Origin of the sequence: Gordonia sp. CPCC 205515, from assembly GCF_048537925.1 — a bacterium.
Classification (GTDB): domain Bacteria; phylum Actinomycetota; class Actinomycetes; order Mycobacteriales; family Mycobacteriaceae; genus Gordonia.
This window is the reverse complement of the sequence record NZ_JBCLVJ010000011.1, coordinates 228,020-284,974: the sequence shown is the minus strand read 5'-3', so window position 1 is coordinate 284,974 and position 56,955 is coordinate 228,020. Positions and strand designations below refer to the sequence as shown.

Sequence of the window (56,955 nt, the reverse complement as noted above, 5' to 3'; positions counted from 1 at the left end):
TAATAGTTATTACTAGTTGGACGTCAAGTGTCGGATCTCCGCCGAGCTCGGCACGCGCGGTCCGACACCTGCTGAGGGCTCACAAAGGAAGGTTTCGAAGATGAGGATTCAAGCAGATCAGTCGAAGTGCCAGGGCCACGGACTGTGCCGGATGTCGGCGTCGGATGTCTACGACACCGACGACGAGGGACAGGTCGTCGTGCGGTTCGAGGGCGACATTCCCGAAGCGCTCGAGGATGACGCCGTGCTCGGTGTCGAGTCGTGCCCCGAGGTTGCGCTCACCGCCATCGACTGAGCAGATCAGCCCGTCTGATCACATCGCAGACGCGGCCGGGACGAACGCCACGAACAGTCCAGTGGCGTTCGTGTCGGCCGCGTCGTGCATTTCCCGGATGTCCATCGGCGCAGCATAATTCGGCGCCGGGGTCCGCCGAACAGCGGGGCCCCGCCGGACGACGACGTCCGACGGGGCCCGCATGCGTGTGCGCGGCCTCCAGCGGGAGGCCGCGGGCGCAGATCAGTACATGATCAGTTTGGTCTCCAGGAACGCGCTGAGACCCTCCACGTTGCCCTCGCGGCCGAGGCCCGACTGCTTGTAGCCGCCGAAGGGTTGGGTGACGCACATGTCCCAGGTGTTGACGCCGATCTGGCCGGTGCGGATGCGCCGCGCGATCGACTCGGCGGTCGCGTCGTCCTTCGCGTACACGGCGCCGGACAGGCCGTACTCGGTGGAGTTGGCGATGTCCACGGCCTCGTCGACGGTGTCATACGGCATCACGCAGACCACCGGCCCGAAGATCTCCTCGTTCGCGATGCGCATGTCGCGAGTGACATCGGCGAAGATCGTCGGCTCGACGTAGTAGCCGTCGGCCAGTCCCTCGGGGACGCCGCCGCCGGTCGCGACGCGCGCACCCTCCTTCTTGCCGAGCTCGATGTAGTCGAGGACCCGCTGCTGCTGGCGTTCGGCGGCCAACGGGCCGAGTGCGACGCCCTCCTCCCGCGGGTCGCCGACCGTGAGGCCCGCATACGCGTCGACCATCGCGGAGACGACCTCCTCCTGCCGCTCGCGCGGCACCAGGATGCGGGTGAGCGCGGCGCACACCTGCCCGGAGTTCGCCACGCCGCCGAAGATCAGCGTCGGCAGCACATTCTCGAGGGGAACGTCGTCGGTGATGATGGCCGCCGACTTGCCGCCCAACTCCAGGCTGACGCGACCGATGCGGTCGGCGACCGACGCCATGATCTTGCGGCCGGCCGCGGTGCTGCCGGTGAACGAGACCTTGTCGACGCCGGGGTGCTCCACCAGATACTGGCCGGCTTCGCGACCGGCCGGCACGACGTTGACCACACCTGCAGGCAGACCGGCGGCCTCGAACGCCTCGGCGAGCATCATCACGCTCACCGGCCCCTCGGGGGCGGGCTTGAACACGACCGTGCAGCCGGCGGCGAGCGCGGGACCGATCTTGAGCGACGCCGTCGCGACCGGACCATTCCACGGGATGATCGTCGCGGTAACCCCGACCGGCTCGCGGACGAGCTTGCCCTTGCCGCCATCGGGCCACGTGCGCTCCTCCTCGAACTCGAAGCGTTCGTGCAATGTCGAGGAGTCCCCCCACATCTTGCGGGCGTTGTCGTGGAAGGCATTCGACACCGCTGCCGGTGCGCCGATCTCGTTCGTGAACGCCTCGGCCATGGCCGGAATGCGCTTGATGACCTCGTCGCCGATCCGCTTCAGATAGCCGGCACGCTCGGCCGGTGTCATCCGCGGCCACGGGCCCTCGTCGAACGCCTTGCGGGCCGCTGCGACCGCGCGGTCCATGTCTGCTTCGGTCGCCTCGGGGACCGTCGCGATGACTTGACCGTTGATGGGGGAGACGACCTCGATGGTGCGGTCGGTCGCGGGCTCGACCCACTCGCCGCCGATGAACAGCTTGTCGTAACTGGGGATTGTCATGCTGGTCCTATCTCTTTCCTGTGCGGTGTCGGATTCGGGTCTGATCAGGAGAGTACGAAGCCCTCGTAGTTGTTCGCTGTGGATTTCTCAAGCGCGGCACCATATTCGACGATGCCGGCGGCATAGGGCATGAAGATCTGCACCTTGCCGTCGATGTTGGCGCCGCGATACCACGATCCCGAATCACCGTTGGGCCACAGTGTCATTCCGGCGACTTCCTCGACGGTCTGCACCCAGGCTTCCTGGGCGGGTTGCTGGGCTTCGATGGTCGTGTAGCCCTCCGTGCGCATCATGTCGAGCAGACCGGAGATCCATTCGACGTGTTGTTCGATGGCGGTGACCATGTTGGCGAGCACCGACGGACTGCCGACGCTCGCGACGATCACCATGTTCGGGAAGCCGGCGGCGCCGAGTCCGAGATGTGTCTTGGCGCCCTCGTGGTTCCAGGTGTCGGCGAGACTCTGGCCGTTGGTGCCTCGGATGTCCATCTTCGTGAACGGCCCGGTGAACGCGTCGAATCCGGTGGCGAGGACCATCGTGTCCACTTCGTACTCGGTGCCGTCGGCAAGACGGAAACCCTTCTCGGTGAAGGTGTCGAGCGGGTGCTTCTTCACGTCGACGAGGTGGACGTTGGGACGGTTGAAGGTCTCGTAGTAGTCGGTCGCCACGACCGGTCGCTTGGCGCCGAGTGGATAGCTGGTGGGCTTGAGCGACGCTGCGGTGTCCGGGTCGTCGACGATCTCGTCGATCTTCAAGTGCACGAACTCGGCGACGGCGTCGTTGGCCGCCTGGTCGAACATCAGGTCCGCGAACGACCCGAGGAAGTTGATGCCGCCGCCCTCCCAGCGTTCTTGGAAGGTGGCGTGCCGTTCCGCCCGGTCGACGTCGAAGGCGTTCTTCGGGTTGTCGTCGCGGAACACGCCGGCTGGGTGCGTGCGGTTGCGGACGCGACGGTCGGGGTAGTCGGCCTTGATCTCGTCGAGCTCGCCGTCGTGCAGGGGACGGTTTCGGGTCGGGATGACGAAGTTCGGGGTGCGCTGGATGACAGTGAGGTCCGCGACGGTCTCTGCGAGCGCCGGAATCACCTGTGCACCAGTCGATCCGGTGCCGACCACGCCGACAGTGCGGCCCTTGAGGTCCTCGCCCTCGGGCCAGTTGTAGGTGCGCAGGACCTGGCCGGTGAACTTGTCGAAGCCCGGCAGGTCGATGTCCTTCGGAACCGACAGGCAACCGACGGCCATCACGAGGTAGCGGGCGCGGTAGACGTGGCCGCCGTCGGCGGTTGCGGTCCACAGACCCTGCGACTCGTCCCACTCGGCGCCGACGAGTGTCGTGTTGAAGTCGATGTCCTTGCGCAGGTCGAAGCGGTCGGCGACGTGCTTGAGATAGGCGAGGATGTCGCCCTGGGCCGGATACTTCTCGGTCCAGTCCCACTCCTGCTGCAAGTCGTCGTCCCAGCTGTAGGAGTAGTCGACGCTCTCGACGTCGCAGCGGGCACCGGGGTAGCGATTCCAGTACCAGGTGCCGCCGACTTCCGGTGCCTGCTCGACGACGTGTACCTGGTGGCCCTCGTTGCGGAGGCGGTGCAGGAGGTAAAGGCCGGCGAAGCCCGCGCCGACGACGAGGACTTCGGTGTCGGTGACCGACGTCGTCGACGGTGCGGACGGTTTGTTCTCGGACATGGTGCTCCTTTTTCGGGTGACGCCCGCACTGATGCGCTGCCAGGGATCAGAAGTGTGGTGGATCACAGTTGTGCGGTGTGATCTGAACTATACGCATAGTAATAATGATTCGGTAGATGTTGGGTCGGATCGTGTTACCTGATTTCTGTGATCGGCCCCATAGTCTATGAACATCATTGTTATGATCACATCACGCAGTCGAAGGGAAGCAGATGTCGCTCGACCCGCCCGATGCCGTCGCGATCCACTACGCGGCGACCAGTCTTCTGTACGAATACCAGTCCCTCGTCGATGCCAAGGACATCGATGGACTCGCCCGGATCGTCCATCCGGATGTCGAGTTGACCAGGTATGACGGCACCAGTACCGGCCGTGCGGCGTTCCTTGATCTGTACCGGCGCTTCGCGGCGTCCGACGTGCAGGTCGCCCAGCACATGGCGACCAATGTGGTGGCGACGAGCAACGACGACGGCACCGTTGATGTCCGCTCGGCGTTCATCGCGATCACCACACATGCCGCAGGCGGCGCACGACAGATCTGGGGTCGCTACCACGACACGATGACCCAGCGCAACGGACGGTGGGTGCTCACCGCGAAGCGGATCGCCGTTGCTCGTACCGCGCTGTTCGACGAACACATGCTCGCCCCCATCAACATCGACACGTTTGGAGAGATCTCCCGTGACTCTGACCGACACTGACCTGGACGCCCGCCTACGCCGAATCGAAGATCGGCAAGAACTGTCGGATCTGACGCTCCTCTACTTCCTGGTGATGGATGAGCGCCAACTGGACGATCTGCCCAGGATCTTCACCGACGACGCGCACCTTGGATCGGACGACGGCGTCTTCGACGCGACCGGACTCGACCACATCCGCGAGACCTACCAGGGCCGGTTCGACGCCCTCGGGCCGACGTTCCACTACTCGCACGGCCTCATCGCGGACTTCGGCGACGATCCCGATACCGCGACCGGCGTCATCGTCGGCCACGCCGAGGTGGTCCGCAACGGCACGCCCATGCTCGTCGGTCTGCGTTACCGCGACACCTACCGGCGCACGGCCGACGGCTGGCGTATCGCGGACCGAGTGATGGGCTACTTCTACTACCTGCCCGCTGCGCAGTACGCCCAGGTGATGACCTCCGACGATCGGACTCTGGCGTACGGCGATGCCCGTCCGGCCGACTGGCCGTCGGTGTTGACCGGCGGCGACCTGTCCTGGCTACATGCGCTGACCGGGCGCTGACCACATCCCGCGTGCCCCAAGAGATTTCCTACAGAAAGGCCAACCCCATGCCCACTCGCGAAGCGATCGAAAACCTGATCAATCGGTACTCCCTCGGATACGACACCGCCGACATGGACGGTATCGCTGCCTGTTTCGCCGACGACGCCGTCTTCCGCATGACTCTGCCCGGAAACGACCCGATCAGTTTCGAGGGTAAGGACGCCATCATGGCGCTGATGAAGCAGTCCGCGGAGACCCAGACCGATCAGCGCCGGCACGTCAACTCCAACCTCATCGTGCACGGCACCGACAACGGCGTCACCACCACGACGCACTACCTGACTTTGCTGGCAACCGAGAACGGCGAGATCCGACTGCTCAGCGCCGGCGTGTATCGCCTGGGGATCGTCGGTGACGACGACCTCCGATTGCGCACCCTCGACCTCGAACTCGACCGCCCATACTGAACAGGTAGATACATGAATCAGGGATTGATCCCCGCCAAATGGGCGGCGCTGACCCCCGGCAATCAGGCCGTCTACGACGCCGCCAACGATCGCCGGGTGAACTGGCGGGACTTCGATGAGATGGTCCGCAGAATGGCCAATGGGCTGCTCTCGCTCGGTCTGGCCAAAGGTGATGTCGTCGCGGTGATCTCACGCAACTGCGTCGAGTTCCAGGCTCTGTATTTCGCGGCCGGTCAGGCGGGTCTGGTCACGCAACCGCTGAACTGGCGGCTCGCCGCACCCGCGCTGGCCGAGCTGCTCAACGATGCGCGGCCGAAGGTCCTCATCGCCGAGGCCGAGTTCGCCGACGTGGTCGCGGAGCTGCAGCGGAAGGTCGATGTCCCGCACTGGTTCTCGTTCGGATCAGGCAGCGACGGCAGCCTGTACGAGCTGATCGACGCCGCGTCGTCGGACGAGATCAGGGTGCCGGTGGGCGACGACGACCCGTTCTTCCTCCTGTACACGGGCGGGACGACCGGACCCTCCAAGGGTGCATTGCACACCCACGCGAGCGCAGCGGCCGGGATGCTCAATCAGACTGTCGCCGAACGGATCGTGCCGACCGACGTCTACATGCTGACCGGGCAGATGTACCACATCCCGATCGTGCTGGCGATGAACTATCTCAAGCACGGCTGTCCGCTCGTGCTGATGAACTTCGAGCCGAAACTGGCGTTGGAGCTGATCCAGGAGGAGAAGGTCTCGGCGTTTCTGGGCGTCACCACGATGCTCAATTGGATGATGGCCCAGGAGAATTTCGCCTCCTACGACCTGTCGAGCCTGCGGAACATCCAATACGGCGGCGGCCCGATGCCGTCGAACATTGTTCGCCAGGCCCTGGACTCGTTCCCGTGCACCCTGATTCAGGGGTATGGGCAGACCGAGGGCACCACGATGACGTTCCTCTCCCAGGAGGATCACCTCGACGCGGTGCGCGGAATCCACCCCGAGCGGCTCAAATCTTGTGGCCGGGAAGGTTTCGTGACCCAGGTGCGCATCGTCGACCCGCTGACCGGTGACCTCGTGCCCACCGACAACGCGACCCCGGGCGAGATCATCGTGAAGAGTCCGGCCAACATGATCGGCTACCTCAACAAGCCCGAACAGACCGAGAAGACCCTGCGGGACGGGTGGATGTGGACCGGTGACATCGCAACCTGGGACGACGACCGGTACGTGTTCATCGTCGACCGAGCCAAGGACATGATCATCTCCGGCGGAGAGAACATCTACTCGGTCCAGGTCGAGGAGGCCATCGCCACGCACCCGGCGGTCCTCGAATGCGCCGTCATCGGAGTGCCGGACGACGAATGGGGCGAGTCGGTGAAGGGGTTCGTCGTACTCAAACCCGGGCAGGACGCCACCGAACAGGACCTGATCGACCAGGCGCGCGCGAACCTCGCGAGCTACCAGAAACCGAGGTCGATCGAGTTCGTTTCCGAACTGCCGAAGGCGCCGACGGGCAAGATCCTCAAGCGTGAACTCCGCCGCCCGTACTGGGAGGGACGCGCCGGGAATGTCTGACCAGGTGAACACGGGCGACGTGGACGAGTACACGGCCCTCGTCGGGCGCGAGTTCCCCGGCGGGCAGTACACGATCGAACCGTGGCGGGCGTGGCTGGTCGCCGACGTCCTCGGCGACGATCCGTACGACCCAACGCCGCATCCGCTCCTGGCATGGATGGCATCGGTCGGCGGCAAGGGCCTGACCTGGGACGAGTTGTTCGCCTGGTTCGGCGCAAGCGCCGCCGACGGACCCATGTTCGGCGAACACCGGACCACCTTCCACGCCCCACTGACGTGTGCGACCTATCAGGTCAGTGGACGGATCACGTCGTTCGACCGGAAGGTCGGCCGGCGGACCGGAACGTTCGACATCGTCGGATACGAGTTCGATCTGCGGCGCGCCGGCGAGAAGGTCGCCACCTGCTGGAACTCGCTGGTCCTGCCCCGTCAGAACATCTCAGGGAAGGACGCATCGTGACGATTTCCGTCGGCGACACCGTGACCGGGCGCGCCGTCGTCGTCGACGTCGAGAAGATGAAGACGATGGCCGCGCTGCTGGAGGATCCGAACCCGATCCACTGGGACACCCGGGCGGTGGCCGCGCTCGGACTCGGCGACGCCCCGGTAAATCAAGGACCGCTGAACATGGGCTACATCCAGACGATGCTCGCCGAGTGGGCGGGCGGCCGCGACCGAATCCACGAGTTCCGGGCCAGGTTCCTCGGGAACGTGTTCGGCGGGCAGACGGTACGCGCGGGCGCGGTGGTCACCGGGGTGCGCGACGAGCCCGACGGCCGGCTCCTCGAATGCGACGTCTGGCTGGATGTCGACGGTGCCGACCGTGCGATGTCCGGTACGGCCGTCGTGATCATGGACAACTGAGAGGTACGAATCGTGAACACAGCAGGCCCCGTAGGCGATCCGATCGCGAACGGAACCCTCGATTTCCAACTCGCCTACGGCGACTGCGACGTCGTCGGCATCGCCTACTTCGGGATCTACTACCGATGGATGGAACGCTGCTACACGAACTGGCTGTTCGCCAACGGCCTGCGCAGTGGCGAACTCCTGGATCAGATCGGCGTGGTGACCGTCGGCGTCAACTCGTCGGCGCAGTACAAGCAGACGGTCACGGTATTCGATCGGCTGCGCTGCCAGGCGGTGGCCGATCGTATCGGAACCTCTTCCTACAGTGTCGGATTCGAGTTCACTCGAGACGGTGAAATCGTGACCAAGGGGCAGATGACGTTCGCCGTACGTGACGCCGACTTCGCGAAGGCGAGTATCCCGGCGCAGTTGCGGGAGGTCCTGGCGACCCTGCCCGCGCCGGCCTTCGAGGTGGCATGAGGGATCTGTCGAGTTGGGTGCGTGCCCGGACCGCCGTCACCACGGATGCGACGACTCCCGCGGGCGCTGCGGCCGCGCGGGAGTCGCTCCGTGATCTCGCCGTCCTCTACGCCATGGCGGTCGACGCCGGCGATCTCGACGCGTTGACGCTGATGTTCCATCCGGACGCGGTCCTCAACCGCGACGGAGAGGTCGCGGCCGGGCGTCCGGCCATTCTCGACCTGCTGTCGGTGTCAATGCGAGGATTCCGTCGGATGCTGCATACCCCGGAGACCCATGTGGTGCACGTGTCCGACGGCCTCGGAGCAGGCATCGCCACGGCGCACGCCGAACTGGTGACCGGTCGGGGAGTGGTTCTCGCCGCCCACGAGTACGAGGACGACTACGTCGTGCACGACAGCCGCTGGGTGTTCGCTTCCCGCACAATCAGATTTGTCTACGCCGCCCGCTCGGACGAGTACGCTCAGATCCTGCCCTCCGACGAGCGTGTCCGCCTGCCCGGCGAAGCACCGCGGTCGATGATCGGCCGGTGGTTCGCCGGAGCAGGCGAGAACGTCTGAGCGTCTGGGTCAGCAGTTGACGGCGGGGGTCACAGACCTCGTTTGATGAGCTGTTTGGCGAGCGAGTCGAAGATGACCTCGGTGGACCCCTCGTAGATGCGGGTGGGTCGGGCCTCGCGGTACAGGCGCTCGATGTCGGTGCCGCGGGTGATGCCGAAGCGACCCATGATCTGGACCGAGCGATCGACGACGCGACCGCACATCTCGGTCGCGTAGACCTTCGCCATCGACGACAGGTGCAGGCCGGCGAGCGGGTCGCGGGCCGCTGCGGCGGCGGCGCGATAGGTCAGCGAGCGGGCGGCCTCGATGTCGGTCCAGCACGACGCCAGATGCTCGGGCACCGAGCCCAGTCGCGACAGCGGACCACCGAACTGGTTGCGGTTGTTCGCGTGCTCGAGAGCGAGTCGCAGCGCGGCCTCGGCCATCCCGACGGATGCACCCGCCACCGACACCCGGAAGGTGGCGAGCGTCGCCAAGACGAGAGAGAACCCCTTGCCGGGCTCGCCGATCCGGTGGTCGATGGGCACTCGCACGTCTTCGAAGATCACGTCCGACAGCACGTGCGGCGCGATGATCTGGTGCGGGCGCTCGGTCCGCAGTCCCGGTGTGTCGGCCGGGACCAAGATCAGCGAGTAGCCGTCGCCTTCCCGGGTCAGGACGCTGTAGATCGCGGCGTCGCCGCCGTTGGTGATGAACGATTTGTGGCCGTTGACGACGATCTGGTCGCCGTCGACGACAGCGGTCGTCGACAACGCCTTCAGGTCCGATCCGACGTGCGGTTCGGTGAGGCAGAGGGCGGCGATCGCGTCGAGCGACGCCACCTGCGGGAGCCACTTGTCGCGGACGGCGTCCGAGCCGGCGACGGCCAGCCCATAGCTGCCGATGCCCTGCATCGCGAACATCGAGTCGAGGTGACCGCTCTCGGCCGCCAGCTGCTCGCGGACCACGGTCATCGCGAGCGAGTCGACGGCGTCGAACCGGCCGCCCCACCGCTTGGGTACGGCGAGTTCGGTCAGCCTCGATGCGGCCAGCCGGGCGCGGACATCGGGATCGGTGCTGCTCGACTCATCGGCGCGGGCGGCGATGTCGCGCACCGAGACGGCGAGCTCACGGGCCTGTTCCTGCAGTTCCCGGTACTTCGCGGGCAGCTCGAACAGTCCGGTGGTCTCGGCGTCCGCCAGGGTTTCGGTACTCATCAGGGGGTTGCTCCTTGGTTGATGACGCCCGCCGCGGCGAGACGTGCCAGTTCGGCGTCGTCGAGACCGAGGCGTTCGGTCAGGACGTCGCGGGTTTGTTCGCCGACGGTCGGGACACCGTCGTAAGAGGGGCCGTCATAGCCGGCCAGGTGCAGCACCGGACCGGGCATCAGCGTGTTGCGCAGGATCTCGTTGCCGGTGATCTCGACGAGGGTGCGTTCGGTGAAGTGCGGGTCCTTGATGACGTCGGACGCGTCGTTGACCGGCGCAGAAACGACCTCGAACTTCTCCAAGATGGCGAGCACCTCGTCGCGCGGCGCGTGCTTGCACCAATCGATGACCATCGCCTGCACCTCGTCGTTGTTGGCGAGCCGGTCGGCGTTCGTCGCGTAGCGCGGGTCCTCGATCACCTCGGGCTTGCCCATCGCGGCGAACAGTCGCGCCGCGATCGCCTGGTTGGAGGCGGCGATCGACAGGAACTTGCCGTCGGCGGCCTCGTAGATACCGCGCGGCGAGGCAGCGCCGGTGCTGTTGCCGATGCGCTGCTGGATCTCACCGAGCGCTGTGTACTTGAGGAACATGTCGCCGATGATGAACATCAGAGGCTCGTAGAGCGCCACGTCCACCACTTCGCCGCGGCCGGTCCGACTGCGGTTGAACAGCGCCATCGAGACGCCCATCGCCGCGGAGAGTCCGGCGATCGAGTCGGCGAAGCCGAAGGGCGGCGACGTCGGCGGGCTATCCGGCCAGCCGTTGACGTTGGCGAATCCGCTGGCCGTCTCGGCGACCGTGCCGAAACCCGGGAGCAGACGGTTCGGCCCGGTCTGCCCGAACCCGGACACGCGGGCGATCACGAGTCCGGGATTGGTCGCGTGCAGCACGTCCGGCCCGAGGCCCCAGTCCTCGAGACGGCCGGGCCGGAACGATTCGACGACGACGTCGGCGTCGGCGATCAGCTTGCGGACCAGATCACGGCCCTCATCGGTGCGCAGGTCGATGCCGACCGAACGCTTGCCCGCATTCAGCCGGGCGAAACCGAGGGAGAGGCCGTCCTTCTGCGGAATCCATTGGCGGGCATAGTCGCCCGTGGTCGGGTCCTCGACCTTGATCACGTCGGCGCCGAAATCGCGGAGCATGCGTCCGGCGGTCGGTGCGGCGTACATCGTGCCGAGTTCGATGACCTTCAGGCCTGCGAGGGGCGCGCCGTTGCTTGACATTAGATCCTCCACTGGATGTGCTTGGGTTCGAGGTATTCACGCATACCCCACTCGCCGAGTTCGCGGCCGACGCCGGAGCGGCCGAAGCCACCGAACGGCGCGTCCGGCCGCATCGCTCCGCCGCCGTTGATCCACACCGTTCCGGCGCGGATCTGCTCGGCGACGCGCCGGGCCTCGACCGGGTCGTCGCACCACACGTTCGCGGCCAGCCCGAACGGGGTGTCGTTGGCCAGCCGGATGGCCTCGTCGGTGTCCTTGAACGGCAGGATCACCGCCACCGGGCCGAAGATCTCCTTCTGCACCGCACGGGCATCGGGGGGCAGGTCGCCGAGCAGGACGGGGTTGATGAAGTACCCCTTCTCCGGCAGCGGCTTGGTCACCTCGAGCAGTTTCGTGCCGCCGACGGCGACCGAATCGTCGATGAAACCCTGGACGCTCGCGCGGTGGTCGGGCCGGATCATCGGCCCGATGTTGGTGGCCCGATCCCACGGGTCGCCGACGATCATCTGATCGAAGGCGCTCGCACCTGCCTCGAGGAACTCGTCGTACACGCTGTCGTGGACGAGGAGGCGGGCGAGCGCCGCGCATCCCTGGCCGCCGTTGCGCGACCAGCGCAGGTGCATCTCGACGGCGATCTTCTGCACGTCGACGCCGGGCAGGACGATGTTGGGCGACTTGCCGCCCAACTCCAGGGTGACCCCGGTGAGGTTGACGGCGGCCTGCGCCATGATCTGGGCACCGACCCCGTCCGAGCCGGTGAACGAGACACGGTCGACGCCGGGGTGCGACGACAGTTGCTTACCGACGTCGACGCCGCCGACGACGATGTTCATGACCCCGTCGGGCAGACCGGACTCCTTGATGAGTTCGGCCAGGAACAACGTGGTCAGCGGTGTGCGCGGGGACGGAAACAGCACCACGGTGCAGCCGGCGGCCAGCGCGGCGCCGAACTTGAAGACCGCGAGGTTCAGCGGGTAGTTGTAGCCGGTGATCGCGGCGACCACGCCAACCGGGTCGTGCACCACGTCGCTCATCGTCGGGACGGGCTTGTCGTAACTGCCCAGGTGCAGGGTGCGGTCGGTCTTCGCGGCTTCGGCGGCCCACCGCAGATGCTCGTCGACGGCCATCTTGACCTGCAGGTACTCGGCGAGCGCGACCGGCGTGCCCACCTCATTGACGATCGACGGCAGGAGTTTGTGCGCGGCGCGTTCGAGGGCGTCGGCGAACCGGTGGATGTGCACGCTGCGCTGCTCGCCGGACAGCGCGGCCCACGACGGGAACGCGGCGCGGGCCGCGGCGATGGCCGCGTCGACCTGCGGGGCGGAGGCGCCGCCGACGGTGGCGATGACCTCTTCGGTCGCCGGATTGACGACGTCCCAGGTATCACCGGCCGGCTCGACGTCGGCGCCGCCGATCAGCAGCGTGCGGTTGGGCGGCACCCACGTCTTGTCGATGGTCTGGGCAGCATCGTTCACGTCAGGCTCCCTTGCTCGTGATGATCTCGGCGCGCTGCAACCAGCCGACCGCCTTGTCGTAGTGGGCCTTGTCGATGTGCAGACCCCGGTAGCGCAATGCGCCGACGCCCTCGGCCGCGGCCTTCTCGTAGGCGTCGACCATGCCCTGGTAGAACTCGATGTCGCGCGCCGACGGACTGAACACGTCGTTGATCGTCGCGACGTGCTTCGGGTGGATCGCGATCATGCCGCGGAAGCCGAGCCCGCGGCCGTGGGTGGCAAAGGCCCGCAGCCCGTCGAGGTTCTCCAAGTCTTCCCACAGCGCGGTCAGCGCGTGCAGCCCGGATTCGCGGCAGGCGAGCAGCACCCGGCTGCGCAAGTAGAGGGACTCTTCGCCTTCCGGCGTCCACTCGAAGCCGACCTCGCGGGCGATGTCGGCGTGCTCGGCGGTCGGCCCGATCATCGCGCCGACCCGCGGCGACGCCGCAGCGATCTCCCGGCAGTTCCAGATGGCCTTGACCGTCTCGATCGGAACGATGTATTCCAGGCCGTCGACGCCGTTGCGCATCTCGAAGTGGTCGAGCAGGGCGTCGTAGCGGACGACGTCGATCTCGGTCTCGATCTTGGGTGCGAAGATCCCGTCGAGTCCAGGGACCACCACCGCTTCCAGGTCGCTGCCGGTCAGCCGGGTCGCGAGCGGATTGACGCGGACGAACAGTCCGATGTTCGGGTGGTCGCTGCGGATCGTGCCGATGAGTTCGGCGACGGTGTCTCGAGCGTCGGCCTTCTCGGCCGCGGGCACCGAGTCCTCCAGATCGAGGACGATGCAGTCAGCGCCCGCCGCGATGGCCTTCTGCGCCCACGCGGGACGGTGCCCGGGAACGAAGAGGATGGAACGGTAGGGGTGCATGGTTGCCTCTCGTGCGTTGTCTCGGTGCCGTGTTGTCTCGGTGTCCCGGTCGCGATCAGTAGTTGCGGGGCAGGCCGAGCACGTGCTCGGCGGTGTAGTTGAGCACCATCTCCTGGCTGATCGGCGCGATGCGCATCAGCCGGGCCTCACGGAAGTAGCGCTCCACATGGAACTCTTTACCGAATCCGAAGCCGCCGTGGACCTGAAGTGCGGCGTCGGCGGCGAAGAAGCCGGCCTCGGCGCACAGATATTTGGCCGCGTTCGCCTCCCGCCCGCAGGGCAGGCCCTGGTCGACCATCCATGCGGCCTTGTCGAGCACGGCCTGCGCGGCGTCGAGCTTGATGCGGGCCTCGGCCAGCTGGAACGCGATGCCCTGGTTCTTGCCGATCGGGCGGCCGAACACCTCGCGTTCGTTGGCGTACCGCACGCCGCGACGTAGTGCTGCTTCGCCGATGCCGAGGGCCGCGTTCGCCGAGATCACTCGTTCGGCATTGAGTCCGCCAAGGATCGTGCGGAAGCCGTGGCCGACCTCGCCGACCACGTCGGAGTCGGCGACGAACAGTTCGTCGATGAACAGTTCGTTGGTGTCGACGGCGTTGCGCCCCATCTTCGGGATCTCGCGGATCTGGACATGGTCGCGGTCCATGTCGGCGAATAGCAGGGTCATGCCTGCGGTGCGCTTGGCGCCCTCCTCGCGGGGGGAGGTGCGGCACAGCAGCAGCATCTTCTCGGCCTCTTGGGCCTTGGTGATCCACACCTTCTTGCCGCTGACGAGCCACCCGCCGTCCACCTTCTTGGCGAAGGTCTTGAGGTTGGTGGTGTCGGTGCCGGCATCGGGTTCGGTGACCGCGAAGGACGTGTGCAGTTCGCCGGTGACCACGCGCGGCAGATACTTACGCTTCATCTCTTCGCTGCCGTGGTGGATGATCGGCTCGAAACCGAAGATGCCGATGTGAACCGCGCTGCACCCGCCCATGCCGGCGCCGGAGGCCGAGATGGCGCGTTCGACGACCGCGGCCTCGGTGACGCCCAGGCCGCCGCCGCCGTACTCCTCGGGGACGGTGAGACCGAGCCAGCCGCCGTCGGCGATCGCGTTGTAGAACTCCCACGGGAACTCGTGGGAGTCGTCGTGCTCCATCCAGTACTCGTCGGGGAATTTCGCACACAACTGCTCGACGGCCTTGCGGATGTCCTCGTGTGTGGAGTCGGGTGTGTAGTCCACTGGACTCTCTTTCTCGATGTGCTCGGGTGGCGGACTTGCTGTGTTTACCGGACCGGGTTTACCGGACCGGCGCGCGTTCGGCGTCGAAGGTGTCCGGGGTGACGCCCTGCTCGCGCAGTACCGACTTGCGGACCTTCTCCGACGGCGTCTTGGGCAGCTCGTCGATGGTGCGGATGAACCTGGGGCGGGCGAAGGCCGGGATGCGGCCGTTGCAGAACTCCAACAGTTCGGCCGGGTCGACGGGCTCGGTCACGACGATCGCGGCGAGCACCTCGTCCTCGCCGGCTTCGACGTCGGCCGGCACGCCGATGACCGCGCATTCGTGCACGGCGGGATGCCCGAGGACGACCTGCTCCACCTCGTACGACGAGATGTTCTCGCCGCGACGCCGGAGCGCGTCCTTGTAGCGGTCGACGAAGTAGTACCAGCCGTCCTCGTCGCGACGTAGCGCGTCGCCGGTGTGGAACCACAGGTTGCGCCATGCCTCGACGGTCTTGTCCGGCATGCCGTAGTAGCCCATGCTGCAGATGAACGGCACCTTCGGCCGCACCACCAACTCGCCGACCTCGCCGATCGGCACCTCGCGATCGGTCTCCGGGTCGACGAGACGGATGTCGAACCAGTCCGATGCGTGCAGTCCGGCGGCGCCGGGCGGGATCTCCACGTTGTACGGCGAGATGATCGGCGCCGAGGTTTCGGTGAGACCGAATGCGTTGACGAAAGTCTCGATGCCGTAACGCTTTTGGAAGTCCGGCGCGATCGTGGAGGCGATCGGTGCCGCATAGATGCAGCGCAGCTTGTTGTCGAGGTCGTCGTCGCGGGGCGACTGCTTCCAGGCGAAGTCCATCATCACACCGACGAAGTTGGTGACGGTGACAGCGGAGTCGCGGACATGGTCGATCCACCGGCTCGCACTGAACTTGCGGCGGATCACCGCGCTCGCGCCGGCTACGAGGGCCGGGAAGACGGCCATGAACGTCGCATTCCCGTGGAACAGCGGCGTCGTGGTCAGGTACCGGTCGGCCGCGGTGAGCCGGGTGAGACTCACGACTTCCTGGGCGAAGAAGTAGAGCTGGGCGTGCGGCATCGCGACACCCTTCGATGGGCCGGTGGTGCCCGACGTGAAGAAGATGGCGCCCAAGTCGCGGGGGGACGGTGCCGGCGCGTTGAGTGCTGCGCCCGACGGCAACTCGTCCCAGGGGGCGGCCTCGAATCCGGCGTGGCGCAGCGTCGCGAGCGCCTCGTCGAGCGAGCCGTTGTCGATGACCCAGAACTTCGCAACTCCGTTGACGCCGTTGGCCGCATCGCTGTCGGCGACGGCGGCGAAGCGTGCCGCGTATTCGTCGTCGATGACCGCCCAGCGTGCTTGCGCAACGGTGAACTGGTGCTTGAGGAAGTCGCCTTCGTAATTCGTGTTGATCGGCACCTCGACGGTGCCGCCGACCGCGGTGGCCCACCACGTGAGGACGAATCGCGACGAGTTCTGCGCCATGATCGCCACGCGGTCGCCGCGGGTGACGCCGGCCGTGTCGAACGAGCCGGCGATCGCCTCGGCCTGAGTCAGTGCCTGCTCGTAGGTCAGTTCCAGATCTTCGTCGGGCACCACCAGGCACGAGGCGTCCGGGGTGTTCGCGGCGTGTGTCCGCAGTACCGTCGCCAACGTCCAGTCGTCTGGGTCGGTGAAGGTGGGGGTCAGATCCGTGTAGAAGTCCATCGATGGGTTCTCCCTGTCACTAACGCCGGTCGTCACTTGCGCTGATCGAAGCCGCGACCGAGCATCTCGGACACGATGCGGGTGCGCTGCATGGTCGGCGTGCCGCCCGCCAGCGCCCACCCGTGCGCGTCGCGATGCATCCGCTCGAGCCCGAATTCCTCGGTGTAGCCGTTTCCGCCGTGCAGCTGCATCGCGAGGTCGGTGACCTTCTTGGCCATCTCGTTGGCGGTGCACTTGGCCAGCGACACGTGCAGCGGGTTGGGCAGGTCCGAGCCGGTGACCACGGCTGCGGCCGCCCGTTCGAGGAGCAGACGTGCCTGCTCCACCTGCAGCGCCATGTCGGCGACGGTCATCTGCACGGCCTGGAACTCGATGAGCGGCTTACCGAATTGCTCGCGCTCCTGTACGTACCGCACCGTCAGGTCGAGTGCGCGCTGGCCGAGTGCCAGACTCATCGTCGTATTGCCAAGCCGCTCAATCGAGAACGCAGTGAACAGCTTCCGGAAACCGCCCGGCTCGACGACGATGTTCGCCTTCGGCACCGCGACGTCGTCGAAGTAGATGTCGGCGGACGGGATGCCGCGGAAGCCCATCAGCTTCTCGCGTGCGCCGAAGCTGACGCCCTCGCGATCGGCCTCGACGAGCACCGCGCCAATGCCCTTGGCGCCGGGCGCATCCGACATTCGCGAGTACACGAGGTAGACGTCGGCTTCGCTGCCGTTGGAGATCCAGCGCTTGTTTCCGGTGACGCGGACGGTGTCGCCGTCGACGACCGCCTTGGTCGTCAGGTCGGTCGCCGCCGACCCGGCGTCCGGCTCGGAGATCGCCACGGCCATCGTGATATCGCCCGCGATGATGCCGGGCAGGAAGCGCTGCTTCTGCTCCTCGGTGCCCAACCGTGCGATGACCTGCGCGGGGCCGGTGTTGGATTCGAACACCTGGAACGCTGCGGGTCGGCAGTGATAGGCGAGCTGTTCGATGACGGTCAGTGCGTGCGACAGTGGAGCGCCCGAGCCGCCGTACTCCTCCGGTAACGCGATGCCCAGGAATCCCAGCGAGCCGAGGAACTGTCGGTCCTCCAGCGGAACCGCGGTGCGGTCGGCGTCCCACTGCGCCGCCTTGGGGGCGAAGCGCTCTTGCGCGACCTGTGCCGCCAACTCCTTGATGGCCTGGAGGTCGGCGGTGTCCGTGTCGGTGATGGTCGTCGGCATTCCCGACCCCTCTCTTCGTGTCATGTGCGGGCGGTCAAGCGGCCCGCGAGCATCGGTGTTTCGCGGTTCTCCGGCGCAACCCCGGCGAATCAACTGTAATAACTATAATCATAAATCAGTGAGAGATGCACCACCCCGGACGAAAAAATCTCAGAGCCGTCACATCCAGTACAAGGATTATCATAAATATGATCTGGATCTCAGTCATAGTCCAGCAGCGGCTGTTTGTGAAGGGGTCCACAGGAGCGTCAATCTGTGGTAAAGATAATCATCGATAGCGACTGTGGCGCTGTCGCCACGAGTACAACGGAGGTCTCACATGCCGAACGCGGTGATTGTCGACGCGGTCCGCACTCCGATGGGGAAGGGTCGCGCAGGAGGTGCGCTCGCGGGCGTCCACCCGGTTGACCTGCTCGCCGGAGTCCTGAATGCACTGGTCAGCCGGGCGGGCATCGACCCGGGCGAGGTCGAGGACATACTCATCGGTTGCGTCGGGCAGAACCTGGAGCAGTCAGCGACTCCCGGACGAATGGCCGCCTTGGCTGCGGGCTTTCCCGTCCACGTGCCGTCGGTGACCATCGAGCGCAAATGCGGCTCTGGCCAACAGGCTGTCGACTTCGCGGTGCAGGGCGTGATGGCCGGTGTCTACGACATGGTGATCGCCGGCGGCGTCGAATCGATGTCGCGCGTCCCGATGGGCAGTGCGCGCGGCGACGCCGACCCCTTCGGACCGGGTGTACAGGCCCGGCACGGCGCGCTGGTCGGCCAGGGTGTTGCGGCCGAACTCGTTGCCGACAAGTGGAAAATCTCGCGGGCCGCGCTCGACGAGTACTCCGCACGTTCCCACGAGCGGGCCGCGGCGGCCGCTGCCGCCGGAGCTTTCGACAACGAGATCGTCGCAGTGGACACCGCAGACGGCCGGGTCGAGAAAGACGAGTCGATCCGCGCCGGCACGACCGCCGAGAAACTCGGTGGGCTCAAAGCCGTGTTCGGCACCGACGCCAACCGGGAGCGGTTTCCCGACCTCGACTGGAAGGTCACTGCGGGCAACGCCTCGCAGATCACCGATGGCGCATCCGCCTTGCTCATCATGAGCGAGGAGAAGGCCGCGGACCTCTCGCTTACGCCGCTGGCTCGCGTCGTCGCGTCCGCTGTGGTCGGTGACGACCCGATGCTCATGCTGACGGCACCGATCCCGGCGTCGCGCAAGGCCTTGGCCCGCGCCGGCCTGTCCGTCGACGACATCGCTTCGTTCGAGGTCAACGAGGCCTTCGCGTCGGTGCCGCTCGCGTTCGGCCAGGAGCTGGGCGTGTCGGACGAGCGACTCAACCCGGTGGGCGGCGCGGTCGCGCTCGGTCATCCGCTCGGCGCGTCCGGCGCCCGGATCATGACCACGATGATCAACCACCTGGCCGCGACCGGCGGCCGATATGGGCTGCAGACCGTGTGCGAGGCGGGTGGCATGGCCAACGCGACGATCCTCGAGTCGCTGGTATGACCGGCGCTCTCCATCAATCAGTGCACGAGAAGGGAAGACTGACATGCAACTGACGAACTCGTCGGCCATCGTCACCGGCGGTGCCTCCGGTCTCGGTCTGGCCACCGTCAAACGTCTCGTCGAGCAGGGGGTCCACGCCGTCACCGTGGCCCTGCCGACGTCGGCGGGCGCCGACGTCTCGGCCGAGCTAGGTGATCTGGTTCAGTTCGGACCGGCCGACGTCGCCGATCCGGCCGCGGTCGACGCGGCGCTCGACCTGGCCGAGGCGCGGGCTCCGCTGCGCACCGTGGTGCATTGCGCCGGTCGCGGCGGGACCGTGCGGGTGGTCGAACGTGACGGTCAACCGGGGTCACTCGAGACCTACACCTCGCTGATCACCACCAACTTGATCGGCAGCTTCAACGTGCTGCGCCTGGGTGCGGCCCGGATGGTCAACAACGAGGTCATCGACGGTGAGCGCGGCGTGGTGATCATGACCGCGTCGGTGGCCGCGTGGGAAGGCCAGATCGGCCAGATCCCATACGCCTCGGCGAAGGCGGGTGTGGTGGGCATGACCCTGGTCGCCGCCCGCGACTTGGCGCGAAAGCTGGTGCGCGTCAACTCGATCGCGCCGGGCGTGTTCGACACCCCGATTCTCTCCCGCTTCTCCCAGGAGATCCGCGACGGTTTGGCCGCGCAGATCCCGAACCCGGCCCGGCTCGGTGATCCCGACGAGTACGCGCGCCTGGCCCTGGCGATCATCGACAACGGCATGCTCAACGGCGAGGTCATCCGCCTCGACGGAGCAATCAGGATGGCACCGAAATGACAGTTCACACCGAGACCCGCGGCGGCGTCCTGATCGTCACGATCGACCGCCCCGAGGTCAAGAACGCGATCGACACGGCTACCGCGCAGGCGATCGCCGACGCGATGGACCGACTCGACGGCACCGCGGAACTCACCGCGGGCGTCCTGACCGGCGCGGGTGGAACCTTCTGTACCGGAATGGATCTCAAGGCCTTCCTCGCGGGGGAGCGCCCATCGATCGAGGACCGCGGATTCGCCGGCATCGCGCAGACACCACCGGCCAAACCGATGATCGCCGCCGTCGAAGGGCACGCAATCGCGGGTGGCTTCGAGATCGTGCTCGCCTGCGACCTGGTCGTCGCGTCCGAGACCGCGGTCTTCGGTCTGCCGGAGGTCAAGCGCGGTCTGCTCGCCGGCGGCGGTGGTCTGCTCCGCCTGCCCGAACGCGTCCCCTACGCGCTCGGTCTGGAGTGGGCGTTGACCGGTGACTTCATCAACGCCGAACAGGCGCGCGAGGCCGGGTTGATCAGCCGGCTCACCCCGAAGGGCGATGCGCTGACGGTGGCGATCGAACTCGCCGAGCGCATCGCGAAGAACGGTCCGCTGGCCGTGCGCGGAACCAAGCAGATCTGGACCGCGTCACGCGACTGGAGCAACGCCGAACGCTTCGACAAGATGTGGGAGATCTACGAGCCGATCCGGTCCTCCGACGACGCCAAGGAAGGCGCGACCGCGTTCCGGGAGAAGCGCACACCGGTCTGGAAAGGTCGCTGACCATGGCGTTCGTGATCACGCGACCGTGCTGCAACGACGCGAGCTGTGTGAGTGTCTGTCCGGTGAACTGCATCCATCCGACGCCCGAAGAACCCGAGTTCCGCACGGCGGAGATGCTCTACATCGATCCGGACACATGCATCGACTGCGGTGCGTGCGTCGACGCGTGCCCGGTCGGCGCGATCTTCGCCGACGACGAGCTCGCCGAGGACGACGAGCCGTACCTGCGGTTGAACGCCGACTACTACCTCGACCACGACGTCGAGGCCGGTGAGCCGCAACCGGTGCGGACACCCAAGCTGCCCGACGGCGACGTGCGTGTCGCCGTCGTGGGCGCGGGTCCGGCAGCTTTCTATGCGGCTGAAGAACTGATCCGCCATCCGGCGGTGCGGGTGGACATGTACGACCGGCTGCCGACGCCGTACGGCCTGGTCCGAGCGGGTGTCGCACCCGACCATGCGGCGACGAAGACCGTCGAACGTACCTTCTCCGGGACGGCCCGCAAGAAGAACTTCCGATACCACTTGGGCGTGCATGTCGGGAAGGACATCACCCACGACGAGCTCACCGAGCGTTACCACGTCGTGCTGTATGCGAGTGGCGCGTCGACGGACAAGCGTCTCGGCGTCGCGGGTGAGGCGTTGCCGGGTTCGGTCGCGGCCACCGACTTCGTCGCCTGGTACAACGGGCATCCCGATCACTGCGACGACGTCTACGACCTCTCCTCCGACCGTGCGGTGATTGTCGGCAACGGCAACGTCGCCCTGGACGTCGCGCGGATCCTGCTGACCGACCCGGATGAGCTCGCCGCCACCGACATCGCCGGGCACGCGCTCGAGGCCTTGCGGAAGTCGTCGATCAGCGAAGTGGTGATTCTCGGCCGGCGTAGTGTCGCCGACGGTGCCTACACCAACTCGGAGTTCCTGGCGATGGGACTGGTCGACGGGGTGGACGTCGTCATAGACGATGCCGACCTGGAATTGTCGCCGGCCGTGACCGCGCGGCTCGAGGACGGCAGCATCGACAGCACTGTCGGATCGAAGATCCGACTCGCCCGCGAATATGCCGAACGCGGAACCGAAGGCAGTGGCCGGCGCGTCGTGTTCCGGTACCTGACAGCGCCCGCCGAGATAGTCGGCGACGACGTTGTCACCGGAGTCCGTTTGGTGCGCAACGGATTTGATGCTGAGTCGGGTCGGGTGGCGCCGACCGGGGAGACGTCGGAGATCGCCGCGGGGCTGGTGATCCGGTCGATCGGTTACCGGGGTGTCGCGGTGGATGGACTCCCGTTCGACGACGTCGCGGGCGTGGTACCGAATGTGCAGGGGCGCGTGGTCGGCGACGACGGCGAACCCGTGCCCGGGCACTACGTCGCCGGCTGGCTGAAGCGGGGCGCGTCCGGCGGGATCGGCACCAACCGTTTCTGCGGACAGGAGACGGCAGCGTCGGTGGTCGCCGACATCATCGCCGGAGCGCTGCCGACGCCGGCCGGGTCGCCCGACGATGTCGTCGACCTGCTGACGTCGCGGGGCGTGACACCGATCGACGCCGGAGGGTGGGCGGCCATCGACAAGGTCGAGCGCGACGCCGGTCGGGCGGCAGGCAGTCCCCGCCGGAAGATCGTCACGATCGCCGGACTGCGCGAGGCGATGGCAAGCTGACGACTCGCTCATGTGAGTGCTATCTATGCGTATGATTGATATTATCTAGGTCACTATGGGTGAGGCGCCAATCGCCTCGACGAGGCGGAGACAACAGTGGAGGACATGATGGCACGATTCGACGGAAAAACGGCGCTGGTCACCGGAGGCGCCCGCGGTCAGGGACGCTCGCATGCGCTGCGGTTGGCCCGGGAGGGCGCCAACGTCGCGATCCTCGACATCGCCGCCCAGGTCGACTCGGTGGCGTATCCGACCTCGACTCCGGACGATCTGGCCAACACCGCGCGGGAGTTGGAAGGTCTCGGCGCCAAGGTGCTGCCGATCCAGTGCGACGTCCGCGACCAGGAAGCTGTCGAGGCAGCGGTTGCCCGCGTCGAAGAGGAGTTCGGCGGGCCCGACATCGTCCTCGCCAACGCAGGCGTGATGGCGAGCTACGGCGAGAAGAAGCACGACATGGCCGCGTGGCACGACTCGGTCGGCATCATGCTCAACGGCGTTTACTACCTGCTGCGCGCCGTCACGCCGGGTCTGATCGAGCGCGGCCGTGGCGGCGCGATCGTGATCACCGGGTCGACGTCGAGCTACATCGGCGTCGCCTACAAGCCCGAGATGCTCAACCCCGGGCAAATGGGTTACGGCGCAGCCAAAACCGGCGTCCTATCGCTGATGCGGAACTTCGCGATGGTGCTCGGCAAGCACGGCGTCCGGGTCAACACGGTGATCCCGGCGGGCGTCGCGACGAAGATGATCAAAAACGAGTTCTTCGAGAAGGACCTGTCCGACGACGCGCCCGGCGGCTGGATGGCGAACGTGATGGAGCACGGCCCGGTAGAGCCCGAAGAGATCACCAACGCCGTCACCTGGCTGTGCTCCGACGAGGCGCGCTTCGTCACCGGCCAGTCGCTCGCGGTCGATATGGGCACGTTGCTGCTCTAGCTCTATGCTGACCACCCGGACACTTGGCGACGAGCCACGTCATCTACCGCGGTAGCGTCGGTTCATGAGCGATGTGATTGAGGCGGCCCCGAAGTGGTTCCTCGAGGCGTTGGCGGTGCCCGTGGATACGGGACGGGTGGACGTGAACGGTGCGTCGATCGCGTATCGGGCGTGGGGCGAGCCGAACCGACCGGGGATCGTGCTGGTGCACGGCGGTATGGCGCATTCTCGCTGGTGGGACCACATTGCGCCGCAGCTCACCGATGGCCGTCGGGTGGTCGCCCTCGACCTGTCCGGGCACGGCGACAGCGAGTGGCGTAACGAGTACTCACCGGATGACTGGGTGGCCGAGGTCCTCGCCGTTGCCGAGCACGGCGGTATCACCGGGCGCCCGGTGTTGGTCGGACACAGCATGGGTGGAATCGTGGCGTTTCACGCGTCGGCGACCCGCGGCGAGCTCGTGGATCGCGTGATGATCTTCGATTCCCCGATCCGGGACCTGACTCCGGAGGAACTGGAGATGCGGGTGCAGCGTCCCGAGTCCGCGCCCAAGGTGTACCCGACGATCGATGCTGCCGTGGCACGGTTCCGGCTGGTCCCCGAGCAGGACACCACCGAGCCGTACGTGTTCGACCACATCGCCCGTTCGTCGCTCAAATCAGTCGAGGGTGGGTGGAGTTGGAAGTTCGACGGCAACCGAATCGGCAGGAGCCACCGCACGACGTTCGATCAGGCGACGGCGCAGAACCCGATCGCCTACTTCCGTAGCGAGAACGGCATCATCAGCGATGAGTTGCTCGATCAGATGCGGGTGATGTTCGGTCCGGATGCGCTGGTGGTCGAGCTGCCTGTCGCGGGTCATCACCCGGTGTTCGACCAGCCGCTGGCGGTCGTCACGGCGATACGCACCACGTTGGCGGCGTGGGGGTAGTTCATCCTCATCGTCGCGCCGTGCCGGACAGCAGGGGCAGCAGTGTCGCACACGTGTGCGAACATGGATGCATGAGTGCGCAGAAGGCCAAAGGACTGACAACCGACGACCTGGCGTCATTGGCAGCAGGTCTCGCGGCGGGTAAAAGGGTCTCGGTGTATCTGCGGGAGCCGATGTCGTCGTTGGGTCTCGACGCGGGAACATCGGCGCGGGTGGTGGCCGTCGCGGGCTCGACGGTCACGGTCCGGCCCAAGGGCGTCGACGACGAGTTGCCGTTCGAGGCCGATGAGCTTCTCAAGAGTCGCCCGGGAACGAAAACCGCTGCGCCCGTGCATCGGGAGCCCGCAAGGGCCGCGACATCGAGGGTCACGACACCGACGGCCGCAGCACCGAAGCCGGCTGCGGCACCCGGAGCTCGAGCCGACGCGGCGCCGGCGACTCCCGAGAGTCCGAAACCCGCTCCCGCGAAGACCGCCCCGCGTCGCGGGAAGACATCACCAGCAGCGGTCAGTGTCACGGTGACCTCGACCGGCACCAACACCTGGACCGTGTCGGTGTTGCACGGCACGCGGCGTCAGGGCAAGCCCGCCGTCGTCACCGCCGACCGCGTCGCGCAGGCCATGCGTGAGCTCGGCGACGACGCCGCGATCAACGCCGTCGATGCGGTGATCAACTCGGCGCGGGAATCGGCGCAACGCCGGATCGCGGAGCTCAGTCAAGAGCTCGAGGACGCGAAAGCAGCGCTGGCCGACCTCAGTGGTTCAGACTGCGCGCAGCGAGGCAATGTCTGACAAAAGTAGTACTCTCGGTTGCATGCGATCGATCACCAAGCGCGAGCTCAATCAACAGACGGCGGCCGTCCTCGACCAGGTCACCGACGTCGATGACGTGGTGGTGACTGAGCGGGGCACGCCGCGCTGGCGGATCAGCGTGGTCGCAGACGAGGAGACCGTGCTCGCGCGACTGGAACGCGATGGGCAGTACACGCCCCCGTCTGCCGATCCTGCTCCGTGGCCCGACCACCCAGGTGGGCCCACCTATTCTGGTGCGGAGGCCGCCGCATTGCTGGATGAGATGCGTGGGGATCACTGACCGGTGGCCGATTCTCTCATCTACCTCGACTCCTCGGTGGCTCTCCGCACGATCCTGGACGTGCCCGAACGGGTGCAGCTGCAATCGTGGATGCGGTCGTCGGGCGCAACCTTCATCTCGTCACGCCTCTTGCGCACTGAAGTCATCCGGGTCTTGCGGCGCGACAACAGATCACCCGGAGACGCAGCACCACTACTCGATCGGGTCGGCTTGATCGAGCTCAGCCGTGCAACCCATACGGTCGCCGAATCCGTTGAACGGCACGTCAAAACCCTTGATGCACTGCACCTGGCGACGGCGCTGATCATCGGGGAATCGGTGACGGTGGCGACACACGACTTGGGGATGAAGAACGTCGCTGAGCATATGGGACTGCGGGTGACAGACCCGGTCGAATTACTTCGGTAGTGGCGTGGAGCGTTTGTTTGTTCTGCCGCAGCTGAAGTCGTCGGTCGACCTACCTATACTCGTGCGTCGGCCAAGGTGATTAGGGTGGCCGACTGCCGCCGCCCCGGCTCGACGAGAGTCGCGAAATGTTCGTGTGTGAACCTGCCGCGACCGGCCAGGTCGGCGATGGACAGTGCCGCAGCCGCATCCCTTACGGTGACCACCGGCTCGAGGGTCATCGGGTCGTGTCCCGCTGTGCCGGTGAGGTATCCGAAGCGCGGTTCCCATGCGGCGGCCTGCGCCCGGTACCACTGATCGAGGCGGTCGTGCTCGGCTGCGGCCTCGCGGGCGTGCACCCAGGCGCCGAAGCGACGATGACTGTCGGTGGCGAGCGGCGTGGAGGGTACGCCGTTGTCGTCGACCCGATCGGCCACATCGAAGGCGTGGGTCACGACGGCTCGCCAATTGCGGCCGAAGGTTCCATGGAGGGCGACCTCTGACACCTCGAACTGCTCAAGCAGCGCAACCACTTCCGCGACCGTGTCCGGGGACGGGTCGTGGCACCCCGGCAGTCGCGGGGAGAGTAGTTGGAAGACGACGAAGGCGTGGCCGCGGTGCGGGGTGGCCCGCAGGAGCAGGTCGAGCACGCCGCCATGGACATCGGGGCGGAACACCTGCTGCGGATTCGGGCTGGTGCGCAGCAGATCGGCCGCGGTCTCCGGCAGCGGCCAGAGCAGGTCGATGATCTTGGCGTCGGGCATCAGGGTGCCTCCTCGGGCTCGAGCGTTGGGGGAGATCAGCATTCGACGAAATTGACCGGTACGTTGACGGCGAGACCACCGGTCGAGGTCTCCTTGTACTTGGAGTGCATGTCGGCGCCGGTGGTCTTCATGGTTTCGATGACCTGATCGAGGCTCACCCGGTGGGTGCCGTCCCCGCGCAGCGCCATTCGTGCCGCGTTGATGGCCTTGCCGGCCGAGATGGCGTTGCGTTCGATGCACGGGATTTGTACCAGTCCGCCGATGGGATCGCACGTCAGGCCCAGGCTGTGCTCCATCGCGATCTCCGCGGCATTCTCCACCTGTTCGGGTGTGCCGCCGAGGATTTCGGCCAGGCCGGCGGCGGCCATCGACGCTGCGGAGCCGACCTCGCCCTGGCAGCCGACCTCGGCGCCGGAGATCGAGGCACGCTGCTTGTAGAGGGAGCCGACCGCGCCGGCGGTGAGCAGGAATCGGATCGCGGTGGCGTCGGGATCGGCGCGACCGGCCGTGGTGTAGTGGGTCGCGTAGTGCAGCACTGCCGGCACGATGCCCGCGGCGCCGTTCGTCGGGGCGGTCACGATCCGTCCGCCGGAGGCGTTCTCCTCGTTGACCGCCAGCGCAACAAGATTCACCCAGTCCTCGGCGAACTCCGGTGCGCGGTTGGGATCTTCGGCGTCGAGCCGCTCGAACCACGCCTTGGCGCGACGGCGGACCTGCAGGGCGCCGGGTAGATTGCCGTCGCGGGCGATGCCGCGGCGCTCGCAGTCGACCATCACGTCGCGGATGTGCAGCAGCCGGTCATGGATCTCGGCGACCGTGCGCGACTCGGATTCGATCGACAGCATGAGTTCGCTGATGCTGGAACCGAACTCGTCACACAGCTCGAGGAGTTGTTTGCCGGAGTCGAAGCTCAGTCCGGAAGTGACCGGGGTGTCGACCGCAGTCTCGCGGCTCTCGGCCTCGGTCACGACGAAGCCGCCGCCGATCGAAAAGTAGGTCTCCCGATGCAATTCCGTGCCATCGCTGCCGAGCGCGGTGATCGTCATGCCGTTGGGGTGGCACGGCAGAACAGTCAACGGCCGTAGGATCAGGTCGTCCTCGGTGAGCGAGATTCGTCGAACTCCACCGAGTTCGATACATCCCGTGTCGCGCATCGCAGCAACGCGGGATTCCATCGCGTCGGTCTCGATCTCCTCGGGCAGATGCCCCTCGAGGCCGAGCAGAACGGCGGTCATCGTGCCATGGCCGGCTCCGGTGGCGGCCAGCGAACCGTAGAGGTCGACGCGGACGTCACTCGTCTCGTCGAGCGCGCCGAGGGTGCGCAGATCGGCAATGAATCGGGCGGCGGCCCGCATCGGTCCCACGGTGTGTGAGCTCGACGGCCCGATGCCCACCGAAAACAGGTCGAAAACGCTGACGGTCATCGGAGATTCGGTTCCCTTCGCTCAGCGGCTGAACTCTGATCGGCAAGTGATATACTAGCCGTGCAACAACGGTAGGTCAGGCAAGGTGGAAGGTCAAGAGCTACGGCGTCCCGGTGAGCGTCAAGCGCGGATCTTCGCCATCTCCGGGTCGACGAGGGGCTCGGCGACGACGGTTGCGGGCACCCGCCGGTCGAAGTAGCCGATCTCCACGGTGGTGCCGACCGTGGCCGACGACGGCAGCCACGCGTAGGCGATGGGCGCACCCACGGTGTGGCCGAACGCGGCGCTGGTGACGTACCCGGCGGGTGCGCCGTCGAGGTAGACCGGTTCGGAGCCGAGGATGACGGTGGTCTTGTCGTCGATGGTGAGGCAGGCGAGTCGTCGTGCCACGGTGTCCTCGGAGATGCCGTCGAGGGCATCTCGGCCCACGAACTCGCCCTTCTGTCGTCGGACCGCGAAGCCCAGGCCGGCCTCGTACGGGTTGTGTTCGGTGGTCATGTCGGTGCCCCAGGAGCGGTAACCCTTCTCCATCCGCAGGCTGTTGAACGCGGCCCGGCCGCCGGCGATGATGCCGTGCTGCTGTCCCTGTGCCCAGAGCACGTCCCAGAGTTTCTGGCCGTACTCGGCGGAAGTGTAGAGCTCCCAACCGAGTTCGCCGACATATGACAGACGCATCGCGGTCACCGGAATGCCGCCGATCCGAACATGCTTGGCGCGGAAGTACTTGAAGCCCTCGTTGCTGAAGTCGTCGAGCGAGAGTGCCTCGACGACCTCCCGGGCGTAGGGACCCCACAACCCGATGCAGCAGGTGGCACCGGTGATGTCGCGGATCGACACCGAATTGTCCTGCGGTGCCTGACGGCGCAGGTAGTCCAGATCCAGGTTGCTGTTGGCGCCGACCTGGAACACACTGTCGGACAGGCGTGCAACGGTGAGGTCGCTGCGAATGCCGCCGGCGTCGTCGAGCGCCAGGGTATAGGTGACCGCCCCGACGGACTTGTCCATCTTGCCGGTGGTGAGTCGGTCGAGCAGCGCCAGTGCCCCCGGGCCGGAGACCTCCAGACGGCGGAGTGGGGTCATGTCGTACATGGCGACGGCGGTGCGCGTGCGCCACGCCTCGGCGGCCGCGATCGGGGAGTGGAACATCGCCGACCACTCGTCGCGGGCCGGCGGTTGCCACTGCGCGGGCAGGTCGTCGAGCAGTGCCGCGTTGGCCTCATACCAATGCGGGCGTTCCCACCCGCCGCTCTCCAGGAAGAAGGCACCGAGTTCGACCTGCCGGGCGTGGAACGGGCTGACCCGCAGATTGCGCGGGGATTCCTTGGGCTGCAACGGATGCAGGATGTCGTAGACCTCGACGAAATTCTGCTGCGAGGTCTCCGACACGTAGCCGGGGTCGAGTTGGATCTCCTCGAAGCGGTGGACGTCGCAGCCGTGCAGCTCGATCTCCGAGCGACCGTCGACGAGCAGCTGCGCGACCGAGCGGGCGATACCCGCGGAATGGGTGACCCACACGGCTTCGGCGATCCAGAAGCCGGCGACGTCGGGGGATTCGCCGACCAGCGGTCCGCCGTCGGGGGTGAAGGAGAAGATGCCGTTGAAGCCGGTGGCGCGATCGACCTCGGCGGTTTCCAAGCAGGGCAACAGTTTCTGGCATTCCGCCCACGCGGGTGCGAAGTCCTCCTCGGTGAACGCGAGCATCGAGGGCATCGCGTCCTCACCGACCTCGCCACCGGGCAACTCCGCCACATCGGCGGGCATCGGGCGGTGTGCGTAGGAGCCGATGCCGAGGCGGTCGACGTGCTCGCGGAAGTAGAGGTCCTGATCCTGGTGGCGCAGGATGGGGAAGCCGGCCTCGGACGCCTCGGTGTTGCGGCCCACCAGTTCCGGGATCTGGCTGGTCTTGGCGTATTGATGAGCGAGCGGCAGCAGCGGCACCGACATCCCGACCAGTTCGCCGAGTTCCGCGCCCCAGAACCCGCCGCAGGAGACGACGATGTCGGCGGGCACGACTCCGTTGTCGGTGCGCACACCGGTGACCCGGCCGCCGCTCTGCTCGACGCCGACAACCTTCGTCGAACCGCGGAACACCGCACCACGACTCTGCGCGCGGAGCGCCAACGCGATGACCGCCCGCGACGCCTTGGCCAGGCCGTCGGTCTCGACGTAGAGGCCACCGAGAATCCGCGACGGATCGAGCAGCGGATGCAGCTTGGCGCACTCCTCGGGATCGATGACCCGGCCCTCGACACCCCACGACGTCGCCCATCCTTGCCGGCGGTAGAGCTCGGCGAGCCGGGCCTCGGTGGTGGCGACCTCGAGCCCACCCACCGGATTGAAGCACCACTGACCGTCGACGTCGAGGCCGCGGAACTTCTCCCCGGTGTACTGCGCGAGCTGCGTCATCGTCTTTGACCCGTTCGTCTGGAACACCAGCCCGGGCGCGTGCGAGGTCGATCCGCCGGTCAACGGCAGGGGACCCTGGTCGAGCACGGTGACCTGATCCCACCCGCGGGCGGTCAGTTCATCGGCGAGATTGGCGCCGACAATGCCGGCCCCGATGATCACGACACGCGGTGATCCCATACAGCGTTCTCCTCAAGTAGCGGCAGGTTTGCCCGGCAATTGATATATCAAAAGGCTACGTTTCGCCTGCTATGCCGGTCAACCCCCATAAATGTGCCATTTTCGGGTTGACGGCGCCGAGCATGTGGCATACGTTACACACATGATGATGTGTTAGAGCATCACGTAAATATTTCAGAAGGACAGCCCAATATGTCTCACCAGATCGTTGACCCGTTGCTCCAGCCCTTCACGTTGAAGAACGTCACGCTGCGTAACCGAGTGGTCAGCACCTCGCACGAACCGGCCTACACCGAGGACGGCATGCCGAAACGGCGCTACCGCCTCTACCACGAGGAAAAGGCCAAGGGCGGCATCGGACTGACCATGATGGGCGGCTCGGCCGTCGTCGCACCCGACAGTCCCGCTGCGTTCGGCAACCTGCACGTCTACAAGGACGAGATCGTGCCGTGGCTGCGCGAACTCGCCTACGGCGTGCACGAAAACGGCGCCGCCGTCATGTGCCAGATCACCCACCTGGGCCGTCGCACCAGCAACTACGACGGCGACTGGCTCCCGGTGATCGCGCCCTCGCCCATCCGGGAACCCGCCCACCGCGCCTTCCCGAAGGCGGCCGAAGAGTGGGACATGGACCGCATCGTCAAGGCCTACGCCGATGCCACCGCCCGGTGTCGCGAGGCCGGACTCGACGGCATCGAACTCGAGGCCTACACCCATCTCCTCGACTCGTTCTGGTCGCCGCTGACCAACACCCGCGACGACGAGTACGGCATGGGCCGCATCGAGGACCGACTTCGTTTCCCGCTGCGCGTGATTCGGGCCGTCCGCGAGGCGGCCGGGCCCGACTTCGCCGTGGGTATCCGGATGTCCCTCGATGAGGACATGCCCGGCGGACTCGGCTACGAGGAGGGCCTCGACATCCTCAAGCGGGTCTCCGCCGAGGGCATCGACTTCGTCAGCGTCATCAAGGGCTATATGGCCAGCGACGAAGCGCTCTCCCGGGTCATCCCGCCGATGGGCACACCGGTCGCACCGCACCTCGAGTTCGCCGGCGCGGTCAAGGCGGCCATCGACATCCCCGTCATGCACGCCTCCCGCATCAACGACGTCTCCACCGCCCGGCACGCCATCCGCGACGGACTCGTCGACCTCGTCGGCATGACCCGCGCACACATCGCCGACCCGCACATCGTCGCGAAAATGCAAGCGGGCGAGGAGGATCGCATCCGACCCTGCGTCGGCGCAACGTACTGCCTCGACGAGATCTACCAGAACCGCGACGCCAAGTGCATCCACAACCCGTCCACCGGCCGCGAAGACCGACTGCCGCACCATGTCCCGGCGTCCACCGGACCTGCCAAGACTGCGGTCGTGGTCGGTGCGGGACCGGCCGGACTCGAAGCCGCACGGGTGTTGGGGGAGCGCGGCCATCGGGTCGTGGTCTTCGAGGCCGCCGACCAGGCCGGCGGACAGGTCCGTCTCGCGTCGTCGTCGCCGCGGCGGCGGGACCTGATCAGCATCATCGACTGGCGCCTGGCCGAGTGCAAACTCCTCGACGTCGACATCCGGATGAGCACCTACGCCGAAGCCGACGACGTACTCGCGGAGAACCCGGACATCGTCGTGATCGCCACCGGCGGCATGCCGAACACCGACTTCCTCAGCGAGGGAGCGCAACTGGTCACCGACGGCTGGGACATCCTGTGCGGCGCGGTGCGCCCGCGCGGCGACGTCCTGCTCTACGACGACAACGGCGGCCACCCCGGCCTCGACGTCGCCGAGGTCATCGCCAAGGCGGGCGTCCCAGTCGAATTCGTCACGCCGGAGCGCACTTTGGCCCCGGACGTGGGTGGCGTCAACTACCCGGGCTACTTCAAGGCCTTCGCCGAACACGATGTCCGGGTCACCCTCAACGAACGGGTCACCGGGGTGCGGCGCGCCGACGGTCGCCTCGAGGTCGACCTCTACAACGAGTACGCGAAGGTCACCCGGCAGCGCACCGTCGACCAGGTCGTCGTCGAACACGGCACGCTGCCGCTCGACGACCTGTACTTCGAACTCGTACCCGGTTCCACCAACCTCGGCGAGGTCGACCAGCAGGCGCTGCTGGACACCCGGCCGCAGGAGGTGTCCCGCAACCCCGAGGGCGATTATCAGCTCTTCCGGCTCGGCGACGCGGTCGCCAGCCGCAACATCCACGCCGCCATCTATGACGCCTTCCGACTCTGCTTGGTGCTCTGATCGATGACTCGGCAATACTGAAAGGCGTGAGCACCATCGATCGTTACGAGTTCGACGAAGCCGACGTTGTCGTCACGCACGAAAAGTCCTATGCCGCGGGCGTGCCCGCCGTGAAAGTGTCGTTGCAGCGCGGCATCGAGCAGATGGGCGTGGTGCGGACCGCGCGAACCCTGGTGAAGCTGAACCAGCGCAATGGATTTGACTGTCCGGGATGCGCGTGGCCGGAGACCCCGGGACACCGCAAGCACGCCGAGTTCTGCGAGAACGGCGCGAAGGCGGTCGCCGAGGAGGCCACGACCCGCCGCGTGGACCCGGAGTTCTTTGCCCAGCGCTCCGTCGATGATCTGCTGACCCGCACCGACTACTGGCTCGGGCAGCAGGGGCGGCTCACCCATCCGATGGTGCTGCGTCCGGGCTCGACCCACTACACGCCCATCGGGTGGGCCGACGCCTACCGGCTGATCGCCGACGAACTGCAGGCTCTCGACACCCCGGATGCCGCGGCGTTCTACACCTCGGGCCGGACCTCGAACGAAGCGGCGTTCGTCTACCAGCTCCTGATCCGGGCGTTCGGCACCAACAACATGCCCGACTGCTCCAACATGTGCCACGAATCGTCGGGCAGTGCCCTGGTGGACAGTATCGGGATCGGCAAGGGGTCGGTGTCGGTACCCGACCTCGAGCAGGCCGACCTCATCCTCATCGCCGGACAGAATCCGGGCACCAACCACCCGCGCATGTTGTCGGTGCTGGAGAAGGCGAAAGCCAACGGCGCCAGGGTGATTGCCATCAACCCGCTGCCCGAGGCTGGGTTGCTGCGGTTCAAGGATCCGCAGAAGGTGCACGGCGTCGTGGGGGACGGGGTGTCGATCGCCGACGAATTCCTGCAGATCAGGATCGGCGGCGACCAGGCGCTCTTCCAGGGGCTGGCCAAGCTGCTCCTCGACGCCGAGGACCTCACTCCCGGCAGCGTGCTGGACCAGGCGTTCATCGACGAGCACTGCGCCGGCTTCGACGACTATGCCGCCCACATGCGCAAGGTCGACCTTGACGAGGTCATCCGCGCGACGGGGCTCACGCGTGAACAGCTCGACGAGACCGCAGAGGCGCTGATCCGGTCGTCGAAGACCATCATCTGCTGGGCGATGGGCCTGACGCAGCAGACCCACGGGGTTGCGACGATTCAGGACGCCACCAGCCTTCTGCTGATGCGGGGGATGATCGGCAAGCCGGGCGCCGGAGTGTGCCCGGTGCGTGGGCATTCCAACGTGCAGGGCGACCGCACTATGGGCATCTGGGAGAAGATGCCCGAATCGTTTCTGCAGGCGCTCGACGCCGAGTTCGGGATCACCAGTCCCCGCAACCACGGCTACGACGCGGTCGATGCCATCCGCGCGATGCGCGACGGCAAGGTCGGCGTGTTCATGGCGATGGGCGGCAACTTCGTGGCCGCCACCCCGGACACCGAGGTCACCGAGGCCGCACTGCGGCGGTGTTCGCTCACCGTCCAGGTGTCGACGAAACTCAACCGATCCCATGCGGTGACCGGCCGGACCGGGTTGATCCTGCCGTCGCTGGGCCGCACCGACAAGGATCTGTCCGGCGGGCGCAAACAGCTTGTGACCGTCGAGGATTCGATGTCGGTGGTGCATCTGTCGCGCGGCAGCCTGAAGCCGGCGAGCGACGAGCTGCGCAGCGAGGTGCGGATCGTCTGCGAACTCGCCCAGACACTGCTCGGCGCTGAACACGCGGTGCCGTGGGCACGGTTCGCGTCCGACTACGACAGCATCCGCGACTCCATCTCCCGCGTCGTACCCGGATTCGCCGACTTCAACACACGGGTGCGTCAACCCGACGGTTTCGTCCTCCCGCATCCACCGCGCGACGATCGCAGGTTCGAGACGCGTACCGGCAAAGCCAATTTCGTTGCGCACGAACTCTATTGGCTGCCGGTACCCGAGGGTCGGCTGATTCTGCAGACGATGCGCAGCCACGATCAGTACAACACCACCATCTACGGTCTCGACGATCGGTACCGTGGCGTGAAGGGTGGACGGCGGGTGATCCTGATCAACGCCGACGACATCGCCGCCCTTGGTTTCGCCGAGGGGGATAGGGTGGATCTTATCTCGGAGTGGACGTTGCAGGATGGCTCGATCGAGGAGCGTCGGGCCGACGACTTCCGGCTCGTGCCGTATCCCACCCCGCGCGGCAACGCGGCCGCCTACTATCCGGAGACCAATCCGCTCGTCCCGCTCGATCATGTTGCCCGGGAATCGAACACCCCGGTGTCGAAAGCGGTGACGATCCGACTCGAGCGTCGCTGACGGTGGCGGTGGGCTCAGAACATCGCCCGGATCCCATTCTCGAAGTCACGGACATGCGCCTCGGACAACTGCCGGGCGAGGTCACCGTTGCGGTCCAGGATTGCCTGCAGCACTTCGGACTGCGTGTGCACGTGATGATTGAGATCGGGCAGACGTTCGCGCGCGAGGTTCCACATGCGCACCGACAGGTCGAGGTTCTGGGTCAACGCGTCGAGCAGATACGGGTTGTGTGACATCCGGTAGATCGCGCGGTGCACGTCGACATCGAGTTCCAACAGAACCGACGCATCGCTGGTCTCGTCGAGAACCTTCAGGAGCTCCTGAAGTTCTTGTCGCTCTTCATAACTGGCCTCGGTGGCGGCTCGCTCGGCCGCTAGCCCCTCGAGTCGTTCCCGCACGTCGCACACCGCTTTGAGGTCGGTGAGATTGAGATCGGCGACGAAACTGCCGCTGCGAGGGTAGATCACCACGAGCCGGCCGTAGGCGAGGCGCTTGACCGCCTCCCGGATGGGCGTTCGCCCGAAGCCGAGTTCCGCTGCGAGTTTGTCCTCTTCGATGGGTGCGCCGGGCGCCAGGTCGAGCGTGACGATCTTGTCCCGGATCGCGTCGAAGGCCTGATCGGAGAGCAGTCGGTTACCGGCCACCGGCTCGCCCCTTTCATCGTGGAAACGCAATCTCCGTGCTCTGAAACTTCAGTGCACGGAGATTGTATATCAGATGCCGCTTTGGGCGCTCGATCCGAGAATTTGGTGGGTGCTCAGGGACCGCGCGGAGCGCTACCGACATGGGCCACACGTTTCCGCACTGTTCGCGTGCACAGTGCACACGAACAGTGCGGAGAGATGTGGCTGATGTCGGCTACCAGCGCACCCCGTACTCCTCACTCGCGTCGATCAGCCAGTCGGCGAGGTAGCCGGCGAAGGAGGATCGGACGATGATGCGGTAGTCGGTGCCGTCGTCGGTGACGGGGATGAGCACCACGCCGGCGAGGCCGAGCATGGTCTGGGTGGCAGAGCCGAGGGTGAAGACCGACGGGTGCAGGTCCAGCGAACATCCCTTGGCGAGGATCGCGCGGGCGTGCTCGCCGCGCAGCCGTACGACGGTGCGTTGTGCGGACACGTCGACCGCGGCGCCTCCTTGCTCGGAGATCGCCTCCCGCAGTCGGGTTTCCAGGGACTCACCGTCGAGTCCGGCGCCGGTGACGAGGAACTCCTCGGGACCGAACCAGATCACCGAGGACTCAGATCCTTCGACGACGGTGCCCGGGGTGGTCGGCAGTGCCGTGATCCCCAGAACGGCGGCCGCCGAGGTGCCGGCGGGGCCGGCCGGGTCGACCCAGAGGTCGACCATCGTGACAAACGGTTCCTCGGTGATGCTCACCGACTCGGGCAGCTGGGAGAGACGGGATGTCCAGGCCTGCAACGGGCTTCGGCGGATCAGGGTGTCAGCCATCGCGGCGTGCTCCTTCGGGGTCGACGAGAACGGAACTGGTGACCTCGACCGACACGAGGGTGCCGTCGAGGGGGACGTGCAGGGTGTCACCGATGCGGGCGTGGCCACCCTGGACCAGCGCCAGCCCGAAGGGCCGGCCGAGTTCGGCGCTCTGATAGCTCGAGGTGACGTGGCCGAGCATGGGGACCGGCGGCGGGGGTAGTTCGCCGTCCGCGGCGAACTCGATGACCTGCGCACCCTCGGGCAGCACGGTCGTCGCGTCGGTGGGTAACAACCCGACGAACTGCTTGCGCAGCGGGTTCTGATTCTCGGCCCGGGTGAAGGAGCGTTTGCCGATGAAGTCGGGCTTCTTCTTGGAAACCGCCCAACTCATGCCGAGATCCTGCGGGGTGACGGTGCCGTCGGTGTCCTGCCCGATGATCGGGTAGCCCTTCTCCGCGCGCAGCACATGCATGGTCTCGGTGCCGTACGGGGTGATGCCGTGGCGCTCGCCGGCCTCGATCAGTTTCTCCCACACCGCTTGTGCGTGCCAGCCGGTGACGTTGACCTCATAGGCGAGTTCCCCGGAGAAGCTGACCCGCCCGACGCGGATGTGCACACCGTCAAAGGTGGTGTCGCGCCACGCCATGAACGGGAAGGCGTCGTTGCTGACGTCGAGATCGGCGAACACCGCACCCACGACGTCGCGCGACTTCGGTCCGACGATGGGGAAGGTGTGCCACTGCTCGGTCACCGAGGTCATCCGCACTTTGAGGTGCGGCCATTCGGTCTGCAGCCATTCCTCCATCCAGTCGAGGATGTGGGCGGCGCCGCCGGTGGTGGTGAACACCTGGTAGCGGTCCTCGGCCAGGCGCATGACGGTGCCGTCGTCGATGACCATGCCGTCGACGCCACACATGACGCCGTAGCGGATCATGCCGACCTTCAGGGTGCTCATCATGTTGGTGTAGAGCATGTCGAGGAACACCGCGGCGTCCGGTCCCTGGACGTCGATCTTGCCGAGGGTGGAACCGTCGAGGATGCCGACTCCGCCTCGCACAGCGGCACATTCACGCAGGACGGCGGCGTCCATGTCCTCGCCGGGCAGTGGGTAGTAGCGGGGGCGTTTCCACATGCCGACGTCCTCGAACACTGCGCCGCGGGCGACGTGCCATTCGTGGACCGCGGTGATCCGCTCGGGATCGAACAGGTGCCCGCGGCTGCGGCCGGCGAGCGCGGCGAACGCGACCGGGGTGTACGGCGGCCGGAAGGTGGTGGTGCCCAACGCCTGGATTGGTTCACCGAGGAGTTCGGCAGTGATGCCGGAGGCGATGATGCCCGACGTCTTGCCTTGATCGTGCGCGGTGCCGATGGTGGTGTAGCGCTTGATGTGTTCGACCGACCGGATGCCGGCGCCGATCGCGCGAGCGATGTCGGCGACGGTGGCGTCGCGTTGGACGTCGACGAATTGGGTTGTCGGATCGCCCTCGGGGACGCGCCAGAGGACGAGGCCGGGGGTGGTTTGCTCGGGGCGCTCGTTTCGACTACGCGCCTCCGCTAGCGCTCCGGCGCTGCTCAACGAGCGGGTGGTGGCGGTACGAGTCTCGAAACCGAGCTCGGTGAGCACCGTGTTTGCGGTCTCGCGGCCGTCACTGATGTCGCCGGGAGTGGAGAACACGCCGTTGGCGGCGCCGACGACACTGACCCCGTCGAGTGGGGCGCCGGGCACGAACGCGCCGAGCTCCTCGTCGTAGCGCAGCTGTCCCCGAGCCTGGCTGAACAGGTGCACCGCCGGGTTCCAGCCGCCGCTGACGAGCAGGACGTCGCAGGCGAGCACGGGCGGGCCGGAGGTCCCGGTCACCAGTGCATGGCTGACCCGGCCGTTGCCGCGGGTACCGGTCACCACGGACCCGGGACGCACGGTGATGCCGCGCTCGGCGCAGGCGTCGAGCAAGCGCTGCGGGATCTCGGTGCGGGCGTCGACGATGGCGTTGATCGCGACACCGGCGGCGTGCAGGTCGAAGGCGGCGACATAGGCGCTGTCGTTGGTGGTGAACACCACCGCCTGCTGACCGACCTTCACGCCGTAGCGGTGCAGGAAGGTCCGTGCGCTGTGCGCCAACATGATTCCGGGACGGTCGTTGTCGGAGAACACGACCGGACGTTCGTGGGCGCCGGCGGCGACGATGATGTGGCGCGCACGGATCCGCCACACCCGCTGACGGCTGATCGCGGCGGGCGCGTCGTTGCCGAGATGATCGGTGCGCCGTTCGAGGGCGAGGACGAACCCGTCGTCGTAGTGGCCGAATGCGGTGGTGCGCTGCAGATGTAGGACGTCGGGGTAGGTGGCGAGCTCAGCGACGGCGTCGGCCACCCAGTCCAGGGCAGGCCGCCCGTCAATGGTGTCGGTGGTGCCGAGCAGCGCGCCGCCGGCCTCACTCTGTTCGTCGATGAGCACGACACGGGCGCCGGTGCGGGCGGCGGTCAGTGCCGCGGCGAGCCCGGACGGTCCGGCACCGGCGATCAGCACGTCGGTGTGGACATGTGTCGCATCGTATTTTGCGGTGTCAGGGATCTCGGCGAGACGACCCTGGCCGGGGATGCCGCGGGCGACGAGGCCATCGAACAGTTCCACGGTCGTGGCGAGCAGCATCGGCTCGGGGAACGGTGCTTCGATCTGCACCAGACCGCCGGTGTCCTCGGCCCAGGCGGCGGTGAAGCCGCGTGGTCGGCCGAGTTTGATGCTGGTGGTCACCTGGTGGATTCCGTTGGCCAGCAACGCCGAGGCGAGGGTGTCGCCGCGATGCCCGGTCAGTTCGCGGTCACCGAAGGTGAAGGTGAGGGTGGAGTCGCGGTCGACGCGGCCACCGGTGGCGGTGCGCATGGGTGCGGTCATGAGATGCTCGGCTTCTGCTCGTCGAGGCGGTACACGGCGTGGAACTTGTAAGTGGCGGTGTCGCGCAGGGCGTTGAACCAGCGCCGGCATCCGGCGCTGTGGCTCCAGCGTTCGGCGAACACGCCTTTGGGGTTGTCGCGGAAGAAGACGTAGTGGGCCCACTGTTCGTCGTCGAGAGCCTGGGGGTCCTCGGGGTAGGCGACGTGGGCCTGGCCGCCGTAGTGGAACTCGGTCTCTTCCCGGACGCCGCACCACGGACATTCGATGAGTTGCATTGTCTCGCTCCTGTGTTCGTGGTGGGTGTCAGTGGGCGACGCCGGCGGCGCCGTGTTCGTCGACCAGTGCGCCGGTGACGAAGCGGTCGAGGCCGAACGGCGCGACGTAGTCGTGGGGGCGGTCATTGGCGATGGTGTCGGCCAGGCACCAGCCCAGGCCGGGGGTGACCTTGAATCCGCCGGTGCCCCACCCCGCATTGAGATAGAGGTTCTCGTACTGTCCGCCACGCCCGACGATGGGGGAGGCGTCGGGACACACGTCGACGATGCCGGCCCAGGTACGCAACAGATGCGCGCGGGCGAACACCGGGAACAGCTCCACCGCAGCGGCCATCTGGCGTTCGATGATGTGGAAGGCACCGCGTTGGCCGTATCCGTTGTAGGAGTCGACACCGGCGCCCATCACCAGCTCACCCTTGTGGGCCTGGGACACATAGACATGCACCGCGTTCGACATGACGATCGTCGGGTGCACGGGCTCGAGCAGCTCGGACACCAAGGCCTGCAGCGGATGGCTCTGCAGTGGGGTGCGGATGCCGAGCATGTCGGTCAGGGTGGAGGTGTGTCCGGCGGCGCAGAGCGCGACCTGTCCGGCGGCGATGTCTCCGCGGGTGGTCTTGACGCCGGTGACCCGGTCGCCGTCGGTGGTGAAGCCGGTGACCTCACAGTTCTGGATGATGTCGACGCCGGCCTCGTCGATGCGGCGGGCGAATCCCCATGCGACGTAATCATGTTTGGCGATGCCCGCGCGGGGCTGGTAGGTGGCGCCGAGGACGGGGTAGCGGATGTCGCCGGAGATGTTGACCAGCGGGCACAGCTTCTTGACCTCGTCGGGGTCGACCCATTGGGCGTCGATCCCGTTGAGCTTGTTGGCCTCTACACGGCGCACGCTGTCGCGGACGTCTTGCAGACTGTGTGCGAGGTTGAGCACTCCGCGCTGGCTGAACAGGATCGGATACTCGAGATCCTCCTCGAGGCCCTCCCACAGTTTGAGGGCGTGCTCGTAGATCTGTGCGCTCTCATCCCACAGGTAGTTGGAGCGGATCAGCGTGGTGTTGCGGGCCATGTTGCCGCCGGCCAGCCAACCACGTTCCAACACCGCGACATTGGTGATGCCGTGGTTCTTGACGAGGTAGTGCGCCGTCGCCAGACCGTGGCCGCCGCCGCCGACGATCACCACGTCGTAGGACTTCTTGGGTTCGGGTGTGCGCCAGAGGAAGTCGGGGTGATCGGGGAGGTGCGCGCCGGGGCGATGCACCGAGGGATCTGTCGTCACAGCGTCTCCTGAACAGCGTCGAGGTCGGGGTAGAGCGGGAATCGGGCGGCCAGCACGTCGACCCGGTCGCGCAGTGCGGCCAGGGCGTCGTCGCCGGTATCCGGGCGCAGCGCGTGGCTGATGACGTCGGCGACTTCGGCGAAGGCGTCGAGGTCGAAGCCGCGGGTCGCCAGTGCCGGGGTGCCGATGCGGACACCGGAGCTGATCATCGGCGGCCGCGGGTCGAACGGAACGGCGTTGCGGTTCACGGTGATTCCGACGCGGTGCAACCGGTCCTCGGCCTGCTGGCCGTCGAGTTCGGAGTCGCGCAGATCCACCAGCACGAGGTGGACGTCGGTGCCGCCGGAGACCACGTTGATGCCCGCGGCCTTCGAATCCTCTTGCAGCAGACGGTCGGCGAGGATACGGGCGCCGTCGAGAGTGCGTTGCTGACGTTCGGCGAACTCGGGTTCGGCGGCGAGTTTGAACGAGACGGCCTTGGCGGCGATCACGTGCTCGAGCGGGCCGCCCTGCTGGCCGGGGAACACCGACGAGTTGAACTTCTTGGCCAGCGCCGGATCGTTGGTGAGGATGATGCCGCCGCGGGGACCGCCGAGGGTCTTGTGGGTGGTGGAGGTGACCACATGAGCGTGCGGCACGGGCGACGGGTGCAGGCCGGCGGCGACCAGACCGGCAAAGTGAGCCATGTCGACCATCAAGTAGGCGCCGACCTCGTCGGCGATCCGCCGGAACTCGGCGAAGTCCAACTGCCGCGGGTACGCGGACCATCCGGCCATGATCAGCTTCGGCTTGCGTTCGTGCGCAAGACGTTCCACCTCGACCATGTCGACCCGGTGATCGGTCTCGCCGACGTGGTAGGCGGCCACATCGTAGAGCTTGCCGGAGAAGTTCAGCTTCATCCCGTGGGTGAGGTGACCACCGTGGGCGAGATCGAGACCGAGGATGGTGTCGCCCGGCGTGAGCAGCGCCGCCATCGCCGCGGCGTTGGCCTGCGCACCCGAATGCGGTTGCACGTTGGCGTACTCGGCGCCGAACAACGACTTGATGCGATCGATGGCGAGCTGTTCGACGACATCGACGTGCTCGCAGCCACCGTAATAACGACGGCCCGGATAGCCTTCGGCGTACTTGTTGGTCAGGACCGACCCCTGCGCCTGCATCACGGCCAGCGGCGCGAAGTTCTCGCTCGCAATCATCTCCAGAGTGCCCTGCTGGCGGCCGAGTTCGTCGGCGATCGCCCCGTACACGGCCGGGTCGAGATCGGCGAGTTGCCGGGTGAGAAGGGGGTTGGCGGTCGGCGCCGGGGCGCTGGTCGCGATGTCGAGAGTCAAGGGGTTCGCCTTCCTGGTCCACCAGTTGATCCGTAACTGGTATATCAACTGTTGGATAGAGTACGATCAGATCGCGATCACGTCAACAGAATGGCGTCGACCGAGGCGGATAGGAGTGAAAGTGACTCTGGTGCAGGCAGAATTTGCGGTAGGACCAACCGGATCGATCGGCGAGATATCGCCGGTTCCGGCGACGAACGCGGAGCGGGCCTACGAGATCCTGCTCGAGCGGCTGATCATGCTCGACATCCGTCCGGGCGAACCGATCAACGACGATCGGCTCGCCGCGGACCTGGGTTTTGGTCGCACACCGGTTCGTGAGGCGCTGAAACGCCTGGAACGCGAACGACTCGTGGTGGCCTACCCGCGACGCGGCACGTTCGCCACCGCCGTGGACATGACCGATCTCGCCGATATCTCCGAGGTCCGCAAACAACTCGAGCCCACCGCGGCCGGCCGCGCCGCACGAACTGCGACACCCGACGCACGTGCGCACCTCGCCGCGCTGGCCCGCGAGATCGCGGATATCGATGACACCGACGACCCGCGGGACGTACTGCGGCGCGACGTCTACGTCCACCGGGCGATCTACCGCGCGGCGGGCAACCCGCACCTCGAGCAGATCCTCGTCGGCCTCGACGCACACGCCACCCGGATCTGGTGTCTGTTCCTCGATCGGCTCTCCGACGTCGCCGGGCATGTGCGTGAACACATTCCGCTGATCGAAGCGATCGTCGACGGCGATGAGCAGGTGGCCGTCGACCTCACTCGTGCCCATGTCATCGGATTCGAGCAGGCGGTCCGGGCTCTCCTGTAACCGGATTGATATATCATTCGGCCATGACTGCTGTGGACGCGGATGACTTCGGACTCGAGACCGAGCCGGCATCGCTGGCCGACCGCGCGTACCTGACCATCCAGGACAAACTGATCATGCTCGACATCAAGCCCAACGAGGCGATTGTCGAGAGCGACCTCGCGACCGAACTCGGCGTCGGACGCACCCCCGTCCGCGAGGCACTGAAACGGCTCGAAGCCGATCGGCTCGTCGTCTCCTTTCCCCGGCGCGGCACCTTCGCCACCGGCGTCGACGTCGCCGATCTACGCCACATCTCGCAGATCCGGGTCAACCTCGAACCGGTCGCCGCCCGGACCGCCGCACAGTCGGCGTCGTCGTCGAGTCGGCAGCAGATGCTCGACCTTGCCGACCGGATCGCCGCACTCGACGTCGCGAACATCACCCGTGACGAACTCATGCGCTGGGACCTGCACGTCCACCGCGCCATCTACCGGGCTGCGGGCAACCCGCACCTCGAGGATGTACTGATCCGCTACGACAACCTCGCCACCCGGATCTTCTGCATGTTCCTCGACCGGTTGCCGACCGTCGCGCAGCATGTGCAGGAACACATCGACCTCCTGCGCACCATCGCCGGCGGTGACGCGGACGCCGCGGCGCAGATCGCGTTGGATCACGTGGTCGGGTTTGAGGAGACGATTCGTTCGATCGTGTGAGGTGGGCGCGGACCGCTTGCTCGTCACCAGGCCCTTCGTGGCTCGGCTAGCGCCTCGCACCTCAGGGATCGGAGTTTGGCCCGCTCGGACCTCAGGGATCGGTGTTTAGCCCGCCGGCTGAGGGCGACGAGTGAGCGAAGCGAGCCCGACGCGTCTCGAAGCCCCTGGTGAGGGACATCAACTGAAGACGACCGTCCGATGTCCGTGGAGGAGGACGCGGTTCTCGCAATGCCAGCGCACCGCTCGCGAGAGCGCGAGCGCCTCGGCATCCTGACCGACCGTCGACAGTCGTGACGGGTCGTAGGAGTGGTCGATGCGGATCACCTCCTGCTCGATGATCGGGCCCTCGTCGAGGTCCGGGGTGACGTAATGTGCGGTGGCGCCAACCTGTTTCACGCCTCGGTCGTAGGCCTGGTGGTAGGGCTTGGCGCCCTTGAACCCCGGCAGGAACGAGTGGTGGATGTTGATCGCGCGGCCACGCAGCGCGGTGCAGGTCGCATCGGAGAGGACCTGCATGTAGCGAGCGAGCACCACGAGATCGGCTTCGAGGTCATCGACGAGTTCCAGGAGACGTGCCTCGGCCTCGGGCTTGGTGCCGGGGGTGACCGGCACGTGGTGGAAGGGCAGTCCGGCCGCCTCGGCCATGGGGCGCAACACCTCATGGTTGGAGACAACGGCCACGAGTTCGCCGCCGAGAGTGCCGGCCCGCCACCGGAAGATCAAGTCGTTCAAGCAATGTCCGAGCTTCGAGACCATCACGATCACCCGTGGGGCGGTCGCGTCGTCGAACCGGAAGGTCATCCCGAAATTGGTGGCGACCGAATGGAATTGATTGGTCAGTCGGGTCGCGTCGATCTCGTCGTCGGCGCACACGAAGGTGGTCCGCAGGAAGAACGAGCGGCTGAGCGGGTCGTCGAATTGCTGATGCTCGACGATGTCGCAGTTGTGCGCGAACAGGAAGGAACTGACGGCGTGCACGATTCCGGGTCGCTGCGGGCAGCTCAGGGTCAGGGTGAGGTGGTGCGACATGGCGGGGAGTCTCCTGATCGGAATCGGTCGGGTGGAAGACGCGGGCTGCTCGGAGATGGGAAACAATAAGTCGACAACTGATATACCAAGGTAAAGGCTGGTACGAGGCCCGTCAAGAGAAAACGTAAACCGGTGCTCATCGTGCGTCGAGTTGCTGATTGGGCAACAACGTGTTATCTGCGTATGGTTGCGTCATGGGCAACGCTGGTTCTGAGGTCACGGGTGGAGGTGTGCAGTCGGTCGATCGGGCGCTGCACGCGCTGGAGATCCTCGCGAAACTCGGCGAAGCGGGAGTCACCGAGGTGGCCGGCGACCTGGGTGTTCACAAGTCCACCGCGTCGCGTCTACTTGCCGCGCTCGAAGACCGCGAGATGGTCGAGCAGACCCAGGACCGGGGCAAGTACAAGCTCGGGTTCGGCATCCTGCGTCTGGCCAATGCCGTGTCCGGCAGCCTCGACATCACTCGGCAGAGCCAGGAGATCGCTCGGCAGCTCGCCGCCGATGTCGGCGAAACGGTCAACATCGCGGTGCTGCGGTCGCACTATGCGGTCAACCTCGACCAGGCCCGCGGTCCGTCGGCGATCGGTGCCCACGACTGGGTCGGCGAGCTCACGCCACTGCATGCGACGTCAAGTGGCAAGGTCCTGATCGCGCACCTCTCGGACGAGGAGCGACATGACCTCATCAAGGCGGCCGGTCTGGACACGCTGACCAAACGCACACTCACCTCGGTTGCGGACCTCGATCGCGAGTTGGCGCTCGTCGCGCGCGACGGCTACGCCCTCACGATCGAGGAGTTCGAGGAAGGGTTGACCGCGGTCGCGGCACCGGTGCGCGATCACCTGGGAGCCGTCATCGCCGCCGTGAGTGTCTCCGGTCCGGTCTATCGGCTGAGTGAAGAAAAGGCGCGGGAGATCGCGCCGCAGGTCGTTGCCGCCGCGGATGCAGTGAGCTGGCGGATGGGCTACCAGGGCTGACGTCGGGTTCGTTCCCGTTTCGTTGCGCTGCGGTACACGCGGGCGACGTTTAATATATCTATTGTCGCCAATCGGTGATACTGTTCGGGCGGTGTGAGCCACGTCATAACCGACGCGTGGCGCTCCGCGTGACAGGCAGCCCACCCATCGCGGGCATCATCCCCTCAGTTCTGCGATCGAATCGGCCATGTCTGTTTTCGATCGACACTGTGCCACGACCGCCACAGGAGACCCATGACAACTCAGAAAGACGACCCCTCGGCAGGCGCGTTGGCCCCGCCCGACGACGACAACCACCCCGACTCACCCGCGGCGATCCCCGACGCCGCTCCTGCCTCCGGGGAGTTCGACGCCCCGACGGTCGACGCGCGGCCCGTCACCGACCGGGTCGTCTTCGGGGTGGCGGCCGCCAGCGTGGTGGCCGTGATCGCCTGGGGCCTGTTGCGGCCGGACGGCTTCTCGAGCAGCATGTCGACGGTGCTGTCGTGGGTGGTCACCAACCTCGGGTGGCTGTTCATCATCTCGGCGACCTGCTTTGTCCTGTTCGTGTTCTGGCTGGCCTTCAGCCGGCACGGGCGCATCCCGCTCGGCCGGGACGGTGAGAAGCCCGAGTTCAACACGGTGAGCTGGGTCGCGATGATGTTCAGCGCGGGCATGGGCATCGGGCTGATCTTCTGGGGCGTGACCGAGCCGCTGACGCATTTCGTGAAACCGCCACCCGGACTTGCGGATTCGGCGGCCGGGACCGCGCTGGCGACCGCACTGTTCCACTGGGGGCTGCACCCCTGGTCGATGTACGCCGTCGTCGGATTGTCGATTGCCTACGGCACATTCCGGCGTGGTCGTCGGCAGCTCATCAGTTCGTCGTTCATCCCGCTGCTCGGTGCCAAGCGCGCCGAGGGGCCGATCGGCAAGATCATCGACATCCTCGCGATCTTCGCCACCATGTTCGGCACCGCCGCGTCCCTCGGGCTCGGCGCACTGCAGATCGGTTCCGGTATCGAGGTCCTCGGCTGGGTCGGGCAGGCGGGCACGTTCCTGCTCGTCGCGATCGTCGCGCTGCTGACCCTGGCCTTCGTCGCGTCGGCGATCTCCGGTGTCTCGCGCGGCATCCAGTGGCTCTCGAACATCAACATGGTGCTCGCCCTCGTCTTGGCGATCTTCGTGTTCGTGCTCGGTCCGACCGTGCTGATCCTCAATCTGCTGCCGATGGCCCTGGGTGAATACGCCGCGAGCATCGCCGGCATGTCCGCGCGTTCCGGTGCGGCGGGCGGCGATACCGGAGAGTGGTTGTCGTCGTGGACGATCTTCTACTGGGCATGGTGGATCTCGTGGACGCCCTTCGTCGGGATGTTCCTCGCGCGCATCAGTCGCGGCCGCACCATCCGGCAGTTCGTGGTGGGTGTCATCCTCATCCCGACGACCGTGAGCCTGGTCTGGTTCGTGATCTTCGGCGGGGCCGGCATCGGTCAGCAACGCGACGGCATCGACCTCTACGGAGACGGGGACGCCGAGTCCACCCTGTTCGGGTTGCTCGACCACCTACCCTGGGCCGGATTCTCATCGCTGCTGGTCATGGCGCTGGTGGCCATCTTCTTTGTCTCCGGCGCCGACGCCGCGTCGATGGTGATGGGCACCCTCTCCCAGCGCGGATCACTGCATCCGACGAAATGGGTGGTCGCCTTCTGGGGCCTGGCCACCGGTGGCGTGGCAGTCCTGATGCTCTGGGCCGGCGGCAACGACGCCCTCAGCGGCTTACAGACGATGACCATCATCGTCGCGGCACCGTTCGTGTTCGTCATGATCGGCATGTGCGTGTCGTTGTACAAGGACGTGACCACCGATCCGTTGGTGGCGCATCTGCGTAACAAAGCTCCCGACAAGACCAAAGCGCCGCGCGACATCCTCACCCCGTCGTGACTTCTCAGTAGGTTACCGGTGCGTCAATAACGCTGTGATGCATCGCCTTTCACCCGGTCCGACCGCCGTCGGACCGGGTGAAGTGGTCTCTGGGGACAAATTGGTCGGAGTTGGCTGTGGTCGATGTGTAACGGCTGAAAAAACTCTGCCGCTACCGCTTGACAGCACCCTGTGAGGGATCGCACACTGTTGCGTAATGCGAACCAAGTCTCGTAATACGCACACAACAGCCTCCCACTCTCCGCGACTCACAGAACCCCCGATGTGATCGAAAGGCCGACCATGCTCGAAGTCTGTCCGTTGTCCGATCTGCCTCCCGGTGAAGCGCTCCGGGTCGACATCGAACCCCCGATCGCGGTGTTCCACACCGAAGAAGGGGAGGTGTACGCCATCGACGACACCTGCTCACACCAGGACGCCTCGCTCGCCGACGGCTGGGTCGAGGGCTGCGAGGTGGAGTGCCCGCTGCATGCGTCGAAGTTCAACCTGTGCACCGGCGCGGTGGACGCACCACCTGCCAAGCTCCCGGTCCGGGCACACACCGTGCACATCACCGACGGCATCATCCGCGTCGAACTGAGCACCGAGAAGCCGAACCTGCCGCCGGACATCCGTGCGCGACTCGCCCAGGAGGTCGAGGCATGAAACACGTCGCCATCGTCGGAGCCTCGCTCGCCGGCCTGTCCGCCGCCCGCGCGCTGCGCGCCCAGGGCTTCGACGGCCGCATGACCGTCATCGGTGATGAGGCACGTCGGCCCTACGACCGCCCACCGCTGTCCAAGGAATTCCTCGCCGGCACCATGACGGAGGACGACCTCGCCCTCGAGACCGACGACGACGGCGGGCTCGACGCGCAGTGGGTGCTCGGCAACGCGGCGGTCCGACTCGACTCCTCCTGCGGCGCCATCGAACTCGCCGACGGCACCCGCATCGACGCCGACGGGGTCGTGCTGGCCACCGGATCGCGGGCACGCCGCTGGCCGACCTGCACCGCCATGGCCGGAGTACACGTGATCCGGACCATCGACGACGCCCTCGGCCTCCGCGGGGACCTGCGGCCGGGTGGTCGGCTCGTGGTCATCGGTGCCGGTTTCATCGGGGCCGAAGTCGCTTCCACCGCACGCAAACTCGGCATGGACGTGACCATCGTCGAGGCCGCGCCCACGCCGCTGGCCGTGCAACTCGGCGCGCACCTCGGCTCGGTGGTCGCCGCGGCCCACATGTCCAACGGCACCACGCTGTACTGCGGTGTCGGCGTCGCCGGACTCGCGGGTACCGACCGGGTCACCGGCGTCGACCTGACCGACGGCCGACATCTGCCGGCCGACGCCGTGGTCGTCGGCATCGGTGGCATCCCGAACACGGAGTGGCTCGACGGCAGCGGGATCGAACTCGGCAACGGGGTCGTCTGCGGCGCCGGCGGCCAGACCGCGATCCCCAACGTCGTCGCGGTCGGCGACTGTGCCGCCTGGTACGACGAATCCTGCAGCGCAGCAAGGCGAGTCGAGCACTGGACCGGTGCGCTGGAACGACCCGCGATCGCGGTCTCGACGCTGCTCGCCGGCGGATACCATTCCGGCGTCGCGGCCAAGGCGCCCTACTTCTGGTCCGACCAGTACGGCTCCCGCATCCAGTTCGCCGGGGTCACCCGCCCCGACGACGAGATCACCATCGAGGTCGGCAGCTGTGAGGAACGCAGCTTCCTGGCCACCTACCGCCGCGACGGCCGCCTCGTCGCCGTCCTCGGCGTCGACCAGCCCCGCCAATTCACTCGCTGGCGTCGTCAGCTCATGACGGCACCCGCCCCCGTCTGATCCACTCGAAACAGCCACTCGCACACCACATGACCCAGACCATCGGAGGAACTCCCGCAATGACCTCAGCCCCGGAAGCCCCTGCACTTCCCGAGAGCCTGATCTCCACCCTGCCCGGCCACTTCTACACTGACCCTGCAGTCTTCGCCCTCGAGCAGGAAAAGGTGTTCGAGGCCATGTGGTTCTGCGTTGTCCGTTCGGCGGACCTCGACAAGCCGGGTGCCTTCAAAACCGTGACGGTGGGCCGCGAAAGCGTGCTCGTCAGCCGGTCCCGCAAGGGCGATGTGCGTGCCTTCTACAACGTGTGCCGGCACCGTGGCGCGCGTCTGTGTACCGAGGAGAGCGGCGAGGTGCGCCGCTCCTTCCAATGTCCTTATCACGCATGGACGTACGACCTCGACGGCAAGCTGATCGCCGCACCGAACCTGACCAAGATGCCCGACATCGACCGCCAGGAATACGGTCTGACAAAGATCGCGGTCCGGGAATGGCTCGGCTACGTGTGGGTGTGCCTGGCCGACGAGCCGCCGTCCTTCGAGGACACGGTCATGCAGGAGATCGTTGACCGTCTCGGCGACACCGACTCGATCGACCATTACACCATCGCCGACCTCGGACTCGGGCACCGCAAGGTCTACGACGTGAAGGCCAACTGGAAGCTCATCATCGAGAACTTCATGGAGTGCTACCACTGCGCCACCATCCACCCCGAACTCACCGAGGTGCTCCCGGAGTTCGCCGACGGCTACGCCGCCCAGTATTACGTCGGCCACGGCGCCGAATTCGGTGACGACGTCCGGGGATTCACCATCGACGGCTCCGAGGGCTTCGACCACATCCCCGGTGTGGGCGAGGACATGGATCGGCGCTATTACGCGATCACCGTGCGGCCGCAGGTCTTCGTCAACCTGGTGCCCGACCACGTCATCGTGCACCGCATGTTTCCGATGGCCGAGGACCACACGATCGTCGAATGCGACTGGCTGTACATGCCGCACGTTGTCGAATCCGGTAAGGACGTCAGCCATTCCGTCGAGCTGTTCCATCGGGTCAATTCGCAGGATTTCGAGGCCTGCGAACGCACCCAGCCGGCGATGAGCTCACGCACCTATCGCAACGGCGGGGTCCTCGTGCCAAGCGAGCATCACATCGGGGAGTTCCACAACTGGCTGCAGGGCAAGCCCCCCGAGTGACCTGACCCTCTCACGGCATATCGGCCCCGGACCAACGGTCCGGGGCCGAGATGCTTGGTGGCCAGTCGTTTACGTCTGCCGGCGCGGCACGATCATCACAGGTACCGGAACGTGCCGGATGATCTTCGACGCCGCAGACCCCAGAAACACCTGGGTGAGGGGACCGGCGGCACCGGAACCGAGCAACAGCATGTCGCCGGAGGTCCAGGCGATGTCGTCGACGGCCGCACCCCAGCCGGTGCCGGCGCCGATCACCAGATCGACGTCGGGCAACGTCACGGTGCGGCGGGCCTCGTCGAGCTGTGCGCCGACCGCGGATAGGGTTTTCTGCGCCCATTGCCGTAACACCAGGTTCTCGGCGGATTGCTCGATCGCGCTGCCGTACATGGCCGTTGGCCGCACGGTGAAGGAGGCGATTCGCAGGTCGACCTTCCACTGGGTGGCCAGTTCGGCGCCGGTTTCGATGAGCTTGACCGTGTCGGCGGCGCCGCCGTAGGAGATGGTGAGGCGCTGCAACGGAATCGGGGACAGCGGATAGCCGCGCGGTGCGATGGCGACCGGGACGGCGGCGGTGTGCACCAGTCGCTCGGTGACGCTGCCGAGCGCGATGCGACCGAGCAGTCCCGATGAGGACGATCCGACGACCACCAGGCTCGCGCTGTGCTCGGTGACCAGCTCGGTGAGGCCTTGGGGGATCGAACTGGACTGGTGGACAACCAGACTGATATCGAGGTCGGTGCGCATCGACGCGATCACCGCTTCGAGTGAGGCCATCGCGCGAGTGCCGAGGTGGGCCTGGTATTCGCGTTCGACGCTGTCGCCCACCAGAGTCTCGGTTCGCTCGAGAACTGCTGCGGCGACGATCTTTTCGCCGGTGGTGCGGGCGATCTGGGCGGCCAGATGCAGGGGTGCGCTGCCCTGCCGGCTCGCGCTGAAGCCGGCGATGATCGTCACTGGGGGAGCTCCGCCGGTGCGGCGGACGCGGCGACGACATGGGTCACCGGCACCGTCGGATACTCCGATCGGGCGCGGTCGACGACGTCGAAGCGGTGCCAGACCGAAGTCTCGGGCGGCAAGGTGGCGATCACGATCTGGTCGGGGCGGAAGGTATCGACGGCGTCGGCGAGTGCCCGCAGCGGTCGGTAGTCACCGCGGGTGCCGTCGACGTCGAGGTTCTGTGACCGCATGGTCGCCAGGGTGTAGTCGAGGCGTTGCTGCGCTGCCTGTTGGGTTGCCTCGAACACGTCGAGTGGCCCGTGGGTGGCGGCGACGCCGGTTTCGATGGGACTGTCGGGGACGACGACGAGGTACTTGGCGTTGCGGGCGGCGCCGATGCCCTGGAGTTCGGTGAGGAGTTCATGGGAGTCGGCGGTTTCGTTGGCCAGCACCAGGACTCGTGAGGCCGGTGCGGTGGAGGCGGCGCCCGCGACCTCGGGTCGGCGGTTGATGAACCACTTGTTGGCGAAGTAGAGCACGATGACCACGGCCCAGGAGAGCAGGCTGAGGACCAATTGCGATCGGGAGTCGGACTGGAATCCCATCTGGGCGAGGATCGCGACGATGGCGCCGACGGTGACGACCGACAGTACCGGGAAGAACCACATCTTGACGCGCAGGCGTTCGGAACCCTCGCGGTAGCGCAGCACGATCTGGGAGATGCCGATGAGGCAGTAGACGAACAGGATGATCGCGCCGCTGGAGTTGAGCAGGAACGCGAACACGGTGGTGGGGGAGACGGCGGCGGCGATCACGCAGAGGAATCCGACGACCGAGGACACCAGGATCGCGACGGCGGGGACACCGCGGCCGGTGACCTTGACGAACTGTTGGGGTGCTTCGCGGCGGGCGGCGAGGACGAAGAGCATGCGGGAGGCGGTGTACATGCCGGAGTTCAGACAGCTCAACACCGCAGTCAGCACCACGGCGTTCATGATGTCGTCGGCATACGGCACGCCCATCTCGGAAAACGCTGCGACATAAGGGGATGCGGCCATGGTGTCGTCGTTCCACGGGACGATCGTCACGAGCAGGAACATCGAGCCGACGTAGAACAGTGCGATGCGCATGATGACCGAGTTGGCGGCCTTGGCCACCGCGCGTTCGGGATCGTGGGATTCGGCGGCGGCGATCGTGGCGACCTCGGCGCCGGTCATCGAGAAGATGACGGTCACGATGGCCGCGGTGATGGCCCACGCGCCGTTCGGGAAGAAGCCGCCGTGCGCATACAGGTTGGAGAAGTCCATCGACTTGTGCGGCCACAGCCCGAACACGTAGGCGGCGCCGACGGCCAGGAAGATGATGATCGCGGTGACCTTGATGCCGGCGAACCAGAACTCGAACTCGCCGAACGACGACACCGAGAACAGGTTCGTCATGGTCATCGCGGTGAGCAGCAGCAGCGACACGAGCCACAGAGGCACACCCGGTATCCAGTACTGGATGATCTTGGCGCCGGCGATGGCTTCGAAGCCGACGATGATGACCCAGAAGTACCAGTACAGCCAGCCGACCGAGAAGCCGGCCCAGCCGCCCAACGCATTCCGTGCGTAGTCGGCGAACGAGCCGGTCGACGGGTTGGCGACGGCCATCTCGGCGAGCATGCGCATCACCATGATGACGATGACGCCGCACAACGCGTACGGGATGAATGCGGCCGGGCCGGTGGCGTGGATGACCACGCCGGAGCCGACGAACAGGCCGGCGCCGATCACCCCACCGATCGCGATCATCCTCAGTTGTCGCTCACTGAGTCCTTTTTTCAATGCGGGCGAAGCACCCATGGCGCACTCCATTCGGGTGGAGAAGTCGAAGCGCCGGGTGCGCTCCTGCGGGTGATGTGTCGGTCGGGTGGTCGATCGCACGTCGTCGGGCCGAGCAGTGGAAATCCGACTGATACATCAGTCATATATTTTAGGCGGTGATAGGGAAGCGCTCAAGGGTTAGCGCGAGATGTACCGAATGTCCGAGTTGTCGTACTGTCGCTGACTGATCGCGGACGAACACCGACAGCCGCCCCGATTCCTAGAGTTCGATGCCTTGATGACCCGCCCAGAGATCCGCCGCGCGGGTGGCGGCTGCGTTGATGAGGTCGGCGATCTCCGGCGAGTCGGACACTCGAAACGACGTGTAACCACCACGGCCACCGTTCTTCGGGCGACCGTACGCCTTGGCTGCCAGGTGTCCGTCCGGCAGGAGTCGCACGGTGATCGTCGTCAGCGTGAACTCTTCTCGTCGTCGAGAATCGTTCCAGCGCAAGTGGTCTGGTATCGCGACATTCACCGCCAGCGCGTTGAGCTCCAGGGGTGCGTCGTCGGCGGGCATGTCGTTCACGGCCGCACCGCCGCTGCTCGCGCCGACTCGACGGCGAAAAGATTTTCGTCCCAACCCTTTTCCAGTGGTCCGAAGAAGTGGAAGCGCACCTGCTTCACGCGATAGAGCCACCGGCCGTCGAGCTTGACCACCTCGTCGGTGTAGCGCCCGGCGGCGATCGACGCGACACCGTCAGTGACGCATGGCTGCCAGAGGAACGAGTGGACGGTTGCGTGGTCGCCGTCGAGTTCGATGTCAAGGTTGGTGATGAAGTGCCAGAACGAGGTGAGGCCGGTGTCGGCGAGACCGGCGAAGAACGTGCGCATCTCGGACTTGCCGCGCGGGTGGGCGAGGCCGTCGAACTCGCCGTCGTCGGTGAACAGGTCCATCAGCCCATCCCAGTTGCCGTCGTCGAGATGACGGCAGTAGCGGGCGTCGAGCGATCGGATGGCCTCGAGGTCTTCGAGCCGGGTGATCCGGTGGGCGAGGGTGGTGTCGGCGGGCGTGGTCATGGAAGCGATCATGACGGCTCATCGGCGGCGAAGGACGCGAATACGCGTCAATCCAACCCGCGTTGTGCGGTGCGGTCCCCACGTCGGACCGCGGCGCGCTGCACCAGGACGATGGTCGTCCCCAAGACGCCCACCGCCAACCCGACGAGAGAGATCTGCAGGGCGTGGTCGCCACCCCACCCGGTCAGCCAGACCACGACCGCGGCCACTGCCCAGAGTGTCATGCCGACGATGATGACCGGTTCGGGCGCGCGCAGTGCGCGCGGTAGTTGGGGGATGTCGGATGCGTCGGGCATGGGTTCAGAGTAACTTTCGACTGTGCCAATGGATTCGTCGAGCGAGCCCAGCAAGTCGTCGGTCGAGCCCACCGGGTCCTCGACGCCGCCCACCACCGCAGCGTCGGCACCGCCGACCACAACCGAGAACGCGTCGAGCGCGTCATCTGGCACGCTCGATCGCTTCTTCAAGATCAGCCAGCGCGGCTCGACACTGAACCGCGAGGTCCGCGGCGGCCTGGTCACCTTCTTCACGATGGCCTACATCGTGGTGCTGAACCCGATCATCATCGGCGGGCTGCCCGGCAGCGACAAGAACACCGACGTGCTCGGCAACGTGCTGCCGCTCGCACAGGTGGCCGCGGTGACCGCGCTGGTCGCCGGCGTCATGTCGATCATCTTCGGGCTCGTCGCGAACTACCCGTTCGCCATCGCCACCGGTCTGGGCATCAACAGTCTGCTCGCGGTGTCCATCGCGCCGCAGGTGACCTGGCCCGAAGCGATGGGTCTGGTGGTCATCGACGGCATCATCATCGTGCTGCTCGCGGTCACCGGATTCCGTACCGCGGTATTCAACGCGGTGCCTGCCGAACTGAAGGCCGCCATCGCCGCCGGCATCGGCTGCTTCATCGCGTTCATCGGCTTCGTCGACTCCGGCTTCGTCAAACGCATCCCGGACGCCGCCGGCACCACGGTTCCGGTGCAACTGGGCATCGACAACTCCATCGCCACCGTCCCGACGCTCATCTTCGTGCTGGGCATCCTGCTGATGGGTGTGCTGGTGGTGCGCAAGGTGCCCGGCGGTCTGCTCATCGGCATCGTGATCACCACCGTCGTGTCGATCTTCCTCGAGTCGGTGCTCAAGCTCGGTTCGGGTGTGGAGAACCCCAAGGGCTGGAGCCTGTCGGTGCCCGACATCCCGAACAGTCTGGGCAGCGTCCCCAACCTCAGCCTCGTCGGCGACGTCGACCTGTTCGGAGCCTTCACCCGCATCGGCGTACTCGCCGCGTCGGTGTTCGTGTTCACTCTCGTGCTGTCCAACTTCTTCGACGCGATGGGGACGATGACCGGCCTCGGCAAGGAGGCCGGATTGGCCGATGAGAATGGCAATTTGCCCGGCATCGGCAAAGCGCTCGTCGTGGAGGGCACCGGAGCCATCGCCGGCGGCGTCGCCTCGTCGTCGTCGAACACCGTCTTCGTCGAGTCTGCCTCCGGTATCGCGGAGGGGGCGCGGACCGGTTTGGCGAACGTCGTGACCGGTGTGCTGTTCCTGATCGCGATGTTCCTCACGCCGCTGTACAGCGTGGTCCCGCAGGAGGCGGTCGCACCCGCACTGGTGGTGGTCGGCGCATTGATGATCGGCCAGGTGCGGTCGATCGACTTCACCCAGTTCTCCATCGCGCTGCCGACCTTCTTGACCATCGTGACCATGCCATTCACGTATTCGATCGCGAACGGCATCGGCGTCGGCTTCATCACCTGGGTCGTCATGGCGACTGCAGCGGGCAAGGCCAAGACGATCCATCCGCTGCTGTGGATCGTGGCGCTTGTGTTCCTCGCGTACTTCGCGCGGGGACCGATCTCCGACCTGATCGGCTGAACCATACCTCGATGTATGGGACTAAAGTCCCCATTTTCGATGCCAAAGTGACGTGCGTGGCAGTTGGTTACATGCGTTTTCAGAAACTCTGGCTTAAGCCATTGCAGATTCGCGCAAGTGAATTACTCTTAGCGACGTGGACGCAGCAGTCTCAGATATCGCCTTCCCGGAAATTTCGGATGTCACCCTCTCGGGTGAGCTTTCCCTGGCCATAGTTCGACTGGCCAGGCGTTTGCGTGGACGTCGTGTGAGCAAGGTCGTTTCCCTCACACAGCTGTCCGCGTTGTCGACCCTCCACCATGAGGGCCCCATGACCCCCGGTGCCTTGGCCACCGCCGAGCGCGTGCAACCGCCGTCGATGACCCGTGTCATCGCGTCGTTGTCCGACCTCGGGATGGTGTCGCGGGAGCCGCACCCCACCGATGGGCGGCAGGCGATCGTGACGCTGGCCGACAAGGGCAGCGACGTGATCACCGCCGAGCTCGA

53 protein-coding genes (1 of these 53 running past the window's edge) are annotated in these 56,955 nt (G+C 66.3%); 29 read left to right on the top strand and 24 right to left on the bottom strand.

Annotated elements, in window-relative coordinates; translation table 11 throughout:
* Positions 1-100 precede the first annotated feature (100 nt).
* Entirely contained in the window at positions 101-295 is a 195-nt protein-coding gene (locus tag AAFP30_RS18840) for a ferredoxin (protein WP_419231513.1), read from the top strand.
* 222 nt (positions 296-517) lie between these two features.
* On the opposite strand, the gene AAFP30_RS18835 is transcribed toward AAFP30_RS18840, so the two are convergent.
* Together AAFP30_RS18835 and AAFP30_RS18830 are read right to left on the bottom strand one after the other, a co-directional pair.
* On the bottom strand, positions 518-1,954 hold the full coding sequence (locus tag AAFP30_RS18835) for an aldehyde dehydrogenase (protein ID WP_419231512.1): 1,437 nt from the start codon (positions 1,952-1,954) through the stop codon (positions 518-520).
* Between the two features lie 44 nt (positions 1,955-1,998).
* Positions 1,999-3,636 (bottom strand): flavin-containing monooxygenase, encoded by a 1,638-nt coding sequence (locus AAFP30_RS18830; protein ID WP_419231511.1) that lies wholly within the window; start codon positions 3,634-3,636, stop codon positions 1,999-2,001.
* Positions 3,637-3,848: 212 nt separating this feature from the next.
* Between AAFP30_RS18830 and AAFP30_RS18825 the strand changes: the two genes are divergently transcribed.
* Genes AAFP30_RS18825 through AAFP30_RS18790 form a run of 8 tightly spaced genes read left to right on the top strand, consistent with a single transcriptional unit; the run spans position 3,849 to position 8,785 of the window.
* Complete coding sequence (locus AAFP30_RS18825) at positions 3,849-4,337, top strand: nuclear transport factor 2 family protein (protein ID WP_419231510.1); 489 nt, start codon at positions 3,849-3,851, stop codon at positions 4,335-4,337.
* Positions 4,318-4,884, top strand: coding sequence for a nuclear transport factor 2 family protein (locus AAFP30_RS18820; RefSeq protein WP_419231509.1), 567 nt, complete (start codon positions 4,318-4,320; stop codon positions 4,882-4,884). Before AAFP30_RS18825 ends, AAFP30_RS18820 begins: the two co-directional genes overlap by 20 nt.
* Before the next feature lie 47 nt (positions 4,885-4,931).
* A complete protein-coding gene (locus AAFP30_RS18815) occupies positions 4,932-5,333 on the top strand; it encodes a nuclear transport factor 2 family protein (protein ID WP_419231508.1) in 402 nt (133 codons plus the stop codon).
* 12 nt (positions 5,334-5,345) lie between these two features.
* On the top strand, positions 5,346-6,896 hold the full coding sequence (locus AAFP30_RS18810) for a class I adenylate-forming enzyme family protein (protein WP_419231507.1): 1,551 nt from the start codon (positions 5,346-5,348) through the stop codon (positions 6,894-6,896).
* On the top strand, positions 6,889-7,356 hold the full coding sequence (locus tag AAFP30_RS18805) for a hypothetical protein (protein ID WP_419231506.1): 468 nt from the start codon (positions 6,889-6,891) through the stop codon (positions 7,354-7,356). Before AAFP30_RS18810 ends, AAFP30_RS18805 begins: the two co-directional genes overlap by 8 nt.
* On the top strand, positions 7,353-7,760 hold the full coding sequence (locus AAFP30_RS18800) for a MaoC family dehydratase (protein WP_419231505.1): 408 nt from the start codon (positions 7,353-7,355) through the stop codon (positions 7,758-7,760). Before AAFP30_RS18805 ends, AAFP30_RS18800 begins: the two co-directional genes overlap by 4 nt.
* Before the next feature lie 12 nt (positions 7,761-7,772).
* Positions 7,773-8,225: an acyl-CoA thioesterase gene (locus AAFP30_RS18795; protein WP_419231504.1), complete on the top strand. Its 453-nt coding sequence runs from the start codon at positions 7,773-7,775 to the stop codon at positions 8,223-8,225.
* Positions 8,222-8,785 (top strand): nuclear transport factor 2 family protein, encoded by a 564-nt coding sequence (locus AAFP30_RS18790; RefSeq protein ID WP_419231503.1) that lies wholly within the window; start codon positions 8,222-8,224, stop codon positions 8,783-8,785. Before AAFP30_RS18795 ends, AAFP30_RS18790 begins: the two co-directional genes overlap by 4 nt.
* Positions 8,786-8,814: 29 nt before the next feature.
* Here AAFP30_RS18790 and AAFP30_RS18785 read toward each other — a convergent pair whose 3' ends face one another.
* From AAFP30_RS18785 to AAFP30_RS18755, 7 genes are read right to left on the bottom strand one after another with little or no spacing between them, the layout of a single operon-like run.
* A complete protein-coding gene (locus AAFP30_RS18785) occupies positions 8,815-9,981 on the bottom strand; it encodes an acyl-CoA dehydrogenase family protein (protein WP_419231502.1) in 1,167 nt (388 codons plus the stop codon).
* Complete coding sequence (locus AAFP30_RS18780) at positions 9,981-11,198, bottom strand: CaiB/BaiF CoA transferase family protein (protein ID WP_419231501.1); 1,218 nt, start codon at positions 11,196-11,198, stop codon at positions 9,981-9,983. Before AAFP30_RS18780 ends, AAFP30_RS18785 begins: the two co-directional genes overlap by 1 nt.
* On the bottom strand, positions 11,198-12,673 hold the full coding sequence (locus tag AAFP30_RS18775; RefSeq protein ID WP_419231500.1) for an aldehyde dehydrogenase family protein: 1,476 nt from the start codon (positions 12,671-12,673) through the stop codon (positions 11,198-11,200). Before AAFP30_RS18775 ends, AAFP30_RS18780 begins: the two co-directional genes overlap by 1 nt.
* 1 nt (position 12,674) lies before the next feature.
* The gene (locus AAFP30_RS18770) at positions 12,675-13,562 is read right to left on the bottom strand and encodes an HpcH/HpaI aldolase/citrate lyase family protein (RefSeq protein WP_419231499.1); all 888 of its coding nucleotides are present in this window, start codon (positions 13,560-13,562) and stop codon (positions 12,675-12,677) included.
* Between the two features lie 55 nt (positions 13,563-13,617).
* A complete protein-coding gene (locus AAFP30_RS18765; RefSeq protein WP_419231498.1) occupies positions 13,618-14,784 on the bottom strand; it encodes an acyl-CoA dehydrogenase family protein in 1,167 nt (388 codons plus the stop codon).
* A 58-nt stretch (positions 14,785-14,842) separates the two neighbouring features.
* Entirely contained in the window at positions 14,843-16,498 is a 1,656-nt protein-coding gene (locus tag AAFP30_RS18760) for an AMP-binding protein (protein ID WP_419231497.1), read from the bottom strand.
* 32 nt (positions 16,499-16,530) lie between these two features.
* On the bottom strand, positions 16,531-17,709 hold the full coding sequence (locus AAFP30_RS18755) for an acyl-CoA dehydrogenase family protein (RefSeq protein ID WP_419231496.1): 1,179 nt from the start codon (positions 17,707-17,709) through the stop codon (positions 16,531-16,533).
* Positions 17,710-18,028: 319 nt separating this feature from the next.
* Here AAFP30_RS18755 and AAFP30_RS18750 point away from each other — a divergent pair, with 319 nt between their 5' ends.
* The 9 genes from AAFP30_RS18750 to AAFP30_RS18710 all read left to right on the top strand — a co-directional run bounded on the left by AAFP30_RS18750 (position 18,029) and on the right by AAFP30_RS18710 (position 25,798).
* Positions 18,029-19,207 (top strand): thiolase family protein, encoded by a 1,179-nt coding sequence (locus AAFP30_RS18750; protein WP_419231495.1) that lies wholly within the window; start codon positions 18,029-18,031, stop codon positions 19,205-19,207.
* 43 nt (positions 19,208-19,250) lie between these two features.
* On the top strand, positions 19,251-20,015 hold the full coding sequence (locus AAFP30_RS18745; protein ID WP_419231494.1) for an SDR family NAD(P)-dependent oxidoreductase: 765 nt from the start codon (positions 19,251-19,253) through the stop codon (positions 20,013-20,015).
* On the top strand, positions 20,012-20,770 hold the full coding sequence (locus AAFP30_RS18740) for a crotonase/enoyl-CoA hydratase family protein (RefSeq protein WP_419231493.1): 759 nt from the start codon (positions 20,012-20,014) through the stop codon (positions 20,768-20,770). Before AAFP30_RS18745 ends, AAFP30_RS18740 begins: the two co-directional genes overlap by 4 nt.
* Before the next feature lie 2 nt (positions 20,771-20,772).
* Positions 20,773-22,431, top strand: coding sequence for an FAD-dependent oxidoreductase (locus AAFP30_RS18735; protein WP_419231492.1), 1,659 nt, complete (start codon positions 20,773-20,775; stop codon positions 22,429-22,431).
* Positions 22,432-22,536: 105 nt separating this feature from the next.
* A complete protein-coding gene (locus AAFP30_RS18730) occupies positions 22,537-23,367 on the top strand; it encodes a mycofactocin-coupled SDR family oxidoreductase (protein ID WP_419231491.1) in 831 nt (276 codons plus the stop codon).
* A 64-nt stretch (positions 23,368-23,431) separates the two neighbouring features.
* Positions 23,432-24,298, top strand: coding sequence for an alpha/beta fold hydrolase (locus AAFP30_RS18725; protein WP_419231490.1), 867 nt, complete (start codon positions 23,432-23,434; stop codon positions 24,296-24,298).
* A gap of 71 nt (positions 24,299-24,369) precedes the next feature.
* Positions 24,370-25,089 (top strand): DUF6319 family protein, encoded by a 720-nt coding sequence (locus AAFP30_RS18720; protein WP_419231489.1) that lies wholly within the window; start codon positions 24,370-24,372, stop codon positions 25,087-25,089.
* Positions 25,090-25,111: 22 nt separating this feature from the next.
* Complete coding sequence (locus AAFP30_RS18715; RefSeq protein ID WP_419231488.1) at positions 25,112-25,390, top strand: hypothetical protein; 279 nt, start codon at positions 25,112-25,114, stop codon at positions 25,388-25,390.
* A 3-nt stretch (positions 25,391-25,393) separates the two neighbouring features.
* The gene (locus tag AAFP30_RS18710) at positions 25,394-25,798 is read left to right on the top strand and encodes a type II toxin-antitoxin system VapC family toxin (RefSeq protein ID WP_419231487.1); all 405 of its coding nucleotides are present in this window, start codon (positions 25,394-25,396) and stop codon (positions 25,796-25,798) included.
* A gap of 53 nt (positions 25,799-25,851) precedes the next feature.
* On the opposite strand, the gene AAFP30_RS18705 is transcribed toward AAFP30_RS18710, so the two are convergent.
* From AAFP30_RS18705 to AAFP30_RS18695, 3 genes are all read right to left on the bottom strand, one after another.
* Positions 25,852-26,538 (bottom strand): hypothetical protein, encoded by a 687-nt coding sequence (locus AAFP30_RS18705; RefSeq protein WP_419231486.1) that lies wholly within the window; start codon positions 26,536-26,538, stop codon positions 25,852-25,854.
* A gap of 35 nt (positions 26,539-26,573) precedes the next feature.
* Positions 26,574-27,962 (bottom strand): L-serine ammonia-lyase, encoded by a 1,389-nt coding sequence (locus tag AAFP30_RS18700; protein WP_419231485.1) that lies wholly within the window; start codon positions 27,960-27,962, stop codon positions 26,574-26,576.
* A 120-nt stretch (positions 27,963-28,082) separates the two neighbouring features.
* The gene (locus AAFP30_RS18695; RefSeq protein WP_419231484.1) at positions 28,083-30,548 is read right to left on the bottom strand and encodes a GcvT family protein; all 2,466 of its coding nucleotides are present in this window, start codon (positions 30,546-30,548) and stop codon (positions 28,083-28,085) included.
* Positions 30,549-30,740: 192 nt separating this feature from the next.
* Here AAFP30_RS18695 and AAFP30_RS18690 point away from each other — a divergent pair, with 192 nt between their 5' ends.
* Positions 30,741-32,789, top strand: coding sequence for an FAD-dependent oxidoreductase (locus tag AAFP30_RS18690; protein ID WP_419231483.1), 2,049 nt, complete (start codon positions 30,741-30,743; stop codon positions 32,787-32,789).
* Between the two features lie 26 nt (positions 32,790-32,815).
* Positions 32,816-35,116, top strand: coding sequence for an FdhF/YdeP family oxidoreductase (locus tag AAFP30_RS18685; RefSeq protein ID WP_419231482.1), 2,301 nt, complete (start codon positions 32,816-32,818; stop codon positions 35,114-35,116).
* Positions 35,117-35,130: 14 nt separating this feature from the next.
* Here the strand turns inward: AAFP30_RS18685 and AAFP30_RS18680 are convergent, their stop codons facing one another.
* The 6 genes from AAFP30_RS18680 to glyA all read right to left on the bottom strand — a co-directional run bounded on the left by AAFP30_RS18680 (position 35,131) and on the right by glyA (position 42,313).
* Entirely contained in the window at positions 35,131-35,760 is a 630-nt protein-coding gene (locus tag AAFP30_RS18680) for a GntR family transcriptional regulator (RefSeq protein ID WP_419231481.1), read from the bottom strand.
* Between the two features lie 214 nt (positions 35,761-35,974).
* Positions 35,975-36,568 (bottom strand): sarcosine oxidase subunit gamma, encoded by a 594-nt coding sequence (locus AAFP30_RS18675; protein WP_419231480.1) that lies wholly within the window; start codon positions 36,566-36,568, stop codon positions 35,975-35,977.
* Positions 36,561-39,443, bottom strand: a complete 2,883-nt coding sequence (locus tag AAFP30_RS18670) for a 2Fe-2S iron-sulfur cluster-binding protein (RefSeq protein ID WP_419231479.1) — start codon at positions 39,441-39,443, stop codon at positions 36,561-36,563. The genes AAFP30_RS18675 and AAFP30_RS18670 overlap by 8 nt, the downstream gene beginning before the upstream one ends.
* The gene (locus AAFP30_RS18665; RefSeq protein ID WP_419231478.1) at positions 39,440-39,718 is read right to left on the bottom strand and encodes a sarcosine oxidase subunit delta; all 279 of its coding nucleotides are present in this window, start codon (positions 39,716-39,718) and stop codon (positions 39,440-39,442) included. The genes AAFP30_RS18670 and AAFP30_RS18665 overlap by 4 nt, the downstream gene beginning before the upstream one ends.
* Positions 39,719-39,746: 28 nt before the next feature.
* Positions 39,747-40,994, bottom strand: a complete 1,248-nt coding sequence (locus AAFP30_RS18660) for a sarcosine oxidase subunit beta family protein (RefSeq protein ID WP_419231477.1) — start codon at positions 40,992-40,994, stop codon at positions 39,747-39,749.
* Complete coding sequence (glyA, locus tag AAFP30_RS18655) at positions 40,991-42,313, bottom strand: serine hydroxymethyltransferase (protein ID WP_419231620.1); 1,323 nt, start codon at positions 42,311-42,313, stop codon at positions 40,991-40,993. Before glyA ends, AAFP30_RS18660 begins: the two co-directional genes overlap by 4 nt.
* A gap of 178 nt (positions 42,314-42,491) precedes the next feature.
* Here glyA and AAFP30_RS18650 point away from each other — a divergent pair, with 178 nt between their 5' ends.
* Positions 42,492-43,142 carry a GntR family transcriptional regulator gene (locus tag AAFP30_RS18650; protein ID WP_419231619.1) on the top strand — a complete coding sequence of 217 codons (651 nt, stop codon included), beginning with the start codon at positions 42,492-42,494 and terminating at the stop codon, positions 43,140-43,142.
* A 23-nt stretch (positions 43,143-43,165) separates the two neighbouring features.
* Positions 43,166-43,840, top strand: coding sequence for a GntR family transcriptional regulator (locus tag AAFP30_RS18645; RefSeq protein WP_419231476.1), 675 nt, complete (start codon positions 43,166-43,168; stop codon positions 43,838-43,840).
* A gap of 177 nt (positions 43,841-44,017) precedes the next feature.
* Here AAFP30_RS18645 and purU read toward each other — a convergent pair whose 3' ends face one another.
* Positions 44,018-44,869 carry a formyltetrahydrofolate deformylase gene (purU, locus tag AAFP30_RS18640; RefSeq protein WP_419231475.1) on the bottom strand — a complete coding sequence of 284 codons (852 nt, stop codon included), beginning with the start codon at positions 44,867-44,869 and terminating at the stop codon, positions 44,018-44,020.
* Between the two features lie 194 nt (positions 44,870-45,063).
* Between purU and AAFP30_RS18635 the strand changes: the two genes are divergently transcribed.
* The 5 genes from AAFP30_RS18635 to AAFP30_RS18615 all read left to right on the top strand — a co-directional run bounded on the left by AAFP30_RS18635 (position 45,064) and on the right by AAFP30_RS18615 (position 50,773).
* Positions 45,064-45,846, top strand: a complete 783-nt coding sequence (locus tag AAFP30_RS18635) for an IclR family transcriptional regulator (protein WP_419231474.1) — start codon at positions 45,064-45,066, stop codon at positions 45,844-45,846.
* Positions 45,847-46,080: 234 nt separating this feature from the next.
* On the top strand, positions 46,081-47,766 hold the full coding sequence (locus tag AAFP30_RS18630; protein WP_419231473.1) for a BCCT family transporter: 1,686 nt from the start codon (positions 46,081-46,083) through the stop codon (positions 47,764-47,766).
* Positions 47,767-48,048: 282 nt separating this feature from the next.
* The gene (locus AAFP30_RS18625) at positions 48,049-48,411 is read left to right on the top strand and encodes a bifunctional 3-phenylpropionate/cinnamic acid dioxygenase ferredoxin subunit (RefSeq protein ID WP_419231472.1); all 363 of its coding nucleotides are present in this window, start codon (positions 48,049-48,051) and stop codon (positions 48,409-48,411) included.
* Positions 48,408-49,580, top strand: a complete 1,173-nt coding sequence (locus AAFP30_RS18620) for an NAD(P)/FAD-dependent oxidoreductase (RefSeq protein ID WP_419231471.1) — start codon at positions 48,408-48,410, stop codon at positions 49,578-49,580. The genes AAFP30_RS18625 and AAFP30_RS18620 overlap by 4 nt, the downstream gene beginning before the upstream one ends.
* Positions 49,581-49,639: 59 nt before the next feature.
* The gene (locus tag AAFP30_RS18615) at positions 49,640-50,773 is read left to right on the top strand and encodes an aromatic ring-hydroxylating oxygenase subunit alpha (protein ID WP_419231470.1); all 1,134 of its coding nucleotides are present in this window, start codon (positions 49,640-49,642) and stop codon (positions 50,771-50,773) included.
* 69 nt (positions 50,774-50,842) lie between these two features.
* Here the strand turns inward: AAFP30_RS18615 and AAFP30_RS18610 are convergent, their stop codons facing one another.
* The 5 genes from AAFP30_RS18610 to AAFP30_RS18590 form a co-directional block, all read right to left on the bottom strand.
* Positions 50,843-51,727: a universal stress protein gene (locus tag AAFP30_RS18610; RefSeq protein WP_419231469.1), complete on the bottom strand. Its 885-nt coding sequence runs from the start codon at positions 51,725-51,727 to the stop codon at positions 50,843-50,845.
* Positions 51,724-53,553, bottom strand: coding sequence for an amino acid permease (locus AAFP30_RS18605; protein WP_419231468.1), 1,830 nt, complete (start codon positions 53,551-53,553; stop codon positions 51,724-51,726). Before AAFP30_RS18605 ends, AAFP30_RS18610 begins: the two co-directional genes overlap by 4 nt.
* A 241-nt stretch (positions 53,554-53,794) precedes the next feature.
* The gene (locus tag AAFP30_RS18600; RefSeq protein ID WP_419231618.1) at positions 53,795-54,094 is read right to left on the bottom strand and encodes a hypothetical protein; all 300 of its coding nucleotides are present in this window, start codon (positions 54,092-54,094) and stop codon (positions 53,795-53,797) included.
* Between the two features lie 5 nt (positions 54,095-54,099).
* Entirely contained in the window at positions 54,100-54,594 is a 495-nt protein-coding gene (locus AAFP30_RS18595; protein ID WP_419231467.1) for a nuclear transport factor 2 family protein, read from the bottom strand.
* A 47-nt stretch (positions 54,595-54,641) separates the two neighbouring features.
* The gene (locus AAFP30_RS18590) at positions 54,642-54,890 is read right to left on the bottom strand and encodes a DUF2530 domain-containing protein (protein ID WP_419231466.1); all 249 of its coding nucleotides are present in this window, start codon (positions 54,888-54,890) and stop codon (positions 54,642-54,644) included.
* A gap of 28 nt (positions 54,891-54,918) precedes the next feature.
* On the opposite strand from AAFP30_RS18590, the gene AAFP30_RS18585 reads away from it, so the two are divergent.
* Positions 54,919-56,469, top strand: a complete 1,551-nt coding sequence (locus tag AAFP30_RS18585; RefSeq protein ID WP_419231465.1) for an NCS2 family permease — start codon at positions 54,919-54,921, stop codon at positions 56,467-56,469.
* A 157-nt stretch (positions 56,470-56,626) separates the two neighbouring features.
* Positions 56,627-56,955 carry the 5' portion of a MarR family winged helix-turn-helix transcriptional regulator gene (locus AAFP30_RS18580; protein WP_419231617.1) on the top strand. 121 nt of this gene lie beyond the right edge of the window, so only the first 329 of its 450 coding nucleotides appear in the window; the start codon lies at positions 56,627-56,629; its stop codon lies off the right edge, out of view.

Bases quoted from the DNA above. Each gene is read 5' to 3' on its own strand.
- AAFP30_RS18785 (WP_419231502.1), bottom strand. From the start codon at position 9,981: ATGAGTACCGAAACCCTGGCGGACGCCGAGACCACCGGACTGTTCGAG.
- AAFP30_RS18635 (WP_419231474.1), top strand. From the start codon at position 45,064: ATGGGCAACGCTGGTTCTGAGGTCACGGGTGGAGGTGTGCAGTCGGTC.
- AAFP30_RS18595 (WP_419231467.1), bottom strand. From the start codon at position 54,594: ATGACCACGCCCGCCGACACCACCCTCGCCCACCGGATCACCCGGCTC.
- AAFP30_RS18700 (WP_419231485.1), bottom strand. From the start codon at position 27,962: ATGACCGTCAGCGTTTTCGACCTGTTTTCGGTGGGCATCGGGCCGTCG.
- AAFP30_RS18675 (WP_419231480.1), bottom strand. From the start codon at position 36,568: ATGGCTGACACCCTGATCCGCCGAAGCCCGTTGCAGGCCTGGACATCC.
- AAFP30_RS18605 (WP_419231468.1), bottom strand. From the start codon at position 53,553: ATGGGTGCTTCGCCCGCATTGAAAAAAGGACTCAGTGAGCGACAACTG.
- AAFP30_RS18600 (WP_419231618.1), bottom strand. From the start codon at position 54,094: ATGCCCGCCGACGACGCACCCCTGGAGCTCAACGCGCTGGCGGTGAAT.
- AAFP30_RS18810 (WP_419231507.1), top strand. From the start codon at position 5,346: ATGAATCAGGGATTGATCCCCGCCAAATGGGCGGCGCTGACCCCCGGC.
- AAFP30_RS18665 (WP_419231478.1), bottom strand. From the start codon at position 39,718: ATGCAACTCATCGAATGTCCGTGGTGCGGCGTCCGGGAAGAGACCGAG.
- AAFP30_RS18585 (WP_419231465.1), top strand. From the start codon at position 54,919: ATGGATTCGTCGAGCGAGCCCAGCAAGTCGTCGGTCGAGCCCACCGGG.
- AAFP30_RS18730 (WP_419231491.1), top strand. From the start codon at position 22,537: ATGATGGCACGATTCGACGGAAAAACGGCGCTGGTCACCGGAGGCGCC.
- purU (WP_419231475.1), bottom strand. From the start codon at position 44,869: ATGTCGCACCACCTCACCCTGACCCTGAGCTGCCCGCAGCGACCCGGA.
- AAFP30_RS18720 (WP_419231489.1), top strand. From the start codon at position 24,370: ATGAGTGCGCAGAAGGCCAAAGGACTGACAACCGACGACCTGGCGTCA.
- AAFP30_RS18590 (WP_419231466.1), bottom strand. From the start codon at position 54,890: ATGCCCGACGCATCCGACATCCCCCAACTACCGCGCGCACTGCGCGCG.
- AAFP30_RS18690 (WP_419231483.1), top strand. From the start codon at position 30,741: ATGTCTCACCAGATCGTTGACCCGTTGCTCCAGCCCTTCACGTTGAAG.
- AAFP30_RS18835 (WP_419231512.1), bottom strand. From the start codon at position 1,954: ATGACAATCCCCAGTTACGACAAGCTGTTCATCGGCGGCGAGTGGGTC.
- AAFP30_RS18825 (WP_419231510.1), top strand. From the start codon at position 3,849: ATGTCGCTCGACCCGCCCGATGCCGTCGCGATCCACTACGCGGCGACC.
- AAFP30_RS18760 (WP_419231497.1), bottom strand. From the start codon at position 16,498: ATGGACTTCTACACGGATCTGACCCCCACCTTCACCGACCCAGACGAC.
- AAFP30_RS18815 (WP_419231508.1), top strand. From the start codon at position 4,932: ATGCCCACTCGCGAAGCGATCGAAAACCTGATCAATCGGTACTCCCTC.
- AAFP30_RS18840 (WP_419231513.1), top strand. From the start codon at position 101: ATGAGGATTCAAGCAGATCAGTCGAAGTGCCAGGGCCACGGACTGTGC.
- AAFP30_RS18790 (WP_419231503.1), top strand. From the start codon at position 8,222: ATGAGGGATCTGTCGAGTTGGGTGCGTGCCCGGACCGCCGTCACCACG.
- AAFP30_RS18745 (WP_419231494.1), top strand. From the start codon at position 19,251: ATGCAACTGACGAACTCGTCGGCCATCGTCACCGGCGGTGCCTCCGGT.
- AAFP30_RS18755 (WP_419231496.1), bottom strand. From the start codon at position 17,709: ATGCCGACGACCATCACCGACACGGACACCGCCGACCTCCAGGCCATC.
- AAFP30_RS18705 (WP_419231486.1), bottom strand. From the start codon at position 26,538: ATGCCCGACGCCAAGATCATCGACCTGCTCTGGCCGCTGCCGGAGACC.
- AAFP30_RS18715 (WP_419231488.1), top strand. From the start codon at position 25,112: ATGCGATCGATCACCAAGCGCGAGCTCAATCAACAGACGGCGGCCGTC.
- AAFP30_RS18670 (WP_419231479.1), bottom strand. From the start codon at position 39,443: ATGACCGCACCCATGCGCACCGCCACCGGTGGCCGCGTCGACCGCGAC.
- AAFP30_RS18770 (WP_419231499.1), bottom strand. From the start codon at position 13,562: ATGCACCCCTACCGTTCCATCCTCTTCGTTCCCGGGCACCGTCCCGCG.
- AAFP30_RS18805 (WP_419231506.1), top strand. From the start codon at position 6,889: ATGTCTGACCAGGTGAACACGGGCGACGTGGACGAGTACACGGCCCTC.
- AAFP30_RS18645 (WP_419231476.1), top strand. From the start codon at position 43,166: ATGACTGCTGTGGACGCGGATGACTTCGGACTCGAGACCGAGCCGGCA.
- AAFP30_RS18740 (WP_419231493.1), top strand. From the start codon at position 20,012: ATGACAGTTCACACCGAGACCCGCGGCGGCGTCCTGATCGTCACGATC.
- AAFP30_RS18780 (WP_419231501.1), bottom strand. From the start codon at position 11,198: ATGTCAAGCAACGGCGCGCCCCTCGCAGGCCTGAAGGTCATCGAACTC.
- AAFP30_RS18750 (WP_419231495.1), top strand. From the start codon at position 18,029: ATGCCGAACGCGGTGATTGTCGACGCGGTCCGCACTCCGATGGGGAAG.
- AAFP30_RS18725 (WP_419231490.1), top strand. From the start codon at position 23,432: ATGAGCGATGTGATTGAGGCGGCCCCGAAGTGGTTCCTCGAGGCGTTG.
- AAFP30_RS18625 (WP_419231472.1), top strand. From the start codon at position 48,049: ATGCTCGAAGTCTGTCCGTTGTCCGATCTGCCTCCCGGTGAAGCGCTC.
- AAFP30_RS18630 (WP_419231473.1), top strand. From the start codon at position 46,081: ATGACAACTCAGAAAGACGACCCCTCGGCAGGCGCGTTGGCCCCGCCC.
- AAFP30_RS18695 (WP_419231484.1), bottom strand. From the start codon at position 30,548: ATGGGATCACCGCGTGTCGTGATCATCGGGGCCGGCATTGTCGGCGCC.
- AAFP30_RS18615 (WP_419231470.1), top strand. From the start codon at position 49,640: ATGACCTCAGCCCCGGAAGCCCCTGCACTTCCCGAGAGCCTGATCTCC.
- AAFP30_RS18620 (WP_419231471.1), top strand. From the start codon at position 48,408: ATGAAACACGTCGCCATCGTCGGAGCCTCGCTCGCCGGCCTGTCCGCC.
- AAFP30_RS18830 (WP_419231511.1), bottom strand. From the start codon at position 3,636: ATGTCCGAGAACAAACCGTCCGCACCGTCGACGACGTCGGTCACCGAC.
- AAFP30_RS18735 (WP_419231492.1), top strand. From the start codon at position 20,773: ATGGCGTTCGTGATCACGCGACCGTGCTGCAACGACGCGAGCTGTGTG.